At 57.3% G+C, this 56,484-nt stretch carries 54 protein-coding genes (1 of these 54 only partly in view); 29 read left to right on the top strand and 25 right to left on the bottom strand.

Going from position 1 to position 56,484, the window contains the following annotated elements:
- From H6G07_RS22395 to rpmB, 3 genes are all read left to right on the top strand, one after another.
- Positions 1–186, top strand: the 3' end of a protein-coding gene (locus tag H6G07_RS22395; RefSeq protein ID WP_073610418.1) for a LemA family protein. Its footprint begins 405 nt before the window's first position; the window shows 186 of its 591 coding nt (coding positions 406–591); its start codon lies beyond the left edge, outside the window; the stop codon is at positions 184–186.
- 2 nt (positions 187–188) lie between these two features.
- The gene (locus H6G07_RS22390; protein ID WP_073610417.1) at positions 189–2,132 is read left to right on the top strand and encodes a M48 family metallopeptidase; all 1,944 of its coding nucleotides are present in this window, start codon (positions 189–191) and stop codon (positions 2,130–2,132) included.
- A 317-nt stretch (positions 2,133–2,449) separates the two neighbouring features.
- On the top strand, positions 2,450–2,686 hold the full coding sequence (gene rpmB / locus H6G07_RS22385; protein WP_073610416.1) for a 50S ribosomal protein L28: 237 nt from the start codon (positions 2,450–2,452) through the stop codon (positions 2,684–2,686).
- 16 nt (positions 2,687–2,702) lie between these two features.
- On the opposite strand, the gene H6G07_RS22380 is transcribed toward rpmB, so the two are convergent.
- Positions 2,703–3,554, bottom strand: coding sequence for a PEP-CTERM sorting domain-containing protein (locus H6G07_RS22380; RefSeq protein ID WP_073610415.1), 852 nt, complete (start codon positions 3,552–3,554; stop codon positions 2,703–2,705).
- Positions 3,555–3,928: 374 nt separating this feature from the next.
- Here H6G07_RS22380 and cdf31 point away from each other — a divergent pair, with 374 nt between their 5' ends.
- Together cdf31 and map are read left to right on the top strand one after the other, a co-directional pair.
- Entirely contained in the window at positions 3,929–4,837 is a 909-nt protein-coding gene (gene cdf31, locus H6G07_RS22375; RefSeq protein ID WP_073610414.1) for a CDF family zinc efflux transporter Cdf31, read from the top strand.
- Positions 4,838–4,926: 89 nt separating this feature from the next.
- Complete coding sequence (gene map, locus H6G07_RS22370; protein ID WP_073610413.1) at positions 4,927–5,781, top strand: type I methionyl aminopeptidase; 855 nt, start codon at positions 4,927–4,929, stop codon at positions 5,779–5,781.
- On the opposite strand, the gene H6G07_RS22365 is transcribed toward map, so the two are convergent.
- The 4 genes from H6G07_RS22365 to H6G07_RS22350 all read right to left on the bottom strand — a co-directional run bounded on the left by H6G07_RS22365 (position 5,778) and on the right by H6G07_RS22350 (position 9,412).
- Complete coding sequence (locus H6G07_RS22365; protein WP_073610412.1) at positions 5,778–6,749, bottom strand: hypothetical protein; 972 nt, start codon at positions 6,747–6,749, stop codon at positions 5,778–5,780. The genes map and H6G07_RS22365 overlap by 4 nt on opposite strands.
- 90 nt (positions 6,750–6,839) lie before the next feature.
- Positions 6,840–7,712: a hypothetical protein gene (locus H6G07_RS22360; protein WP_139297149.1), complete on the bottom strand. Its 873-nt coding sequence runs from the start codon at positions 7,710–7,712 to the stop codon at positions 6,840–6,842.
- Between the two features lie 171 nt (positions 7,713–7,883).
- Positions 7,884–8,801 carry a PstS family phosphate ABC transporter substrate-binding protein gene (locus tag H6G07_RS22355; protein ID WP_073610410.1) on the bottom strand — a complete coding sequence of 306 codons (918 nt, stop codon included), beginning with the start codon at positions 8,799–8,801 and terminating at the stop codon, positions 7,884–7,886.
- A gap of 215 nt (positions 8,802–9,016) precedes the next feature.
- The gene (locus tag H6G07_RS22350) at positions 9,017–9,412 is read right to left on the bottom strand and encodes a tetratricopeptide repeat protein (RefSeq protein WP_073610409.1); all 396 of its coding nucleotides are present in this window, start codon (positions 9,410–9,412) and stop codon (positions 9,017–9,019) included.
- Positions 9,413–9,542: 130 nt separating this feature from the next.
- Between H6G07_RS22350 and H6G07_RS22345 the strand changes: the two genes are divergently transcribed.
- From H6G07_RS22345 to H6G07_RS22315, 7 genes are all read left to right on the top strand, one after another.
- Entirely contained in the window at positions 9,543–10,184 is a 642-nt protein-coding gene (locus tag H6G07_RS22345) for an L-threonylcarbamoyladenylate synthase (protein WP_073610408.1), read from the top strand.
- An 86-nt stretch (positions 10,185–10,270) separates the two neighbouring features.
- Positions 10,271–10,990 carry a sensor histidine kinase gene (locus H6G07_RS22340; RefSeq protein WP_073610407.1) on the top strand — a complete coding sequence of 240 codons (720 nt, stop codon included), beginning with the start codon at positions 10,271–10,273 and terminating at the stop codon, positions 10,988–10,990.
- Between the two features lie 190 nt (positions 10,991–11,180).
- Positions 11,181–11,369: a hypothetical protein gene (locus H6G07_RS22335; RefSeq protein WP_073610406.1), complete on the top strand. Its 189-nt coding sequence runs from the start codon at positions 11,181–11,183 to the stop codon at positions 11,367–11,369.
- Between the two features lie 33 nt (positions 11,370–11,402).
- Complete coding sequence (locus H6G07_RS22330; RefSeq protein ID WP_073610405.1) at positions 11,403–11,585, top strand: CAB/ELIP/HLIP family chlorophyll-binding protein; 183 nt, start codon at positions 11,403–11,405, stop codon at positions 11,583–11,585.
- Positions 11,586–11,667: 82 nt separating this feature from the next.
- Positions 11,668–12,276, top strand: a complete 609-nt coding sequence (locus tag H6G07_RS22325; RefSeq protein ID WP_244901957.1) for a DUF3318 domain-containing protein — start codon at positions 11,668–11,670, stop codon at positions 12,274–12,276.
- 6 nt (positions 12,277–12,282) lie between these two features.
- Positions 12,283–13,143, top strand: coding sequence for an urease accessory protein UreD (locus H6G07_RS22320; RefSeq protein ID WP_073610404.1), 861 nt, complete (start codon positions 12,283–12,285; stop codon positions 13,141–13,143).
- 120 nt (positions 13,144–13,263) lie between these two features.
- Positions 13,264–13,929: a helix-turn-helix domain-containing protein gene (locus H6G07_RS22315; RefSeq protein WP_084173487.1), complete on the top strand. Its 666-nt coding sequence runs from the start codon at positions 13,264–13,266 to the stop codon at positions 13,927–13,929.
- A gap of 12 nt (positions 13,930–13,941) precedes the next feature.
- Here the strand turns inward: H6G07_RS22315 and arsS are convergent, their stop codons facing one another.
- The 3 genes from arsS to H6G07_RS22300 all read right to left on the bottom strand — a co-directional run bounded on the left by arsS (position 13,942) and on the right by H6G07_RS22300 (position 18,382).
- Positions 13,942–14,946, bottom strand: coding sequence for an arsenosugar biosynthesis radical SAM (seleno)protein ArsS (gene arsS / locus H6G07_RS22310; protein WP_073610476.1), 1,005 nt, complete (start codon positions 14,944–14,946; stop codon positions 13,942–13,944).
- Between the two features lie 189 nt (positions 14,947–15,135).
- A complete protein-coding gene (locus H6G07_RS22305; protein ID WP_073610402.1) occupies positions 15,136–16,296 on the bottom strand; it encodes a GGDEF domain-containing protein in 1,161 nt (386 codons plus the stop codon).
- Positions 16,297–16,474: 178 nt separating this feature from the next.
- Positions 16,475–18,382 (bottom strand): sensor domain-containing diguanylate cyclase, encoded by a 1,908-nt coding sequence (locus H6G07_RS22300; RefSeq protein ID WP_073610401.1) that lies wholly within the window; start codon positions 18,380–18,382, stop codon positions 16,475–16,477.
- 403 nt (positions 18,383–18,785) lie between these two features.
- Between H6G07_RS22300 and H6G07_RS22295 the strand changes: the two genes are divergently transcribed.
- From H6G07_RS22295 to H6G07_RS22280, 4 genes are all read left to right on the top strand, one after another.
- Positions 18,786–21,236: an endonuclease MutS2 gene (locus H6G07_RS22295; protein ID WP_073610400.1), complete on the top strand. Its 2,451-nt coding sequence runs from the start codon at positions 18,786–18,788 to the stop codon at positions 21,234–21,236.
- Positions 21,237–21,410: 174 nt separating this feature from the next.
- On the top strand, positions 21,411–22,154 hold the full coding sequence (locus H6G07_RS22290; RefSeq protein WP_073610399.1) for an SIMPL domain-containing protein: 744 nt from the start codon (positions 21,411–21,413) through the stop codon (positions 22,152–22,154).
- Between the two features lie 90 nt (positions 22,155–22,244).
- The gene (locus H6G07_RS22285) at positions 22,245–22,619 is read left to right on the top strand and encodes a group I truncated hemoglobin (RefSeq protein ID WP_073610398.1); all 375 of its coding nucleotides are present in this window, start codon (positions 22,245–22,247) and stop codon (positions 22,617–22,619) included.
- A 69-nt stretch (positions 22,620–22,688) separates the two neighbouring features.
- On the top strand, positions 22,689–23,351 hold the full coding sequence (locus tag H6G07_RS22280; RefSeq protein ID WP_073610397.1) for an MOSC domain-containing protein: 663 nt from the start codon (positions 22,689–22,691) through the stop codon (positions 23,349–23,351).
- Here the strand turns inward: H6G07_RS22280 and H6G07_RS22275 are convergent.
- The 3 genes from H6G07_RS22275 to H6G07_RS22265 form a co-directional block, all read right to left on the bottom strand.
- Complete coding sequence (locus H6G07_RS22275; protein WP_073610396.1) at positions 23,329–23,589, bottom strand: hypothetical protein; 261 nt, start codon at positions 23,587–23,589, stop codon at positions 23,329–23,331. The two genes, H6G07_RS22280 and H6G07_RS22275, sit on opposite strands and share 23 nt — an antisense overlap.
- Complete coding sequence (locus H6G07_RS22270) at positions 23,589–23,816, bottom strand: hypothetical protein (protein ID WP_073610395.1); 228 nt, start codon at positions 23,814–23,816, stop codon at positions 23,589–23,591. Before H6G07_RS22270 ends, H6G07_RS22275 begins: the two co-directional genes overlap by 1 nt.
- Positions 23,817–24,211: 395 nt before the next feature.
- Entirely contained in the window at positions 24,212–25,318 is a 1,107-nt protein-coding gene (locus H6G07_RS22265; RefSeq protein WP_242026945.1) for a spore photoproduct lyase family protein, read from the bottom strand.
- A gap of 226 nt (positions 25,319–25,544) precedes the next feature.
- On the opposite strand from H6G07_RS22265, the gene H6G07_RS22260 reads away from it, so the two are divergent.
- On the top strand, positions 25,545–25,766 hold the full coding sequence (locus tag H6G07_RS22260; RefSeq protein ID WP_073610394.1) for a hypothetical protein: 222 nt from the start codon (positions 25,545–25,547) through the stop codon (positions 25,764–25,766).
- Between the two features lie 205 nt (positions 25,767–25,971).
- Entirely contained in the window at positions 25,972–26,280 is a 309-nt protein-coding gene (locus H6G07_RS22255) for a WGxxGxxG family protein (RefSeq protein WP_073610393.1), read from the top strand.
- Between the two features lie 199 nt (positions 26,281–26,479).
- On the opposite strand, the gene H6G07_RS22250 is transcribed toward H6G07_RS22255, so the two are convergent.
- The 3 genes from H6G07_RS22250 to H6G07_RS22240 form a co-directional block, all read right to left on the bottom strand.
- The gene (locus H6G07_RS22250) at positions 26,480–27,172 is read right to left on the bottom strand and encodes a manganese catalase family protein (RefSeq protein WP_073610392.1); all 693 of its coding nucleotides are present in this window, start codon (positions 27,170–27,172) and stop codon (positions 26,480–26,482) included.
- Between the two features lie 371 nt (positions 27,173–27,543).
- Positions 27,544–29,616: a hypothetical protein gene (locus H6G07_RS22245; RefSeq protein ID WP_073610391.1), complete on the bottom strand. Its 2,073-nt coding sequence runs from the start codon at positions 29,614–29,616 to the stop codon at positions 27,544–27,546.
- Positions 29,617–30,003: 387 nt separating this feature from the next.
- Positions 30,004–30,492: a hypothetical protein gene (locus H6G07_RS22240; protein WP_073610390.1), complete on the bottom strand. Its 489-nt coding sequence runs from the start codon at positions 30,490–30,492 to the stop codon at positions 30,004–30,006.
- Between the two features lie 482 nt (positions 30,493–30,974).
- On the opposite strand from H6G07_RS22240, the gene H6G07_RS22235 reads away from it, so the two are divergent.
- Positions 30,975–31,442 carry a WGxxGxxG family protein gene (locus H6G07_RS22235; RefSeq protein WP_073610389.1) on the top strand — a complete coding sequence of 156 codons (468 nt, stop codon included), beginning with the start codon at positions 30,975–30,977 and terminating at the stop codon, positions 31,440–31,442.
- Positions 31,443–31,780: 338 nt separating this feature from the next.
- Here the strand turns inward: H6G07_RS22235 and H6G07_RS22230 are convergent, their stop codons facing one another.
- The 4 genes from H6G07_RS22230 to H6G07_RS22215 all read right to left on the bottom strand — a co-directional run bounded on the left by H6G07_RS22230 (position 31,781) and on the right by H6G07_RS22215 (position 38,700).
- Positions 31,781–32,863, bottom strand: a complete 1,083-nt coding sequence (locus H6G07_RS22230; protein ID WP_073610388.1) for an amidoligase family protein — start codon at positions 32,861–32,863, stop codon at positions 31,781–31,783.
- A 3-nt stretch (positions 32,864–32,866) separates the two neighbouring features.
- A complete protein-coding gene (locus H6G07_RS22225; protein ID WP_199312349.1) occupies positions 32,867–33,406 on the bottom strand; it encodes a hypothetical protein in 540 nt (179 codons plus the stop codon).
- Between the two features lie 119 nt (positions 33,407–33,525).
- Complete coding sequence (locus H6G07_RS22220) at positions 33,526–34,440, bottom strand: polysaccharide deacetylase family protein (protein ID WP_073610387.1); 915 nt, start codon at positions 34,438–34,440, stop codon at positions 33,526–33,528.
- A gap of 210 nt (positions 34,441–34,650) precedes the next feature.
- Positions 34,651–38,700, bottom strand: coding sequence for an EAL domain-containing protein (locus H6G07_RS22215; protein ID WP_073610386.1), 4,050 nt, complete (start codon positions 38,698–38,700; stop codon positions 34,651–34,653).
- Between the two features lie 161 nt (positions 38,701–38,861).
- Between H6G07_RS22215 and H6G07_RS22210 the strand changes: the two genes are divergently transcribed.
- The 4 genes from H6G07_RS22210 to H6G07_RS22195 all read left to right on the top strand — a co-directional run bounded on the left by H6G07_RS22210 (position 38,862) and on the right by H6G07_RS22195 (position 42,495).
- On the top strand, positions 38,862–40,181 hold the full coding sequence (locus H6G07_RS22210; protein ID WP_073610385.1) for an FAD-dependent oxidoreductase: 1,320 nt from the start codon (positions 38,862–38,864) through the stop codon (positions 40,179–40,181).
- Positions 40,182–40,228: 47 nt separating this feature from the next.
- A complete protein-coding gene (locus H6G07_RS22205) occupies positions 40,229–40,894 on the top strand; it encodes a GIY-YIG nuclease family protein (protein WP_073610384.1) in 666 nt (221 codons plus the stop codon).
- 383 nt (positions 40,895–41,277) lie between these two features.
- On the top strand, positions 41,278–41,694 hold the full coding sequence (locus H6G07_RS22200) for a YciI family protein (RefSeq protein ID WP_073610383.1): 417 nt from the start codon (positions 41,278–41,280) through the stop codon (positions 41,692–41,694).
- Between the two features lie 204 nt (positions 41,695–41,898).
- On the top strand, positions 41,899–42,495 hold the full coding sequence (locus H6G07_RS22195; RefSeq protein WP_171973080.1) for a Uma2 family endonuclease: 597 nt from the start codon (positions 41,899–41,901) through the stop codon (positions 42,493–42,495).
- A gap of 177 nt (positions 42,496–42,672) precedes the next feature.
- Here the strand turns inward: H6G07_RS22195 and H6G07_RS22190 are convergent, their stop codons facing one another.
- Positions 42,673–42,957, bottom strand: coding sequence for a hypothetical protein (locus H6G07_RS22190; protein WP_073610382.1), 285 nt, complete (start codon positions 42,955–42,957; stop codon positions 42,673–42,675).
- Between the two features lie 268 nt (positions 42,958–43,225).
- On the bottom strand, positions 43,226–43,582 hold the full coding sequence (locus tag H6G07_RS22185) for a hypothetical protein (RefSeq protein WP_073610381.1): 357 nt from the start codon (positions 43,580–43,582) through the stop codon (positions 43,226–43,228).
- A 514-nt stretch (positions 43,583–44,096) separates the two neighbouring features.
- On the opposite strand from H6G07_RS22185, the gene H6G07_RS22180 reads away from it, so the two are divergent.
- The 3 genes from H6G07_RS22180 to H6G07_RS22170 all read left to right on the top strand — a co-directional run bounded on the left by H6G07_RS22180 (position 44,097) and on the right by H6G07_RS22170 (position 48,323).
- Positions 44,097–46,367 carry an NACHT domain-containing protein gene (locus H6G07_RS22180; RefSeq protein ID WP_073610380.1) on the top strand — a complete coding sequence of 757 codons (2,271 nt, stop codon included), beginning with the start codon at positions 44,097–44,099 and terminating at the stop codon, positions 46,365–46,367.
- 221 nt (positions 46,368–46,588) lie between these two features.
- On the top strand, positions 46,589–47,485 hold the full coding sequence (locus H6G07_RS22175) for a helix-turn-helix transcriptional regulator (RefSeq protein ID WP_073610379.1): 897 nt from the start codon (positions 46,589–46,591) through the stop codon (positions 47,483–47,485).
- 94 nt (positions 47,486–47,579) lie between these two features.
- Complete coding sequence (locus H6G07_RS22170; protein WP_073610378.1) at positions 47,580–48,323, top strand: dienelactone hydrolase family protein; 744 nt, start codon at positions 47,580–47,582, stop codon at positions 48,321–48,323.
- A 53-nt stretch (positions 48,324–48,376) separates the two neighbouring features.
- Here the strand turns inward: H6G07_RS22170 and H6G07_RS22165 are convergent, their stop codons facing one another.
- Complete coding sequence (locus H6G07_RS22165; protein ID WP_073610377.1) at positions 48,377–49,708, bottom strand: MFS transporter; 1,332 nt, start codon at positions 49,706–49,708, stop codon at positions 48,377–48,379.
- Positions 49,709–49,956: 248 nt separating this feature from the next.
- On the opposite strand from H6G07_RS22165, the gene H6G07_RS22160 reads away from it, so the two are divergent.
- The 3 genes from H6G07_RS22160 (at position 49,957) to H6G07_RS22150 (ending at position 52,842) form a co-directional block, all read left to right on the top strand.
- Positions 49,957–50,805, top strand: coding sequence for an AraC family transcriptional regulator (locus H6G07_RS22160; RefSeq protein ID WP_073610472.1), 849 nt, complete (start codon positions 49,957–49,959; stop codon positions 50,803–50,805).
- A 140-nt stretch (positions 50,806–50,945) separates the two neighbouring features.
- Entirely contained in the window at positions 50,946–52,136 is a 1,191-nt protein-coding gene (locus H6G07_RS22155) for a benzoate/H(+) symporter BenE family transporter (protein WP_073610376.1), read from the top strand.
- A 187-nt stretch (positions 52,137–52,323) separates the two neighbouring features.
- Positions 52,324–52,842 carry a CHRD domain-containing protein gene (locus H6G07_RS22150; protein WP_073610375.1) on the top strand — a complete coding sequence of 173 codons (519 nt, stop codon included), beginning with the start codon at positions 52,324–52,326 and terminating at the stop codon, positions 52,840–52,842.
- Positions 52,843–52,965: 123 nt separating this feature from the next.
- Here the strand turns inward: H6G07_RS22150 and H6G07_RS22145 are convergent, their stop codons facing one another.
- The 4 genes from H6G07_RS22145 to H6G07_RS22130 form a co-directional block, all read right to left on the bottom strand.
- Positions 52,966–53,682 (bottom strand): PD-(D/E)XK nuclease family protein, encoded by a 717-nt coding sequence (locus tag H6G07_RS22145; RefSeq protein ID WP_199312347.1) that lies wholly within the window; start codon positions 53,680–53,682, stop codon positions 52,966–52,968.
- A 380-nt stretch (positions 53,683–54,062) separates the two neighbouring features.
- On the bottom strand, positions 54,063–54,311 hold the full coding sequence (locus H6G07_RS22140; protein ID WP_073610373.1) for a DUF7219 family protein: 249 nt from the start codon (positions 54,309–54,311) through the stop codon (positions 54,063–54,065).
- A gap of 130 nt (positions 54,312–54,441) precedes the next feature.
- On the bottom strand, positions 54,442–55,827 hold the full coding sequence (trmFO, locus tag H6G07_RS22135; protein WP_073610372.1) for an FADH(2)-oxidizing methylenetetrahydrofolate--tRNA-(uracil(54)-C(5))-methyltransferase TrmFO: 1,386 nt from the start codon (positions 55,825–55,827) through the stop codon (positions 54,442–54,444).
- A 214-nt stretch (positions 55,828–56,041) separates the two neighbouring features.
- A complete protein-coding gene (locus H6G07_RS22130) occupies positions 56,042–56,287 on the bottom strand; it encodes a hypothetical protein (protein ID WP_190740772.1) in 246 nt (81 codons plus the stop codon).
- Positions 56,288–56,484: the final 197 nt, after the last annotated feature.

The following is a 56,484-nucleotide window of genomic DNA, read 5'->3' as shown; positions in this document are numbered from 1 at the left end:
CGCTCCACCGAAAACCGCATCGCCTTTGCGCGCCAGGCGTTCAACGATGCTGTCACCCTCTACAACACCCAGCGGGAAATGTTCCCCGGCAACCTGATCGCGGGCAGCTTTAACTTCAACCCGGCTCAACTGCTTGAAGAAAGCACCCCCGAGGTCAAAGAAGTCCCCCGCGTATCTTTTAGCTAGCCATGAATTTTTTTGAGCATCAAGACCAGGCTCGCCGCAATACTACCAAGCTGCTGCTGCTGTTTGGGCTGTCGATCGCGGTGATGATCGCAGCGTTTTATGGGGTGGCGATCGCAATTCTCTTCACCCAGGCTACCCCAGCGCTGGGAGGGCCTGGGTTGCTCTGGCGGCCCGGCGTCTTGTTTTGGGTAGCCAGCGGTACCCTGACCTTTATGGTGGTGGGCAGCTCGACTAAACTGGCCCAGCTCAGCCAGGGGGGCCACAGCCTGGCCAAAGGGCTGGGCGGGCGAGAGCTAAACCCCCTCACCGACGACCTCGATGAGCAGCGGTTGATCAACGTGGTCAGCGAGATGGCCCTGGCCTCAGGAACCCCCATTCCTGCCGTGTATCTGTTGGATGACGAGCCAGGCATCAATGCCTTTGCGGCGGGCTTTACCGCTGACAAAGCCGTGATTGGTGTGACCCGTGGCTGTCTTGATCAGCTCAGCCGTGACGAGCTGCAAGGGGTGATTGGCCACGAATTCAGCCATATTCTCAACGGCGACATGGGCCTCAACCTCAAACTAATTGGGGTCATCCACGGTCTGCTGCTGATTTACATTGCCGGACGGTTGATGCTGCGCTTGAGCTACTACGATGGCGCGTCGCGTCGGTCAAAGGATGACAAGGGGGCTGGGGCAGTGCTGGCGGCGGCTCTGGCTATGGTCGTGATTGGCTACCTGGGGGTGCTGTGCGGACGGTTGATCAAAAGTGCCGTGTCACGGGAGCGAGAGTTTCTGGCCGATGCCTCGGCGGTGCAGTTTACCCGCAACTCTGAGGGTTTGACCGGGGCGCTGCGCAAAATTGGCCAGATTCAGGCGGGCTCGACGATGGTCTCCCCCATGGCTGAAACCGCCAGCCACCTGCTGTTTGGCGAGGCCAACGGCAACCTGTCATTTTTGGGCGGCTGGTTTGCCACCCATCCACCCCTGGGCGAGCGGCTGCGCCGCCTGGGCCAGGTACCCATTCCCGAGGGAGCTTCTCCCCTGGGAGTCGGGGCATCGATTAGTTCCTCCAGTTCCCCAGACGATTCACTGGTGATGGGGCTGCACAGGGGCACCAGCACCGCCGTGCAGCCAGGGATCACCGCGATCGCCTCTCCCGCCCCCAGTCAGTTTATGACCGCCATCGGCACCACCGACGCTCGGCGGTTGGAACAGGTGCGATCGCTGCTCAGCGAACTACCCGCCGAGGTCAAGGCCGCCCTACAAGACCCCACTGCTGCTGCCGAGGTTGTCTATGCCCTGCTGGTGCGAACCAAGCCCGCCCTACAAACCCAGCAGATCGAGTATCTGTCCAATACCTATGGCCCCGATTGTAGAGGGCGCGTAGGCCAAATTTATAATCGAGTTCGCGCCCTCAAGCCAGGGCAAGATCTGCTGTTGTTAGAGGCGTTAGTTCCCGCCCTTCGGCAGCTCGACCCCGAGGCGGGGCGAAAGTTTATTCAAACGGCCCAGGCCCTGAGTCAGCCAGGGGGCCGACTGCTGCTCTCGAACTATCCGCTGCAACTGATTTTGCGCAAACGATTGTCGAGTCATTTGGGGCAACCTGCGACCATCACCGACATAAATGATCTCTGGGGCGACGCCCTAGTGGTGCTTGCCCTGCTGGCGCGGGTTGGCCACAGCCGCTCAGAGGATGCTATCTACGCTTTTAAGCTAGGTATCTCGCAACTGCCGGGGGCCAAAACGCAGGCATCTCCCAATGAACTGCTGCCGGTCAACAGTACTGATATCAACGCTAGCCTCAGCCGCCTAGAGCAGGCCGCTCCCAAACTTAAACAGACTATTGTCGATGCCTGCGCCCATACGGTGCTGGCCGACAACGACGTTACTCCCGCCGAAATGGGGCTACTGCGAGCGGTGGTGATCACCCTTGACTGTCCGGCCCCGCCCTTTCTTACCTAGCCTTTAACCAAGCTCATGGTGACAGGCTCGCCTAGCTAGGGTTCAGAGCCTATGGTGTATGGTTTAAGGCCGGTCATGAACCTGAAACATCAAATCTTGAACTGCCGCTAACTTGTCACCTTTGGCTTGGCAAACTACTAGCGCCGTTCTGACATCTTGCAGAGTTGGTACTCTATAGTAATCACTGCCCCCAAAAGACCTATCCGGTCGGCAGTTTCAGCAAAACTCGCTGCATGCTGAAGGTTGATTGCCCAAGGATCTCTGCTATAATTCGAAGCTGCGCTATTGTGCCGTTTGATTACCCTCGGAGAATATCCATGGCTCGTCATTGTCAACTTACCGGGAAGAAGGCCAACAATGCCTTCTCGATCTCTCACTCTCACCGCCGCACTAAGCGCCTGCAAGAAGCCAACCTGCAAGAAAAGCGCGTGTGGTGGCCCCAGGGCAAGCGCTGGGTCAAGCTGCGCCTGTCGACTAAAGCGATCAAAACCCTTCAAACCAAGGGGCTTGAAGCGATGGCCAAAGAGGCCGGTCTCAATCTGAATAAGTTCTAGTTTGGCCTCCGGCCAGCTATGTTCGGCGGTGCAGTAGCGCCAGCCCCGCCGCTACAATACCGATCGCAAAGGCCGTGCCTGGCTCAGGCACGGCCTTTGCCGTGGTCTGGCGCTGCACTTCCATCACAAACTTAAACACCACCGATTCGCCGGGGGCTAGAGAACGATCAAACTGCACGGCGGCGGTGGTATCGGCATCGACTAGAGGGCCAGGAGTATTGTGTAGCCCCGTAGCTGGAATGTTGTAGAGCTGAGCCAGTAGCGGCCCGTAGGGACTGATCTGCACTGCCGTCGGCGTCTGATTGACGGAGAGAGTAGCCTGGGCACCACTAGGGGCGGTTTGGGTGAGGGTGTGACCTGCAAAAAAAGCGGTGTTGTTGGTGATCGCGCCATCAAACTGGAGATCGTAGTCGATGTACTTAAACAGGCTGACGTCGAGCCAGTCACTGCCGGTGTTGGTCAGAGTCACGGTTTCGTGGCGAGCGGCGCGATAGCTGCCGGGGGCACCCCCTAGCAGCACTGAATTAAGAGAAAAGGCCAGGTTGGCCCCAAAAAAACTGGCGCTGAGGCGATCGGCGCTGGGCTGGCTAAACGCGGTGGGCTGGAAATTTTCGAGCCGCAGCTCCTGGGGGGCCGCGAGACTGCTGAGGTTGAGAAAGTACAGATCGGTAAACAGCGTTTCGACGCCGTCAATCAGCCAGGACTGCTCATCGCTAAAGCGCAGCAGATCGGTGCGGTAGGTTGAGTTGCCCTGGGTGAGTTCTAATAGGCCAGGGGGCAAGGGGTCTGCGGCTACAGCCAACCCAGGGCTGGCCAGCGCCAGGGCTAAAGCCAGAGACGGGATTGTAATGGCAGGCCAATAGTTCATGAACTGTGGAAATGGGGCAAGCGGAGCTAGCGGATGGGTTGGGGTTGGGGCAGTCAGGGAGTTGCGGGTGCGGTAGCCCCTTGGGCTGGTTCTTGACCATCGCCGCAGCAGCCAATCCTCACCCAGGTTAGCTGGGCTACCCCGTCGCTGAAATCAGCCCTCTAGGGGGATTTACGGAATCCTTAAGCGAACTTTACGGACTTCGTAGAACTGCCGCTGCTCTGAAGGAACCGAATCTCCAACTTGCTCAGCGATGACTGCTCTGGCGAAGGCAAACGCGTTGCAGACCCGCCCCAGGGCAGTAACGTAGACCTAGGAACACTCTGTTGGGTTCCGTGCTGTGTTTTGGGTTCCGCCGGGCAGGCGGGGTAGCTATGAGCGATCGCCCCCTTACTTCTGTTGCTGATAACCGCCAGGCGGTACAGCGAGTGCTGTTGATTACCCTGGCCTTAAATTTGGCGGTGGTCGCCCTCAAGGCTACGGTGGGCTCGATGACGGGGTCGCTGAGCCTGCTGGCCGACGCCCTGCACAGCGTCACCGACAGCGCCAACAATGTGCTGGGCCTGGCCACCAACCGTCTGGCCAACCCCCGACCCGATCGCGACCATCCCTACGGCCACCAAAAGTTTGAGGCGATCGGTGCCCTGGGGATTGCCGCGTTTTTGGGCATTGCCTGTTTTGAAATTCTCCAAAGCGCCGTGGAGCGGATTCTGTCAGGCGGCAACCCGGTCACCATGAGCGCCACCGCCCTGTGGATTATGCTGCTGGTGCTGGGGATCAACATTTTTGTTGCCACCTACGAGCGGCGGGTGGGGCTGGCCCTCAACAGCAAGATTTTGGTGGCCGACGCTTACCACACCATGAGCGACATCTGGACCACCATCGTGGTGATTGCCGGGCTGATTGGGGTGTGGCAGGGGTTTACCTGGCTGGATGTGGCCCTGGCCTTTCCGGTGGCGCTGCTGGTGTTTAAGAGCGGCTGGACGGTGCTGCGCGACAACCTGCCCTGGCTGGTAGATGAGATGGCGATCGCCCCAGAGGCCATCCACAAGCAGGTGATGCAGGTGCCGGGGGTAGTCAACTGCCACAGCATTGCCTCGCGGGGGCTGCTGGGGCGGCAGGTGTTCATCGACATGCACCTGGTGGTGCAGCCCACCGATATTCGCGCCGCCCACACCGTGACCGAGGCGGTTGAAGCGCGGCTGGAGGAGCTATACGGCCCCACCCGCACCACTATTCACCTGGAGCCGAGGGAATATACCGAAGAGGCGATTACCTATTGAGGCAAGTGTAACGGGGCCGCCAAAAGCGTTAATTTCCCGATTACACTGAGTAATGGGTTCAGGCCCTTAAATCCCGTCATCCATCACCTATGAATTTTTTGGCGAATCTGATTCCCGGTCGAGCTGATCAGGCTACCCTGCCCAAGCGCAGCCGCCGGGTGCGGGGGGTAGAGCTGAAGACCGAGGCCGAGCTAGAGATCATGCGCGGGGCGGCCCGCATTGTGGCCACAGTGCTCAAAGAAATTGAGGCTCTGGTGCAGCCGGGGATGACCACCGCTGATCTGGATGCCCACGCCGAGAAGCGGATTCGTGAGCTAGGCGCGACCCCTAGCTTTAAAGGCTATCACGGCTTTCCGGCCTCGATCTGCGCCTGTGTGAATGACCAGGTGGTGCACGGTATTCCCCACAAGCGCCAGGTGATTCGCCGGGGCGACCTGCTCAAGGTTGACACGGGGGCCTATTACAACGGCTTCCACGGCGACTCTTGCATCACCATTGCGGTGGGCGAGGTGTCGGCCCAGGCCCAGCAGCTAATGACAGCGGCGGAAGCGGCGCTCTATGCGGGCATTGCCCAGGTAAAGCCGGGGAACACGCTGCTGGATATTGCGGGGGCGATCGAAGACTGCGTCGCCAGCTATGGCTTTACGGTGGTGGAAGATTTCACCGGCCACGGGGTGGGGCGCAATCTGCACGAAGCGCCGTCGGTGTTTAACTTTCGCACCCGCCAACTGCCCAATATGAAACTGCTGCCGGGGATGACGCTGGCGATCGAGCCGATTCTCAACGCCGGGTCTAAGCAAACCCGCACGCTGAAAGATCAGTGGACGGTGGTGACGGTGGATCGATCGCTGTCGGCCCAGTTTGAGCACACGGTGCTGGTGAGCGAAACCGGCCACGAGATTTTGACCGATCGCAGCTCGATCCCGGTAGCTCTAGCCTCCTAGGAGGTTGGGTTGGGGTCTAGGCAGGGGCGATCGCCGTAGTCAACGCTGGTGTCGATGGTGAGTACGTAGGCCCTGATGCCCTCGGCCTCAGCAAAGCGGTGGCGCTGAATCTCTTCCAGGGCTTTGCGATCGAGCACACCGTAGCCCGAGCCGCGCAACAGGGCGGGTTCGCCTCGCCAAGAGCCATCGGGGTTTACCACAGCGCCAACGTTAATTTCGCCTGGGGAGTCTGAAAGGCACACTCGCTGGGGATACACCGTAGAAAATTCAGAACGATCGACCTCTGGGGATAGCTCGGCCAGGCCGGGCTCCTGGCGCAGGGTGCTGACCCACTGGCTCTGGTTCGCGTCAAAGGTGTCGCGGGTGACGGCAGAGGCATTAAAGACAAACCGATTTTGAATAGACTCTGCCGCCCGGTCAATTTTGGCCTGGGGCAGGTTGAGGGCGACCACATAGGCCAACAGTTGTGGGCCTAGATCGGCGTCAAACAAAGGTTGAGTAGCTGACGGAGCAGAAGGGGGTGGGGGCGCGGGGGTGACGGCCCCTGCCGTCGGTGGATTGACGGCGGCGGGCGGTTGAGTGGGCTGAGCGCTGGCGGGTGAGGCTGCCTGAGGGCGGGGTTGTGACGTTGGACGGCTCGTTCTAGGCGGTTGGGGCCGAGCCGATTGGACAGTAGGCGCATGCGCCCCTGCAACGGCTGCTGCTGGTGCCACTGGAGACCTTTGTAGTGGTGTAGAGGAGCTTGCAGCACCCGCGATCGCGCCCACATCTGACTCGCCTGCGGGGGGCACGCGGGTAATGGCCACGCTGTCTTGCTCCGGGTCGGGGGGCGGAACCGGAACCTCATCGGTGCCGGTGGGCAGCAGCAGCAGTAGCCCGTGCAGGCCCAGGGATGCCAGCAGCATAGGGGCTAGCAGCCTCTGCCACAGGGGGCGAGAACGCTCAGGGGGAGCAAAACGAGTCGTCATACCAAATCTATGGGGGAACTATGCCAATGGCTTACGCCATTTATCTACCTACCATTCAGCCACAGAACTGGATCACCGTGGGCCAGCTCTTTATCCGGGTGGATAGTTTGAGCGAGGGTCACTGGCCCAGATAATCACCAATCCCGAGGCCTGCTGGCCGGGGGCTCCTACGCCAATACCGACTAGGGAAATAAACAGATAGGGCTGCCCCTCTTGCAATACCTGAAACAGCGGGCGATCGCAGTAGCCATCCGCTACGCGATTCACCGCATACTGCGGTGCTGGAAAGGTGCGGGGAATATCTTGCTCGGCGATGAATTGAACATTGCGGGTCAGGTAGCGCAGCGACACCACGCCGGGCTGGGTGCTGTAGGTGGCGTCGTCAATCTGCGTGAAGAAGCAGGCCTGTTCTTCGGGTGTCCAGGCTGCAATGCCCTGGGGGATTAGGTAGGCGATCGCCGGAAACGAGGTTGCCGTAGAGTCAAAATCGCTGTCCCCTGAGCCTCGGGTAAGGCGGGTAAAAATTTCGGCCACGGCCTCATCGGCGACCACGGCTGTAGCCGGTGCAGGCTCGGACGCAGCAGGCGCTGGTGGGGATGGGCTGTTGGTTGGGACTGGGGCGGTGGGAGCAGGTGTGGGGGTGGGAGGAGCCGCGATCGGCAGGGGCAGGGGCGGGGCGGAGGTTGAAGGTGGAGGCGTAGATATGGCGGAGGCCGCCTCAGGCTCGGAGGGGACAAGGGTGCCGATGCTGAGCAGATCGACAAACTCGTCCTCGGCGATCGCCTCTTCGGCCTCGGGCACCGGCTGCGGAGCAGGGGCAGGGGCCAGCAGCACGAACCCGTGGAGCACCAGCGATAGGCCAAACAATGGCGCTAGCAGCAACTGGCCGCGATGCCGCCGTGGCGTGGGTGGTCTCGGGGGCAATACTGGCCGAGGCGATGCTATGGATTCCCTAAGGGTCATAGGTGCTAAGGATAGTGGCGGCGTTGAAACGCTGATATAAGGGAGCTAGCTTCAGCGAATAGTCGCAGCCAGCCCTTGGGAATGAACGGTCTTCCCGAGGGCTGGTGGATCTGGGGGTTAAGCTTTGCCAAGAGGGGGCGATCGCGCTAAGTTGAGCGCAACCTACAGACCCTACAGCTCAGACAGAATGTCGGCGTAGCGCTCCTCAGACAGCGGCACGTAGCCTACTTCAGGCACAAGCTCAGGCCCGTTTTCGAGCATGAACTCGACAAAGGCGCGCACCTCGGGGCGGTTCTCCAGACTGCTTTTCTTGACGTAGACAAAGATAGGCCGAGACAGCGGCGCATAGGTGCCGTTCTCGACGTTCTCGGGGGTGGGCTCAACGCCGTTGATAGAAACAGCTTTGAGTGTCTCTTGGTTTTCAAGGTAGTAGGCCAGACCAAAGTAGCCAATGGCATTGGGGTCACGGCTGACGCCAATTACCAGAATGTTGTCGTCTTCGCTAGCGGTGTAGTCGGCGCGGCTAGAGCCCGCCTCACCCACAATCGTCTCAGTAAAGTAGTCGAAGGTGCCCGAATCGGTGCCGGGGCCAAACAGGTCAATTGGCTCGTCAGGCCAGCTAGGGTCGATCTGGTTCCATCGAGTGACGGTGCCCTGGGCCTCAGGGCTCCATAGGGTTTGCAGTTGCTCTACGGTCATATCGTCGGCCCAATCATTTTCGGGGTTGATCACCACCGTCAGCGCGTCGGTGGCGACGGGCACTTCAATGTACTCAATGCCAGCGGCGGCGCAAGCTTCGATTTCGGAGTCTTTGATCGGGCGCGAAGCACCGGTAATGTCGAGTTCGCCAGCGCAAAACTTGCTAAAGCCGCCGCCAGTACCCGACACCCCGACGGTTACCTGGGTGCCACGGTTGGTGGCCATAAATTCTTCGGCCATGGCTTCAGATATGGGGTAGACGGTGCTAGACCCATCAATCTGAATAATGGAATTTTGAGAAACTGCACTGGGGACGCCAATTCCTAGCGCTACGGCGGTGGTTATCGCCCCAGCCAAAACATAGCGATTAAATTTCTGTTTGCTCGTCATATAACACTCTCCGTAGCGTCCTAAACATGGTCAAATCCGCCATGATAAACGCTACAGCCTCAACCCTAAGACAGCCTGATGGCAACAATAAGCCTGGGGGGAAAGTGAATTAAAAACCCTTTAAGAAACTCATGAATCCATGTTTGAGAATTAGAAATTCCCCGGAGGCATCCTTCAGCACAAAATCCTCAGGCTGAATGATGGTCTTGCCATGGCTAGACTGTGGCGATTAGCTGCTTTTTGACCCAGATATCTTCTCTTGAGTGAATATAGACGGGGTCAGCCTGGAGGGCGATCGCGCGGTTGTACGACTCCACCGCATTGCCGTAGGCACCTATCTCAGCTAGCAGCTTGCCCCGGTTAAACCAGGCCTGGTGATACTGGGGGTCGAGGGCGACGGCTTTGTCGTAGGCGGCTAGGGCCTCAGCCTGGCGATTGAGGCCGCAGAGGGCGTTGGCGCGATTGTTCCAGCCGGTGCAGTAGGTGCTGTCTAGGGCTAACGCCTGATCAAAGAGCGCTAGCGCCTGAGCAAACTGGCTCTGGGCGCAGAGGGTGCAGCCTTGGGCGTTGAGGGCAGCGGCGCTATGGTCGTGGGTGTGAATTGGCTTCATGGGCGATCTTCTGGGCGACAGTTTCCATTGTGAGGTTGACGAAGGTGGGGCGAGCAGGGGGGGTGTTACCCGCTGGGGGTACGGGTTTACAATCCGTTGAGGAAAAGTTGATCGGTCTACAGTGCAGCCTATGCCACAGGTAGGGTTACAAGAACTGGTTGCGGCGGTGCAAGCGGGGGAGCTGGTGAGCTTTCCCACCGATACGGTGCCAGCCCTGGCGGCGCGGCCCGAGGCGGGCGATCGCATCTACACCGCCAAGGAGCGCAGCCCCGACAAGCCGCTGATTCTCATGGGGGCCAGCCTCGACGATCTGCGCCCCTACATCACCGGCACCGACGATGATCTGGCCCAGTGGAGTGCGATCGCCGCTCAGTACTGGCCCGGCGCGCTGACCCTGGTGCTGCCCGCCAGCGATCGCCTGCCCCCGACGATGAATCCCCAGCAGACGGGCACCGTGGGGCTGAGAATTCCTAACCATCCCCTGGCCCGGCACCTGCTAGGCCACACCGGGCCACTGGCCACCACCAGCGCCAACCGTTCAGGGCAGCCGCCCCTAGAGACTATGACGGCGATCGAGGCCAGCTTTCCCCAGGTGTTTACCCTCGATCAGGCGACCCAGGCCGAGATCTACGCCCTCCTCCAGGCCGAGATTCCCACTCCTGACCAGCCCCAGGGGTCGGGGCTACCCTCAACGGTGGTGTGCTGGCAGGGGGGCGGTTGGAGGGTGCTGCGATCGGGCGCGATCGCCCTGCCCCAGGTTGAAACCGTTTAGTTGAAACCGTTAAAAGCGGTTTTGCCCCGCCGCCTAGGGTTAGGCTAGCAGGGGCGAACTCATCTATCCCATAGACAGCTGCCGCAATGGACTATCCCCAGGGTCAAGACTTTACCGATCTCGAAACGCTACAGCTAGCCTACGATCGCCTGCGGCACCAGGCCCAGCACCAAGCTGCCTTTTTGGGTACGGCCTCCCACGAACTCAGGTCGCCCATTACCCAAATCATCAGCCTGCACCAGCTCATTCTCGAAGATCTGTGCGAAAGCCCCGCCGAAGAACGAGAGTTTATTGCCCAGGCCAACCAGGCCATTCAAACCGTGCTCAAGAACCTCGATCTACTGATTACCCTCTCTAAGCTCGACATCGGTGCCCTGCATCCCCGCCTCAGCCCCACCCTGCTCGACCCGCTGATCACCCGCGTACAACGCATGATCGAGATGCAGTGCATCAATCGCCACTGCCGGCTGATTGTGGGGACGGTAGAGGCCAATCTACAGGTGCAAACTGACTCGGCATGGCTAGAGCAAGCCCTAATCATGCTGATCGAAGCCGCCCTAGCCCAGGGCAGCCCGCAGATCAGCCTGACCGTGTCTGAAGACGCCACTACTGGCAACATTGCTCTGCATCTGGGGGCAAACCCTGGCGAGGCTCCACCATCCGCTATGGCCACCCTATCGCCTGAGTTTCGCTACCAGTTAGCTGCCCGTCTAGCGCCTCACCTGGGGGGTACCTTAGAGTTTTTAGGTGCTGCAGAAAATCCCAAAAGTCTTGTCTGCATACAGCTACCCCGCCCTACTAACTAACTCTTAATTACCGCCATTTCATTGAACATTTGAACAAACCGTTCCATTTCAGGATCTTTCGATATAGTTTGGGCAAATTACTTCTGGAATTAATCGCTGCTTTCCTGTAGCTAACCTAAACCCCCACCCTGTAGACGTTGAAACGCAGCCTACCGGATCGGATCCCTGAAACTAAGTCACCAAAACAATTATGGAATTTGCCATCGTGCTCATTCTGGTTTTCATTGTGTGGACCAATGAGGCCTTATTGGGTAAACCATTAGTCAAAGAGATTAAGCCCAAAACCGCAGAAGACAAGTTTACCGCTGCCCTAAAAGAGTATTTGGACAGTGGTATTCCCGTCCGCATTGTCGAGAAAAAAGACGGGGGAAAAAAGTAAGATGCTTTTATATAGACGTTACCTACCCCAACGATGATCCAAGACTCGAATCCAGCAGTTTCTACCCCTGAGGCTGCTGAACCCACCCCTGCCTTTGGTTGGAACCGCTACGCTGAACGCATTAACGGTCGATTTGCCATGGTGGGCTTTGTGGCCCTGCTGCTGCTAGAGCTGGTCACTGGCCAGACGTTTTTTAGCTGGCTGGGTCTGCGCTAAACCCATGCCCAGCCCAAGTCTGCCGTGCTGTCCAGCCCTTAGAAATGGTAGGCTTAGGGGTGATTTTTGGGATGGTGTGACTGTGGTTAACCCCAATGCAGAAATTGGTCGGCTGCGGGAGCTGATGCCCGCCACCGCCCGCATGAAAACTAAGCTAATGCTCAGCGATCGCCAGCTAAACGTCATTAAGGCTGAGTTTCCGCGCCCCTGGCAGTCGGCTCACACCGTCTCAATCAACCTCGATTTGTGGCATCAGCTGGCCGTAGCCGAGCGCGACCTGCTGTTTTTGCGCACCGTGAGCTGGGTGACCCTGACCAATGTGCTCAAACCCAACTGGTACCAGGCCATGGCCGGGGCTGGGCTAGCCGGCGGCGTAGTAGAGCTGCTCCAGGGCGACGCGGTGGGCGTGGTGGCCGCCGCTGGGGTCACGGCCCTAGCTAGCTGGCAAATTTGGCGCGGCGTCACCGGCCCCCAAATTGAGATGGCCGCCGACGACAAGGCGGTCCAGGTTTCGCTGCGGCGCGGCTACGATCAGGCCGACGCGGCAGCGGCTCTGATTCGCGCCATTGAGGCGGTTCCCTCCCTGGAGGGTCGTCAGGTGCTCACCGTCAACGAGCTGCTGCGCTGCCAAAACCTGCGGCGGCAAACCGGATATTCAGAATTTTCGGTGCCTGAGAGCTACCGGCGTTAGAGACCTATGGTTCAGTCATCGGCTCAGACCTCTGAGGTTCATTCAGGCTGGCGAGGGTTAGCCCGACTCAGCTATGCCATGGAGTCGGGTCGGTGCGTGCCGACCCAGACCTATGCCCGTGCCCCCTTGCGAGTGCAGCGCCCCCTCTATCCCGAAGGGGAAGGGCTGTGCCATACCGTGCTAGTACATACCGCTGGGGGCCTGGTGGGAGGCGACAGCCTGGTGGTAGAGCTGGCAGCAGCTCCGCGTGCCCAGGCCCTTGTCACGACCGCCGCCGCCAGCAAGGTCTACGGCAGCGCAGACACCGACAGCAGCAGCCAGCAGGTAGACATCACCCTCGCCCCGGAGAGCTGTCTGGAATGGTTCCCCCAAGAAACCATTGTGTTTAACCAGGCTCACTACAGCCAGGCGCTGCGGGTTGACCTGGCCCCAGGAGCCATTTGGGCTGGTTGGGAAATCACCCGCTTTGGCCGCAGTGCCCGGGGAGAGACCTTTGAGCAGGGTCAGTGGCGATCGCGCCTCGAAGTCTGGCAGGCCGACCAGCCCTTATGGCTCGATCGCCAGCACTTGATCGGAGGCAGTGCTGCTCTCCACAGCCCCAACGGTCTGGCGGGGCACCCGGTGGTGGGTAGTTTTGCCGTGCTAGGGCACCCGTTTGAACGTGACGCGGTGGCTGCTCTGCGCCAGCTGTGGGCTACAGACCAACCCGGCGACATCGGCGTCACCCGGCTGCAATCGGGATTGTTGTGTCGGTATCGAGGCCCGTCAAGCCAGGCAGCACGGCGATGGTTTGTGGCCGCCTGGCAGCGCCTGCGCCCTCTCTACCTGGGGCGATCGGCTGCTGTGTCGCGGTTGTGGCCCAGATAGCGCGATCGCTGGAATGGGATCAACCCCTAGCCGTCTCTATCTCAAGCAATAGCGCTAATCCTAGAACTTTGGCTGCTCCTTCCGGAGGAAGGGCTGACGCCAGCGAAAGGATAAAAATCCATGAGACTTCTCAAAGGTGCTATGAAGACTCCTCACTTTTCTGGATCTAAGCTACCCCCCGCCTCAGAATACGCGCTGATTATTGGGGCTGGGGCGACGGCAGCTATGTCGATGGCGGCGCAGCAGGTAGCAGTGGCCACACTGCCCGTAACTACTCTGGTGGCCCTAGGCCTGCTCAATCGCTACCGGCTTGACCAGCGACTGCAAGACAGCGAGACCAGCGGGCCTACCCCAGCAGAAGCCACCCATAGACAGGCTCCAGCCGCTCCCCAGCGGGTTACTGCTCAACCTCGACCTGACGCGATTTCGACTCGGCCCCAGGTGGCAACCACACCATCCACCTCAGCTCGCTTTTCTGACCAGCGCGACTATATTCATGAAACATTGGCCAAAAAGATTCAGGCTAAGGCCGGCTTTGCGGCGGTGCAGCAAGCCAGTTTGAAAAAGGTGGGGGCCTATCTTCAGCAGACTCGGCAAGAGAAGTCGCTGTCGCTGGAGGATATCTACCAGCGGACGTTCATTCAAACCTATACCCTGAGGGCGCTCGAAACCGGCAACTTACAGCAGCTGCCAGAACCGTTTTATATTCGCGCCTTCATTCAGAAATATGCCTCAGCTCTAGGCTTAGAGGGGGCGGCTCTGGCGGCAGACTTCCCGATGCCCTAATGCCCAGGCGGCTTAGGTTAGAGCACCGCCACAGCTAGACCCGCTGCCGGCGGTGCAGCCATAGCAGTAGGGGCGGGTTTGCACCGTGTCGATCGCATCGAGGGAGTTGTCCGCTAGCAAGTCGGCCACGGTCAGGGGCTGACCGCTGCGCCCCAAGCTGGGCACGGCTTCCATTTGGTTGAAGTCGCAGTCGTAAAGGTTGCCTTCGTAGTCAACGGAAAGCTCCTGGCGACACATCAAGTGGGGCACAGTGGCGGAGTTGTGGTGGTAGGCCAAAAACTGTAGGTACGGCCCGTAGAGCTGTTTGCCCTCTAAGTATTGCTTAACCCGGCCAATGGGCAGGTTGGTAATGGTGTAGAGCTGGTTAAAGGCGATGTCAAAGTGCGATCGCAGATAAGCTTCATAGTCACCCTGTAGTGCCGTCTGGCTAGGGGTGAGCGAAAACTCGGCGCTGCGAGGCACGGGCGGATTGTAGACCAAGTCTAGGCGCAGGGCGGGGTCGTGGCCGTAGCCGAGTTGGTTGAGCCGCTGTAGGGCGCGGATAGACTCGGTGTAGACCCCAGACCCCCGCTGTTTGTCGACATTGTCTTCGAGGTAGCAAGGCAGCGAGGCCACCACGTGGAGCTGGTGACGGGCAAAATATTCCGGTAGATCTTCAAATCCGGGCACAAAGAAAATCGTTAGGTTTGATCGCACCATCACCGTTTTGCCCAGCAATCGGGCTGCCTCCACCAGGGGGCGAAAGCCGTAGTTCATCTCGGGGGCACCGCCAGTCAGATCGAGGGTGGCAATCTGCGGAAACCGGTGGAGCAGTTCGATCAGCTGATCGCAGACCTCGACCGAAAGCTCTTCGGTGCGCTTGGGGCCAGCTTCCACGTGGCAATGGGTACAGGCCAGGTTGCACTTGCGGCCCAGATTCACCTGCAACACGGTGATCGGCAGCTTGGTAAGGGGCTGCCCCAGCCGCTGGTCAAAGGGAGTGACGGCGATCGCCGCAGAGGGGGGAGACTGAACCATAAACCCTGGGTCGGTGAAACAGCATTCATCATAGCGATCGCTGAGGGAGTCTGGCTGCCCCAGCGATCGCATAGCAATACCTTGCCATTACACCCTACAACCCTGAAGCTCTCCTGAGCAGGGGGCTTCTGAGCAGGGGGCCGCGTTATCAGCGGCAAAGACAATTGCCAGGATCATCTGGCTACAAGGCTAATCAGCAGACGACGAAGCGGTGAACCGCTTGCGGCGCTTTTGCTCGTACATTTGAAAGTCTGCCAGCGCCAAGATTTCTTCCAGCGATTTGGTTTCATTGGGGTAGTAGGGATGCGCTCCCACACTCATCGACAGGACAAATGGAGCATTCCTCCAGCGATTGAATTGGTTGACGCGAAATTGCAGTCGCTTCAGCAGCTTATCCCAGTCAGCGGGGGTGCCTGGGGCTAGCACCACAAACTCATCGCCGCCCAGGCGGGCCAAGATGTCTGACTCTCGAAACGTCTCTTTCAAGATGGCGGCGGCGGCGCAAATGACGGCATCCCCAGCTTCGTGGCCCTGCATGTCATTGATGCGCTTGAGCCCGTCGATATCGACAAAGAGGACGTTGAAGGCGGTGCCCAGCCGATGAGCGAGTTTGAGCTGTTGCTCGGCCAGTAAGAAAAAGCCCCTGCGGTTGTGTAGTTTGGTCAGCTCGTCGGTGAGCGATAGCCGATGGACGGTTTCCTCCGCTACCCGGCGCTCCTGAATCTCAGCCGCCAACTTTTGATTTGTGCATTGCAGCTCGACAGTACGGCTGTTGACCCGTTGCTCTAGCTCTGCATAAACCTGCACGTTTTCTATTGCCACAGCCGTTGTATCGGCTAGCGCCTGGAGTATTTTGATGTCCTGGGGTAGGGGTTCCCGTTGGGCAGCCCAGTAGGTACCAATTGCACCAATGGGATCTAGCGTACGAATGGGAACTACGGCAAGGCTCTGGATGAAGGTGGGCTCATAGGCCAGCCAAGGAATTCGCTCATCCTGCGAGACATTGGTAATGACCGCAGGAATTCGATGGCGCATTGTCCAGCCGCTAATGCAGGCGTCCAGCGGAAATCGCTGGCCTTTCCACAGCGGCGCGATCGCCTCTTCATCGGCGTAGTAGCAAGACTCGTTGTCTTTGAGCACAAAGCAAGCGCCATCGGAAGCGGTCAACTCTCGAGCGGCGTGGCGCACAATCTCCATAACCCGCTCCAGGGATCTGGCCAGCGACAGTTCTTGCACAACAATCAGCAGCCGCTCCATCGCCTGAATGTATTGAATAATCTCAGGGGCATCGCTTGGATCGAGAAAGCAGGACAGCAAAGCTGCCTGGGCGTGATCTTGGAGTGTGACCATGATGTAACCAGGGAAAGGCGCCTTCTTCTCTATTTTGTTCCCAAATGAGCCCCCATGCTTCGTATTCCTCGACAAAGCGAGATCTTTTGTGATGCTGAGTTCTGAATCAACCCGGGCTTTGAGCTCAACCTTGCCCTCAAGTCCTTTTCGCCACCCCGGCATTTTTTGGGTTAGAGCACTAGGGCGATCGCCTAGGGGCCGCCACCCTCACCTGATCGCGTCCTTCATTTTTGGCCACGTAGAGGGCTTCGTCAGCCTGTTTAATCAGGTCGGCAAAGCTGCCGCCGCTGGCAGGTTGAGCGCTGGCCACCCCCAAACTTAGGGTAACTACCTTGGCCACAACCGACTTTTCATGGGGAATGCGGTGACTACGAATCATGATGCGAATGTCTTCAGCGACGGTCTCGGCTCCCTCAAGGTCAGTGTTGGGCAGTACAATCACAAACTCTTCGCCCCCGTAGCGGGCTACCAAATCGCCGGGGCGCTTGGCGGCGCGGGTCAGGGCGCGGGCCACCAGCCGTAGGCAGGCATCTCCAGCCTGGTGACCGTAGCGATCGTTGTATCCTTTAAAGCAGTCAATATCAGCCATAACCAGCGCTACAGCCCCATCTTCTCGGCTCATGCGCCGCCATTCTTGATCTAGATACTGCTCTAGGCGACGGCGATTGGCTACCTGAGTCAATCCGTCGAGGTAGGCCATGCGCTGCAACCGCTGGTTAGCCAGGGTGAGCTCCTGGTGCATTTTGGCCTGCTGAATGGCAATCCCCACCTGAGTCGCCAGGTTTTGCAGCAGCCGGACATCGGCCATCCGCCAGGCTCGGGGTGCCTGGCACTGGTGGGCAATCAGTAACCCCCACAGGGTTTGATCTTGCTGTAGGGGCACCACAATCTCGGCCTGAATTTGAAAGTATTCTAAAAAACCTAGCTGAGAGGCAGGCAAATTTTGGGTGTAGATATTCTCTACCGCCAGTCCCCGCCCGGCCCTGTAGTGAGCCAAAAACTTTTCGCCCACCGACCAGGGGTCGCGCATGGCCCAGCCCAGCATCGGCAGGTAGGATGACGAGCAGGCTTCCTGAATGACGTGACCGCTCATGTCGGCCCCACACTGCATGACGATGACGCGATCGGCCTCGATAAACTCCTGCACTGAGGTAACGGTTTGCGCCAAAATGCTGTCCAAATCAAGCACATGGCGAATGCGCTGGGCAATTTTGGCCACCAGCCGCTCGCGCTGCGACTGGAGTTTGATTTCAGCCTCAACCCGCTTTTGCTCAGAAATATCGAGGGTGACCCCAGCTAGCCGAGGCGTCTGCTCACTGTCCTTAAAGACTTGACCCCGAGACGACAACCAATGCGTGTTTCCGTCGTTGTGGAGCACTCGAAACTCAATTCCATAGCGCTGTCCTAACTGAATCGCCTGCTGTAGGGCCTGCTGCACCGTGGCCTGATCGTCTTTGTGCACGTTGGCAAACAGGGTCTCGTAGCTACCACCAAACTCGCCGGGAGCCAGACCTAGCAAGCGCTCTTGCTCTTCAGAGATCACTATTGTTCCCTGGGCTAGATCCCAGTCCCAGGTGCCCATCTGGGCACCCTTGAGGGCTAGGGCTAGGCGCTCTTGCTGCTGCTGAAACAGAGCGACGGAGTAGTGGCAGGCGGTGAGTTCGGCTTGGTCGGTAGCGATCGCCGCAAGGCGGGGGAGCGTGTAAAACCCGTCGGGGGCCAGCAGTCCTAACCAATGGTGAGCCTGGTCAACAACGGATAGGTAAAGCTGGTCGGGATATAGCGCACTCAGGGCCAGCGGCCAAGCCAGGCATGGATCCAAAGGTTGCAGCTGATTGAGAGGAGTCATCCATTGCTCAACTAGAGCTTGGCTTAGGTTGGCTAACTCAGCCGTGGCCTGGGCAACATTAGCGTAGCCAAAGATTCCCTCTAGAACTTCGCCGCCGTATACTAGGGCGTAGGTTTTGACGGCCATGGCCATGGCCTCGACAGTCTGCTGCACCGTGTCACTTGTGTTTGCCCGCAGGGGAGACGGATCGATGCTGGCTGTGGGGGGAGTAGCGTTAACCAGGTCGTTTTCAGGCACAGATTCAGGGGCGGTGGATAGAGGGAACTAGATCGTGGGCAGACGAAGGTTATACCCCGTATGGTCGTCTTGGTAGCCCATTAATCTGTTCTGTAGAGGCTACCGCAACCACCTTCGCCCACGGTGTCGTCACTGTATTGCAGCGGCAGCCGGTTTCATAGGATATAGCATGCCCGGTGGGGGCATTGGGTGGTCATATATTGAGGGGAGCTTAACAACGGTCAGGGCGTATGGCGGTGGATTTGCTTGCCGATGCGGCATCTAGCTTGATTTAGGCTGACGGCTTGGAGTCAGGAGTTGAACTGTATCAGCCTGGGGCTGGATCGGCGGTCTAAGCCAGGTTGCGGCGGGAGTTCTCTATACTGAAAGAATGTCTTGAGCGAGCGTAATTCCCCTGTCTGAGCTGCCGTTAATTCACCACGAAACCCTGGAGTTGCTGGAGTGGCCTCGGCTGTGCCAGCACTTGTCTACCTTTGCCGCCACCAAGCGCGGTACCCTGGCAGCCCAGGCGCTAGTCACGCCTGAAACCCAGGCAGCTAGCGTCAACCTGCTAACCCAGACCCAGGAGGCTGACTGGCTGGAGCAACACAACAGCGGCCTTAACTTTGGCGGCATTCGCGATATTGGGTCGGCGGTGGAGCGGGCCTATCGCCAGGGGTTACTCAGCGGCGAGGAGCTGCTGGCCATTGCCACTACCCTCCATGGCGCGCGCCAGCTGCGGCGCACCATTGACGCCCAGCCGCCAGAAGATATCCCGGTTTTGCAGGATTTGGTGGCCGACCTGAGCACCCACCCTGAGCTGGAACAGCAGATTTATCACTGCATTGACGATCGCGGTGATGTCACCGACCGAGCCAGCCCGAAGCTAGGGGAGGTGCGCGATCGCCTCAAATCGACCCGCCAAGATATTCAGCAGCGACTCCAACGAATTTTGCAGCGCCAGTCGGGGGCCATGCAGGAATTGTTGATCACCCAGCGGGGCGATCGCTTTGTGCTGCCCGTCAAAGCGCCTCAAAAAGACGCGGTGCCCGGCATTGTGCACGATGCCTCCGCCAGTGGTGCGACCCTCTACATTGAGCCCCAGGCGGTTGTCGAGCTGGGCAATCGCCTGCGCCAGCTGCTGCGCCAGGAAAAAACCGAGGAAGACATTGTTCTGCGGCAGCTCAGTGACGCGGTGGCGGAGGTCTATGACGACCTAACCCACCTGCTGGCGGTGGTGACCGAGCTAGACCTGGCCCACGCCCGCGCCCGCTACTCCCTGTGGTTAGAGGCCAACCCGCCCCGGTTTATCGAACCCCAGGAGCAAACTACCCTGCGCCAGCTGCGCCACCCGTTACTGATGTGGCAGCAGCGCCACGAGCAGGGGCCTGAAGTGGTGCCGATCAACCTGCTGATTCGCCCCGAGCTGCGGGTGGTAGCCATTACCGGCCCCAACACCGGCGGCAAAACCGTCACCCTCAAAACCCTGGGCTTGGCAGCGCTGATGGCCCGCGCGGGCCTCTATGTACCGGCGCGTGAACCGGTGGAAATTCCCTGGTTTGGGCAGGTGTTGGCCGATATTGGCGACGAGCAGTCGATCGAGCAGAGCTTGTCAACGTTTTCAGGGCATATTCGGCGGATTGGGCGGATTTTGGCCGCACTGAATGGCGGAGAAGATGAGGAAGCACTCAACACTCAACACTCAACACTCAACATTCAACACTCCCAAAGCACCGCCAATGCCCTAGTTCTACTCGACGAAGTGGGCGCAGGTACCGACCCCACAGAGGGTACTGCCTTGGCCATTGCTCTGCTCAAGCACCTGGCCGAGCGGGCGCGGCTGACGATGGCGACGACTCACTACGGCGAGCTGAAGGCGCTGAAGTACCAGGATGGGCGGTTTGAGAATGCTTCGGTGGAGTTTGATGAGGCGTCATTATCGCCGACCTACCGGCTGCTATGGGGCATTCCGGGGCGATCGAATGCGCTGGCCATTGCTCGCCGACTGGGGCTGAATGCTGGGGTGATCGATGCAGCGGCGACCCTCATGGCCACGGGGTCGCAGAATGATGTTAACCAAGTGATTGCTGGGCTAGAGGCTCAACGACGCCAGCAGGAGGAGCGATCGCAGGAAGCCGCCGAACTGCTGGCCGCCACCGAAAGGCTCCACCGGGAGGTGCAGCACAAGGCTGACATGCTGCGCGATCGCGAGCAGGAACTCAAGCTCCAGCAGCAGGCGGCGGTGCAGCAGGCGATCGCCGACGCCAAGCGCGACATTGCCAAGGTGATTCGCCGCTTGCAGCAGGGCGATGCCACCGCTCAAGATGCCCAGCGAGCCACGGAGGCGGTGGATGCGATCGCCCAGTCCCGTCTACCGGCGGCGGCGGCGACGCCAGCGAAACCGGGCTACCGACCGGCGGTGGGCGATCGCGTCCGCATTCCTAGCCTGGGGCAGACTGCCGAGGTGCTGACCGCCCCCGACGACGACCACCGCATCACCGTGCGCTTTGGGCTGATGAAAACCACCGTCAGCCTGGCCGATATCGAGTCGCTGCGGGGCGAAAAGGCGGAGGTGCCGGTCAAGACCAAACCCGTTGACACCGTGCCCGCCGCTCAGGCCGCGCCCCCGGCCCCCGCCATTCGCACCAGCCGTAACACCATCGATCTGCGTGGCATGCGGGTAGCAGAATCAGAGGCAGTGCTGGAGGAGGCGATCGCCCAGGGCAGCGGTGCTCTCTGGATCATCCACGGCCACGGTACCGGCAAGCTCAAGGCGGGGGTGCATGAGTACCTCAAGCGCCACCCGCAGATTCAGCGGCTTGAGCCTGCGGCCCAGGCCGACGGCGGCACTGGGGTAACGGTGGCCTATCTGTAGAGGATAGGCTATCCAAAATTGTGCTTGATTGGTAGACCTGAGAAAGTCAGCACCTAGGTTCAGGATGCTCGATGGGCTGCGGCATTCTGTATCGAAATTGGTAACAGTGCCCTTGGCCTAGGATCGCCGTGGCACAGTGAATGGACAAACTTCTTTAGACGAGTGTGAGGCCCCATGAAAATTAAGTCTTTTGCCCCTAGACGGATGGCGGCGGCGGCGGTGATGTCGGCGACCCTGGTGTCGGGGCTCGGTTTTGTGCCCGTATTTACCCCCACCGCGATTGCCCAGGAGGCGGCTATGAGAACGCTAACCGTAACCGGCCAAGGCGAAGAGTCGGTGCCTACCACCAAGACCCAGGTTGATTTGGGAGTGGATGTGCAGGGCACTGATGCCGAAGCGGTGCAGCGCGAGGTGGCCCAGCGCACGGCGGCGGTGGTTGAACTGCTGCGATCGCGAGGGGTCGAAAAGCTCGAAACCACCGGCATTCAGCTCAGCCCTCGCTACAACTACGAGGATGGCCGCACCGATGTGATCGGCTACAGCGGCAGCAACACCGTCAGCTTTCGGGTGCCCACCGAGAGCGCGGGCTCGTTGCTCGACGATGCGGTGAATGCTGGGGCCAACCAGATTCGCAGCGTTAGCTTTGTGGCCGAAGACGCGGCCCTAGAGGCGGCTCGTCAGCAGGCCTTGCGCGAGGCGGTAGAAGATGCCCAATCCCAAGCGGGGGTGGTGCTGGGGAGCCTGAACCTGCGATCGCAGGAGATCGTCAGCATTCAAATCAACGGGGCTGCTCCGCCCATGCCTGTACCGATGCTGCGGCGAGCTGAGTATGGGGGCATGCAGGCCGACGCCTCGACGCCAGTGGTGGGCGGCGACCAAACGGTACAGGCCCAAGTGACCCTCCAAATTCGCTATTAAGAAACTCGGTTGGGGTGCCTAGAGTGGAGATGGTTTTTGCTGGGGTGGGGCATTCTAAGGGCGTTCCCCTTAACCCCTACAGCAGAGACTATGAAAACTCTTTTTGACCAACTTGGCGGTGCCCCTGCCGTTGACCTAGCAGTCGATAAATTCTACCAGCGGGTCTTACAGGACGATCGCATCAAGCATTTCTTTGCCAATGTCAATATGACCAAACAGCGGGCGCACCAAAAGGCTTTTTTGACCTACGCCTTTGGCGGCACTGATAAGTACGATGGCCGCTACATGCGCGAAGCCCACCAAGAACTAGTCGCCAACCACGGCCTGAACAGCGAACACTTTGATGCTGTTGCCGAAGACCTGATGCTGACTTTAGAAGACATGGGCGTATCTGAGGAACTCAGGTCGCAGGTGGCCGCCATTGCGGCAGCGCCCCAGCATAAGCGAGATGTCCTCAACCAGTAAGCGTATCCTAGATAAAGCGTGTTCTAAAAGGGCACGCTTTTTTGCCGCTTTAGGTCTGATCGTTTGACAATGCCTAAGATTGTTTCAATTCAGGTGGGCTTGCCCCAAACCCTGGGCACCGAAGCCGCTCCCAACCCGATGGATCAGCGCTGGACTACCGGGTTTTTTAAGCAGCCGATCGCAGGTGACGTGTGGCTGAGCTATACCAACCTGGCGGGGGACGGCCAGGCCGATCTAAAAAACCACGGCGGCGTCGATAAGGCGGTATTAGCCTATAGCGCTGAACACTATCCTGACTGGCGATCGCACCTACACAACCCCAATCTACCCTATGGTGGCTTTGGCGAAAATTTCACCGTGGCGGGGCAGACCGAAGCCGATGTCTGCATTGGCGACACCTATGCGATCGGCAGCGCCAGGGTGCAGGTTTCGCAGCCCCGGCAGCCCTGCTGGAAATTGTCTCGCCGCTGGCGAGTGGAGGATCTAGCGCTCCAGGTGAAGGCCAATGGCCGCAGCGGCTGGTATTTTCGAGTGCTAGAAGAGGGTGCGGTGAAGCCGGGGCTAGCAATGGTGCTGTGCGATCGCCCCTACCCCGAATGGACCGTAGCCCACGCCAACCACATCATGCACCACAATCGGGGCGATCGGGCGGCGGCGATCGAGTTGGCTAGTTGCCCTTTACTGTCGCGCAACTGGCAAGAAAAATTGCTCAAACGGGGTGCGCGGTCTTAGCCTCAGCAGACTCTAGCGCACAGACTCTAGCGGGCTGCCGAGACACAATGCGCAGTTCGTGAGGGTAGCGCGGGCGCGGATCATTCACCAGCCAGACCGGCGGCACCATGGTGGCTTCGTAGCCCTCAATTTCATAGAGGATGCCGGGCTGGTCTACCTGCTCGACGAGAGTGCCGGGCAGGTAGTCAAACAGCTCATCCCAGTCGATGGCTGACTCAGGAAAAGATTGGGGATGCATTAGGCGTAAAAGTGGCTTTTGTGCAGTACGGTTTCGCCGTGGTCGGGCACCCAGGCAACCCAGGTATCGGGTGACTCTTGGCATAGCAGCTTGGCCTCGTCAGCGGCATAGGCGCTAGGCGGCTGGGCCAATTTAACCCAGGTGTCGCGAGTGTAGGTAATATGGCAAACAGGCTGCCAGCCAGCAGCGGGCTTGCGGTCAGTTTGAGAATGGACTTGCGGGATCATAAGGTCGTCTCCGAGGGGTTAATGCGGCAACAGACCCGTCTTGGCGCAAAGAACGTTTGTGCGAACAAGAAATAGGTCAGCCAAGCATTTCTGTATTCATTTTTACAAAATTCCCGCGAAATAGAGCGATCTCACCAGATAAGTTCACAAACCCTGACTTAATGGCCGCCGCTTTGCCCGTCGGTGAGCTGAGGTGGGATCCATATTGTTAGAGATTGGAGGAAGGACAATTAGAGCAGTTAGGAGTTGCCCGCCACCCGGCGCGATCGCAGTCAGAACGCCCCCAACCTACTGCCGCTCTAGCCGTTTAGGGTTTAGGGCCAGTCATGAACCGCATACCCTGTGCCTTGCACCTTGAACCCCCACTCACCCATCACCTTTGGCTGGGCTAATTGCTAAGTCCAGTAGAGAATTTTGCCCTGGGGAAACCACCGCGCGATCGCGCCTTCAAAAAAGGTGCGCAGCTCGGTCATGGTGTCTCGGTCGTAGACGTACTTGGTGCCGCCAAACTTGTTGCGCTTGGTGGCGCGGGTTGACTCATTTAGGTCGAGCTTGCTGTTGGGATACCACTGCTCTAACACCCCCTTAGACCCAGGGGTAAACCGATGGGAAATCAGCTCAAAGGTGAGGTCGCAGTCAAAGTCGAGGGCGCTGGCGGCGGCCTCTAGCAGCTGACTATATTCGTCTTGCCAGTGCTCGATGGGCATGATGGGGGCGATTACGAGCCCCACTGGGTAGCCGCCGCCGCCCCGCTCTACCGGCAGGGCCAGCCTGCGAATGGCCTCTAGCCGCTCCGCTACCGAGGCCGTGCCCCCCTCTAGCTGCCGCGAGACTGAGGCGGCATTGATGCTGAAGCGGCAGCGGGTATGGCCGTGGTGGGGCAGGGCTAGCAGGTCGTCTACCTGGTCAAACTTAGACACCCAGCGTAGCTGAGCGCGATCGCGAGTGCCAAAGTAGCGAATACATTCCGCCAAGCTGCCAGTGAGGTGCTCAATGCCCAGAGGGTCGGTGTAGCAGCTGACTTCGTAGGTAGTGAGGCGATCGGGGTGTTCGTAGTGCTTGAGGTTGTCTAAGATCTGCGGCAGGTTGGCATAGGCGCGAATTACGGGCGGCCCCTGGAGACTGCCCGCCAAATAGCAATACTGGCAGTGGGCCGGGCAACCCTGGGCCAGATGAAACTGCCAGTCAGCCGAGGGTGGAATCGGCGTTAGCTTGAGCTGGCTGGCTGGGGCGGTGACTACGGCCAAGGTGCGCTTGGCGATCGCATAGGTCTCGCGCTCAGAGTTCCCCCGCAAGCCGGTTAGCCGGTTGTGTTTGAGATATTCCACTGGCAAATCGAGCGCTTGAACCCGCCCTAGAATTTGCTGTCCCCAAGGCTCGTCCAATGCGGCGGGGGTAAATAAGACCTGCTCGGGTAGCCATCGACGGCGGCGATCGGTGGTGTTGAGGGTAGCTGGTTGGGTGCCCTCAACGGTGGGTGCGGTTGTGATCGATTGGGTCAAAACAATTCGGTAAGAACAACAGGAAATTAGTAACTCCTTTGATCGTAAGGATCCCGTCGGGGTAAAGCATCGTTCCGATCGCAGGTTCTAAGTCGGATTCCTCTCGCCCCTCTGTCCAGATATCCGTATGCCTTTCCCTACACCAGTGAGAAAGCACAGTATCCGCAGGCTCCGCGACGCCATGGGCTCGGTCTGGAGCAAAAGGTGGTCGCGCCCTGGAGTAGTAATGGGTTCAGCCTGTCCGGCACTGGTCAAGGAGCGATCGCAGCGGGCCACCAGCGACTCCATGGAGGGCAATGATTTCTGCGTCTACCTCAGCAATCGACCCCCAGACGGCGATCGCCTCTTGCCTCTATGCCAACACATAGCGACAGGGCACATTCAGGGTAGGGTTTTTGGCGTGGTCGCCCATGATTTTCAGCAGTTGTTTAATGCCTATTCACTATGAGTAAGGGTAGAGCCTAAAACTATTGACCTACTGCCTTTTAAGTCAGAGTAAATAGAGGCAATCTCCATCCAATGGCAAATAGCAGGTTGAGGAAGAAAACATACTATGACGGTATAGGGAATTTAGATTAGGTATCAATCATTTGTGTTGATGCTGAGTCTGCGTTGCTCCATTTCATTACTAGCTATATCTTGAGGTTTCTCCGATGAAAAATAAATCCTTGGCTACTTGGCTGGGTACAGGCGCTCTTGCCGTAAGCCTTGCTGTTTTGCCTTCTATCCTGCCCGCGTCTGCCCAAACCAATACCGGTGGCGACGGCATTGGCACTACTAGCGATGGCATTGACACCACAACTACTACTAACGACAATGACGATGGCTTTGACTGGGGATGGTTAGGTCTTATTGGTCTAGCCGGTCTAGCGGGTCTGAAAGGTCGCGATCGTGAGCACGACAACCGGACTAGCTACGCCGATCGCACAACCACAACTTCTACCAACAATCCCCGTTACTAAAGCAGGAGCCACCACGCTCTAATGCTTAACAAAATAGAAGGGGTCGCTAGCTAGCGACCCCTTCTATTTTTCTGCAAATGTTTGTCGTAAAACTAAACAACCTCCGTTGCTAATAAAGCAACGGAGGTTGTTTACAGAGGGAGTATAACTATCTACTCTTGTCTAGACATCTGAGCACTCTAAGACAAATCAGTTTAACCTAGTTCCGAGACGCAACCGGGTCAGCGATGTACTTGAAGTCAGGCTCAGAATTCCAAGGGCCACGCTCGTCTTTACCGCTGTCGTCAGTAGAGAGATTGTAGTAAAGCTCTACCGTCTCATCGGGCTGAATGTTGCCAAACATTGGATCAGTCAATTTGCCCATGGCATCCAAGGCGTTCATGAACATCTTGGTGTGAGAAATTTCCCGGGTTAGCAGATGGGTGAGGGTTTTCTTAGTACCCTCATCAGTAGCTAGTTTAATCAACGATTCATAGGTTTGGCGAGCGCCAGCTTCCGCCGCAATGTTGGCGCGCAAATCCCTAACGACATCCCCACCTTCGTTGAGGTAGCTGGCTGTCCAGGTGTTGCCCTGGCTGTCGAGGAAGTGAGGCCCCATGCCGCGTACGGCAAAGAGGGTGCTATTGTAGGCTGCGGTTTGGTCAGTATTTTTGGTGTGAATCTCGATAAGTTTGCCCACCATTTCTAAGTGACCAAACTCTTCGACCGCGATGTCTTGGAGCATGTCTTTAATGCTAGGGTCTTCAACGTGGAAGGATTGTACCCAGTATTGAAGAGCAGCCGAGAGTTCGCCAGTAGCTCCGCCAAACTGCTCTAGCAGCAGTTGGGCAAATACGGGATCGGCCTCATTGACCTGAACGGTATGAACAGGATCTTTTTTGTGAAAAAACATAGGTTCCTCTGGTGTTTTGGGGGCGACTACAGGATTAGATTTGTCTCAAAAATAGCGGCTTTCGCTAAAGCTTTGACTTTTTTGAAAGGGTGATTCACAGCAGCATTTGATTAATTTGAATAGCAAGAGATAGTTCGAGCGCTGGTTCCATAGGGGCAGCGCTCAAACAACGCTTTGCTTTCTAAATCTGAGATTCTAGGCTTTGATTTGCTGTTGAAACTCGGCCTAGCTAGAGTTGTTTACCCTTAGGCTCTAATCACTGCGCCTGGTTACACCTTAAGGCCAGACTCAGAAACCCTCCTCTATATATATAGGGAGAAGTTTCGTGTCCAAATATAGAGGTGAGAACTGTCATACTCCTCAGATCGAGCTTAGACAAAATTTGCTGCGGTAATGTCAACCGCATCGGTCAACAATAGCTTTGCCATTGCGTCAAACGAGGTCGCATTTAAGACAAATGTATTGCGCACCTCTACGCCCGTGCCCTGGGCCAAGATGACATCAAAAAAGGTGGCGTTGGTAAGCTTGTCAACCGCCGGGTCAAAGTCCAGCACGGTGGTAAGGCCAGCGCCATCAAACAGACCGAAGGTGTCTATGCCATCCCCGCCGACGGCTGTGTTGTTGCCTGCGCCGCCATCGAGCAAATCATTGCCGCCAAAGCCGAATAGGGTATCGTCGTCGGTGCCCCCCAGCAGGTTGTCATTGCCGTCAGACCCTTCGAAGGTGTTGGTTCCGGCCAGGCTCCGCTGGTCGCCGCTGATGTGGGTAACGCCTGCAAACTCGCCGCTGAAGGTGTTGTTCTCAACGACGATGTCAGCAAATGCTTCCGTCGGCTGGCGATGGTCAAAGGCCACTGCGGCGGCGGCGATCGCATCAAAGCGGTTGCCGCTAATTTCAATATCAGACTGGGTGCCCTGGGCGGGCGTGCCCTCTGCGGCAGCCAGGCGAATGCCGTAGAACGCCTGGGAAAAACTATTGTCAACGATATCCACCGCCGACAGATCGCGATCGTCTAGAGTAACTATGCCGTCGTAGGCTCCAGAAAAGGTGTTGTCGGCAATGGTGACATTCGCAGTGGAACTGGCAGAACCGTCAACGTCTAGAGAGAGCTGGAGGTTGTAGCGGGCGGCGGTAAAAGCCGCTGCTTCATCAGAAAAGTCTGTTACCCCCAGATCGACAACGTTGCCGATAACTTCGACATTTTGAGAATTATCGATCTGAATGCCCCGCCGACCTAGAGCAGCGGCATCGTCATGAACTGCGACATTGTCGGCAATCAGCAGGCCATCAACATTGTCAATTCGCATAATTGAGGCGTCGTTGCCCGTGATGCCCTCGAAGGAGTTGTCTGTGATCGACCAGTTAGCACCGCCAGCTATGCCCCCACCGGTGCCAAAGCCGTTGGTGATAAAGGTTTGATTGTTGTTGCTCAACCCGACAAAATCGTTGAAGGCAATCGTAATGTTGTTGAAATTAACGCTGCTGTCGCTGCCTCCGCGAATGGCCGCCGTATCGTTAGTGAACTCAAAACCTAGAATAGAAATATCGTCGTCGGCTAGGGTAAACGAACCCTCAAGAATTGATTCGGCTCCGCGAGCCGCATCGTTGCCCGCCAGGCCAAAATTGGCCCCGATCAGAGTTAATGACTTGTCGAGGGTGACGTCTTCGTTGTAGGTGCCGGCGGCGGCTAGCAGCGTGTAGCCATCGGCGGTGGCATCGACTGCCGCCTGAATGCTGCTAAAACCACCCACCAGGTTATTGTCTGCATCAAACAGCTGTAGGCGCGATCGCACCCCGCCTCCGTTTAACCCGGCCACCAGCGTAATGTCGGGGTCAGACTTGCCGATCGACAGGGGGCGATCGAACAGATCGCCTAGCAGATTGGTATGGTGGGTTTCGTTGAAATTGACTACGCCCTGACCATCGGCGCTATCGACCGTGTCGGTGTTGAGGAGACTCACAATGCGGATAGCATCGATCGCGTCTCCGGCGGCTAAGCCAAAGTCGCTTAAATCAAAGGCCGTAGCAAAGAGCCCGGTGCCGTCGGCGGGGCCGTTGACGGCGGTTTCGTCATAGCTGTCAAAGAACTCATAGCGAAACGGAGTAAACTCTCCGGTTGTGCTGCTACGCACGGCTACGGCGTAGTCTTCAGGTGCTCTAGCAAAGCCGTTCTCGAAGACGACAAAATCATCCCCCGCTTGGTTGACGGGGCCAAGACCAGTATCCCAGGTCAGCTCAATGGTTGAGCGATTGAAAAGGTTGCCCAACGCGATCGATTGCCCATTGCTGCCGCCCACAAGCGAGCCGACTGTATTATCTAAAAGCTCTGGAGATTGCAGCCCAGATCCAAAAAAGAGCGTTCTGGATGCTCCATCGATGATCGAGCCATCGGTGACTAAATCAGTCTCGTCAAAGGTAAAGCCAGCGATCGTAACTGTAGCCATGGCAAATTAAGCCCCTTGGTTAAGCACACCTGCCTTTTATAGTGAGGGATTATCAGAACTTATGTGTAAAGAGAAATAAAGAAAACCTATATCTGACGGAATTAGGCTAAATCAAATAAGCTCCTGCGTGAGTTGAGCTGAAATTCTGAAATTTAATATACATAGTTTTTAATGTTTATACTGAGACGATTCAATTCATCGGGGCAACGCCAAAGTCTCCCAAGCTAACTAGATTTAGCTTGGGAGACTTTGATGCTGGCATTTGTAGAATGAAAAGCGCTTTGGCGGAGCCAGCAAAGGCTTTGCCAATATCACCTCACCAGTCGCTTAGCTCTTATTTTCCCAGCCACCCTCGCGGGGGATAGTTGGGTAAAAAGCGCTGTAGGCTTAGGCCGTTACAGGGGGTTGACCGAGAGCCTGTTGAGCCTGACGCACTTCGTCCTGACTGCCTTTGACAATCAGCCGATACTCGCGGGGCAGACTGGGATTGCCTTTCATTTGCTGACGGGCAGGTTGACTAGCCTGGAGCGTGCGTCCGGCACCGGCACCAAACACACCGCCTGCGATCGCACTAGCAAATACCGCTAGCCGACTGGCCACCGACGCAGGATAGTCACCCGTCACCTGGTAAACAACGATAATGGTGGCAATCAGTCCCAAAATGCCGCCCAGGGTAATCCCCATGAGAAAGCCTGCTTCTCGACCCGTGGTGGTGCCCTGGGCGGCTAACTCAATATCGGCGGGAATGTTGTCATCAATGAGGATTTGCTGCCCATTGAGGCCCGATGCCTGAATCGCCTGTTTGGCTTGATTGGCCTCTTGGCGGCTACTAAATACTGCGATTGTTTCCTGGTTTCGGGTTAGTTGTGCTGTCATCGGAATAGCTCCTTAACTGTAGTTCTACTTGCAAGGCAAACCAGAGTATCGTTTTTTCTCTGGCTTAGTCTTGGCGTTATTCTTATCTCGTATGGTGGCGATCTCGAGGCTGGCTATGCTCTGTAAATAGGTAGACTTAGTTTCCTTCAGAGTTTATTAGTCGAAGGATTTCGGCTCATTTTTGTTTTGGCTGCGATCGCCAAAACCTCTGTGTGAAAGCGACTGTGGGCCACAGCACAGGCCATCCATGGAAGATAAAAAACAGTATTTTCTTAGCTCTTTGAGCCACAAAATTTGCCGATTTGAAAGAGCCTTAATGCCCTTGCGTCATTGGGTAGAAGACTAGCCGCGATAAACCTCTAACCAAGGATGAATAACGGCTGCACAGAAACCGCTTAGGGTGTAGGCATATAGATTGGCCTAGGCATCAGGGTTTAGACGTCTAGGGCAGATTGGGTGATTCGTTTTTAGGAATTTGATTTATGAAAAGCAATGTTGTGTCGAGATGGATGGGTGGCAGTGCGCTGGCGCTAGGCCTGGCGCTGGCTTCGACTACGCTGCCTGTTTCTGCCCAGACAACGACAGAGCCCGTGACGCCCACAACACCTGGCACGGTTGACTCAGCCAACCCCGACGGCACCGCGCCTGGGTCAACGGTGCCGGGCGAAACCTACCCTGACCCTGTGACCCCTGCCGCCCCTGGCACGGTTGACCCAGCTACTCCGGGTACAGTTTCTCCTGACGCGACAGCGCCTAACGATGTCTATGTTGACCCGGTGGCTCCCAACACAACGGCGACAACTACTGAGGACAATGATTCCAATTGGGGTTGGTTGGGCCTCTTAGGTCTGATCGGTCTGGCGGGGCTGGCCAAGCGCGATCGCCCAGCGCCGGTCTACACCTCTGAAGATCGCGTGGTTAACCATACTTCTACCGACCCTCGCATTTGAAGGTAGGTGCCCAGCGCCAGTACCGCTACAGATCACCGTTACTGGCAAAACTGAGCCGATGCCTTGGCATACCGCCTTCGCTGCCCATTGCCTTGGGATCTGAAAAGGCTTAGCCAAGCTGGCACCGACAATAGTTTAACTGCTTAGAAAAGGATGCTGTTTAGCATCCTTTTTTTTGCGTGGCCGCAGGGACGACAGCGACAGACCATTCAATAGCCAAAATTGAGTTAGGGCAGCCTCAACTGCCAAGGTTTCAACAAGGCATCGCTTGCCTTTCTCTTCTTCTATGGCAGGCGATGCCTTGTTCTTCTCAACTGTGTTGAACTAAGCCTTCGTGGCTATAGCGCGCGCAAAAATCGAGATGAGGGCAGGGCTTGACGCAGCGCGTTGATGCCCTCGGCCCCCACCGGCCAGGGGTCGTGGGGCAGCACGGGGGCTGGGTCGGTGGCTCGGTTCACCAGGTCGGCCACGAGGTTGATAACGGCCAAAAGTGGCGGCAGAGTCAGGTAGACCGGCAAAATACGCACCTCAAAAGTGTGTTTGTGGCGGGGGGCGTAGACCATGTTTTTGAGGTTAAAGTCGCAATATTTGGTGAGGGGCAGGGTTTTTAGTCGTTCTCTAGCTTGTTCCCAGGGCAGGTCGCTCCAGTCTGGGTTTTGCACCAGGGTCAGCAGTTCGGCAGGCCAAAGCCCTAGCCGTTGACACCGAGGGTTGCTGCCGACAAGCGACTTTAGGGTGGGGCCAAAGGCCCACAGCAGGTTGACCAGGTTGCGAATTGCCGGGGCCGAGCAGAGGGGGGCCGCGTCAAAATGCAGGTGGGTGGCCCCTTCTACCGGCGCGTAGAAGTTGAGCTGACGGGCAATTTGCAGGTAGGTCTCGACCTGGGGCAGCTGATCGCAGGTGAGGGGTGGGGTGATCAACTCACAGGGGCGTTCTCGCTCGCCGGGTAGTGGGGTGGCAATGGCGATGGGTGGCCCCAGGTCGTCGGATAGCTTGACCATGCCCTTTGGCCCCTGCTGCAACTCCAGGCCCAGGGTCTGGGCGACGGGCTGCAACACCTCGGCCAGAGGTAGGTTGGCATCGCTCAGGCGGTTGACAATTTGCATAAAGCGAATGTCGTCGCCGACGATGCGATACCAGCCGGGCTGGGGTGGGCGGGTGCGATCGCAATCAGCTTGCAGGGTCAGGTCATCAACGCACCAGGCGATCGCCTGGTGCTGGGCATTGTGCACCTCAAAGCCCAAGGTGAGATTTTCGAGTACCGGGGTGCCGACGATCTGGCTGTGTTCTGACTGGGGATAGAACACGCGGCTCACGCTGCCCCCCTGAGCGGCGGCGATCGCCTCAGCCAGAGCCTGGCGGCTAGAGCCTCGGGGGGCCATCAGCTCAATCTCTAGGCCCACTCTGCCCGCTAGGGTCATGGCTTAGGGCTGGGGGGCAGCCAGCTCTAGGGCATAGTCAACCTCATCGGCGTTGCCCATGATCAAGTTGCGCTCAATGCGGAGCTTGGCATCGTAGGGGGTGGCGTCGCCCCAAAACTCGGCCAGGGCAGCGGCGTCATCGTAGGTGTAGCTGGTTTCGCCGTAGAAGCGCAGATCGCTGACGGACTGAAGCGACTCTAGGCGGGCATCGAGCAAAAATTGCTCTAGCAGGGCGACATCGGCTGGCCCCCAGAGAATCTTGCGGCCCATGCGCGCCTTGGCCTCGTCAACATCTTGGCCCCAATAGCTGGCCAGCTGAGCGGCATCCCAGTAGGTGTAGCCGCTGCTAAAAAAGGTGTCTAACTCAGCCTGGGCATAGTTTTGACTGATTTCGCTCTCGTCACACTTGAGCGTGGCTCCAGGCAAAGCGCTGAGGGAGCTTTGGGATCGGCCCGCCGGATCGGCGGCCAGGGCACTGCCGGTGGTGAGAATGCTGGCGATCGCCAGCAGAATAGAGAGATGAAGCGTTTTAGAATAGTTCACAGAGTTTAAGCCACGTTTGCCCCATCATAGGCGGGCGGACGGGGCTATTCGGTGGTTTGTAACGAATGCCGCGTCAGCCTTCATCAAATGAAGTCACGGGGCGCTGCCTGGGCCAGGCGCTAGGGGATGGTGTCGGCCAGCTCGCTGAGCATGTGGGCGGCGATCGCCCCAGGATGGGTCAGCCACACCCGATTGGGCTGGTTGCGCGCCACGCTGGCAATGTGTTGCAGGGCGCGGCGCAGGTGCCGCAGCCGAAAGGGCTGCCCCACCAGGTAGGGGTGCAGGGCAATGCCGTAGACCAGCGGCTGCTGGTGAGACTGCTCTAGCATCTCGTCGAAGTTGTCGATGATCATCTCGGCAAAGTCTTTGGCGCTCACCCGACGCACTGCGATCGCCGGTATGTCATTGATTTCTTGGGGATAGGGCACCGAGAGGATGCGGCCCCGCCGGGTCTGAAACCAAATCGGCTGGTCGTCTTGGCACCAGTCGAGCAGGTAGGTGTAGCCCTCCTCTTGGAGCAGGTCGGGGGTGACGGTGCTCTGGGCAATCCAGGGGCCGAGCCAGCCCTGGGGCCGCTGCCCTTCGTGCTGGGTCAGGGTCTGCGTCGTCTCAGCAATTAGGGCGGCTTCGTCGGCCTCGCTCAGGGTGCTCTGGCGTTCAGAATTGGTGCGACCGTGGGCGACAATCTCATCGTTGCGATCGCGAAAGGCCGCCACCACCGCTGGGCAATAGTCATAGATCGCCGAGTTGACCAGCAGCGCCACCGGCAGCTCTAGCTGATCAACCAGCTCTAGCAGTCGCCAGACGCCCACCCGGTTGCCGTAGTCCCGCCAGGCGTAGTTCAAAACATCGGGCTGAGGGCCACCGGGGGCCAGCTCAGCCCCCAGCCCTTCACCAAAGGCAAAATGCTCTAGGTTGAGCGCGATGTAAACCGCCAGCCGTCGCCCGCCCGGCCAATGGTAGTCGGCCCGCTGCGTGATGGCCGAGTAAGGGTAGCGTCCGTGGTGAGGCAGCGGCAAAGCTTTGGCTCCCATATGTCAGCAAGGGCACGCCTGGAAGGTTAGCAGAAACTCCCCCAAAGTGGGAAAGGGCTGGGCTTTTGTTCTCCCCGGTCCAAGGGAGAGGTTGGAGCATTCCTGGGTGGCATGCAGCCGGGCGCATTGCCTCCGCCCCTGCGGTTTGGCCTTTTGACAATCGGGGTGATGGCTGGGGCTTGGGGCTTGGGGTAAGCGCTCCAGCCGCGATCAGGCCAGGCGTAGGCTGGCGTCTTTGCCCTGGAGGCGGGGAGCCTGCAAAAAGGCTAGCACCGCCTCGGGCTTGAGCGGGCGGCTGTAGAGATAGCCCTGGGCCTCGTGGCAGCCCTTAAGCTTGAGAAAAGCGACCTGGGCCTCTTCCTCGACGCCCTCGGCGATAATGGTCATGCCCAGGGCTTGCCCCAGGGCGATCACGGCGGCGGCGATCGCCATGTCGTTGGCATCGTGGGGAATGTCGCAGACAAAGGACTTGTCAATTTTGAGCTTGTCGATGGGCAGCAGTTTCAAATAGCTCAGCGACGAATAGCCCGTGCCAAAATCGTCGATCGCAATTTGCACGCCCATCTGCCGCAGCTGTTTGAGCTGCTGAATTTTGGCCTCCGTGCGCTGCATCACCAGTCGCTCGGTCACCTCTAGCTCCAGGTGCTGAGGGGGCAGACCACTTTTGCGCAGCACCTCCTCAACAACCTGCACAAAGTTTTCGTGGTTGAGCTGCGAGGCCGCCACGTTGACGGCAACGCGGCCAAAGTCGAGCCCCTGGTCGAGCCAGGTCTTGGCCTGGCAGCAGGCCGACTGCAACACCCAGGTGCCAATCTCGTGAATCAGGCCGCTCTGCTCGGCAATGGGAATAAACTGGGCGGGGGAGATCTCCCCCAGATCGGGGTGCTGCCAGCGCAGCAGCACCTCTAGGCCCACCCACCGCTGCGACTGAAGGTTGATCTGGGGCTGATACACCAGGTGGAGCTGCTCTTGCTGGAGGGCGTTGCGCAGGGCATTGCCAAACAAGACATGCTCAAAGGCCGTGGCGGTCATTTCTTCGGCATAAAACCGATAGGTGTTGCGGCCTTCTTCTTTGGCTTCGTACATGGCGGTGTCGGCATAGCGCAGCAACGTCGCTGCCTCGCTGCTGTCGTCGGGGAACAGGCTGATGCCGATGCTGGCGGTCATGTGGACGGTCTGCCCTTCGAGGTCGAAGGGCGCTTCAAACACCGTCATCAGTCGAGCAATGGCGGTGCCGATGTGGGCGACATCTTTGACATCTTCGAGCACGACGACAAACTCATCGCCGCTGATGCGCGCCACGCAGTCGTTGGCCCGCAGAGCCTGGTGCAGGCGATCTCCCAACTGCTGGAGCAAACTGTCGCCAGCGCGATGGCCCAGGCTGTCGTTGATGTGTTTGAAGCGATCGAGATCGACAAACAGTAGGGCGAGCTTGGTTTGCTGCCGGATGGCCTGCTGAATACTCTGTTCTAGATGCACGTTGAGCCACAGCCGGTTGGGCAGCCCGGTGAGCGGGTCGTGGTGGGCCAGGTGGTGCAGTTGTTCTTCAGACTGTTGCAGGGCCGTTAGGCTGTGGGAGAGTTCGGCGGTGCGCTCGGCCACCCGAATCTCCAGGGTTTCGTTGTAGCGTTGCAGAGCGGCTTCGGCCCGCGCCCGCTCCAGGCGCGGAAAAATTTGGTTGGCTAGTTCACTCACCAGGTCGATTTCGTCGGTGCGCCACTGGCGGGGGGTGGCGCTGTAGACCGCCAGCAGCGATCGCAGCTGCCCGTCCTGGTGAAACGACACGGTGCAGAAGGCGTGGATGCCGAGGCTGGCGTAGCTGGCGGCATTGGTGCGCGGGTCGCTCGCCGTATCGCCGACTATGAAGGGTTTGCCGCCGCGGGTGTCGCGCAAAAAGTCGGGGGTCAAGAAGTCGGCCAGGCGATAGACTCCGGTCAGGCTGATGGCCCCCTCCAGATGCCAGTCATAGGTAATGGTGGCTTCCTGGGCGACGTGGTCGAGCACGACAAAGGCGCAGTCAGACAGCTGGAGGTAGGCCCCCAGCTTGGCCCCGATGGTTTGCAGAATCTCTTCGGCGGCGGTCAGCCGCGACAGATCGACGGCGACTTCTGCCAGAAAAATTGTGTTGGCCTCGCGGCGCTTGCGATCGCTAATGTCTCGACAAATGCAGAGCTGCAAAAACTCATCGCCAGCGCCGTCGTCCTCATCCACCGCGCTAACGGTGATTTCTACATTGTAGGTAGAGCCATCGCGGCGGCGATGCACCGTTTCAAAGGTTTGGCCCACAAACTGCCGCGAGGCGACAATGCGATCGAGTTCCGCCGGGGTCCACTGGGCATCCCAGTCAGAGACATGCATGGTCAGGGTTTCCTCTAGGGTGCGCCCCAGCATGCTGGCATAGCTTTCGTTGGCTTCAACCACGTAGCCCTGCCGATTTAACACCACAATGCCGTCAGAGGAGCCCGCCAGCAGCGCCTTGCGGCGGTTGAGTTCCCGCGTCAGGTTTTCTTGGGCCTGTTTGCGATCGGTGACGTCGGTGACGGTGCCGATGAACCCGACTAGCTCGCCCTGGGGGTTGTACTCGGGCACCGCTTGGCCCAAAACCCACCGGATTGAGCCATCTGGATAGAGGTAACGATGCTCCACTTGATAGGTGGGATGATGACCTAGGCGAGTTTGCTCGACAAACTCTAGCCAGGTCGCGTACAACCAGTCGCGATCTCCGGGGTGCAGGTTTTTGCCCCAGCCGTCGCCCAGGGTTTCTGCGAGGGAGAGGCCGGTAATGTCTAGCGTTTTGGCGTTGGCATAGGTGCACTGCCCGTGGATGTCGTTGCGGAAAATGCCCACGGGGCTGATTTCTGACAGCAGCCGAAACTGTTCTTCACTGGCTCTCATCGCCAGGTCGGCTTGTTTGCGATCGGTAACGTTGCTAAACAGCACGGCGACGATGCGACTGCCTTCCCCGCCATAGCGAAAGGCATAGGTCTCAAACCATTGATCCCCTAACCCTTCGACAATATGCTCTAGGCGCACCGGCTCGCCCGTCAACGCCACCTGCCCGTAGGTGTCGATCCAGATCTGCTCAAAGTTGGGCAGCAGCTCGCGAATGCGTTTGCCCGCCATGGGCTGCCCCGCATGTTTGACAAAGGCCGGGTTGGTTTCTAAATACACATAGTCCACCGCCTGGCCCTGGTCGTCGAAGATCATCTCCAGCAGGCAAAACCCCTGGGCGATGTTCTGGAACAGGGTGCGATATTTTTCTTCTGACTGGCGCAGGGCTGCTTCGGCGCGGGCTCGTTCGACCGCTGCCCAGGTACATTCAGCGGTTTCTTGCGCCAGTTTCACCTCAGTCTGAGTCCAGGGGCGGGGCGTTGCGGAGTGAACGGCTAAACCGGCGACAAAATTTCCGGCCTTAACCAGGGGAACCCCAATGTGTGCGGCAACTTGCACCGAGGCGTAGGTGGCTTGCTCGGCGGGCGAGAGCTGGGGGTCGGCGACGACATCGGCCACCACCACCGTTCGCCCGGCGCAGAATTTGGTAAAAATGGCCAGACCAAACGCGGTGACGGGATAGCAGCCCGCCATGGTATCGATGCCGCTGACGTAATCCCGTTCGACACAGTAGATGTCATTGCGGCACTCAAAGTACAGGGCGCGGTTGGCGTTGAGATATTCGCCGAGGATGCAGCTGGCTGTAACCTGAATTTCAATGGGGTCGGCCAGCGATCGCAGCGCATCGGCCAGCATCACCCGAAAGGCATCTAGCTCAGCCCGCGCCGCCTGGGGGCTGGGCCAGGGCAGAGTCTCTAGGGCCTGGCCCAGACGAGCGGCGGTGGTTTGCTCGCGCACCCAATAGTCGATCGCCCCGGCCTTGATCGCCTGCGTCGCCTTGGCCGCCTCGTTGGGGCCGATCGCCAGGATGGGCGGGCAGCGATCGCCGAGCCGGACTCTTAGCTGCGCTATCAGAGCCCCCAATTCGAACTGCTCCGGCAGGTTGGCGTCGAAGAGAATCAGCCGCAGGTTGTGGGCGTGGCACAGGTCTAGAACCGGCCCGTCGGAGCGCAGGGCCAGCACCCGCCCCCCACCGTCAGTCTGCTGGAGCAGGTTTTGTAGGGAACTGGCGGTTATGTCAGCATCACTGAGGATGAGAACAGTGCAGTCGGGAGATGGCATAGAAGCGTTGCAGGAAGCGAGGATCAGGGTTGGCGGCATTGAGGCGGCGAGGTTGTCATAACCCAGGGCACAACGGTAGAGAGCCATAGAGCGTCTGCCCCCATATTGCCCAGGCTGAAACGGTCTCAGTACTCAAGATCTGGTTTTGAACACAGATATTCAAACTCCCATTCAAACTCAGTGCCCTAGTGACGTATCATCACGAAAACAACGCTGGCGAGAAATTTGTTCGTTCCTGGTGGGTGCGAATGGTCACTACCTCATCCCAAACGATTGTGATTGTTGGCGCGGGGCCTGCCGGGCTATTGCTGGCCCACTACTTGCTGCGGCGGGGCTACGGCGTGCAGATCTACGATCGCCGCCCCGATCCACGCCGGGTAGCGCTTGACCAGCAGCGATCGTTCCCCATTTCTCTGCAATATCGGGGGCGGCGGGCCTTACAAGGCATGGCGGGGTTAGAGGAGGCGATCGCGGCCTACAGCGTCATGTGTCACGGCACCTACCTGCATCGCCGGGGCAAGGCCCGTCGCATTCCGCGTAAACACCCCATTCTCACCGTCGATCGCAACCGGCTGGTGCTGGTGCTGCTAGAGCAGCTAGTCGCTCGCTACCCCGACCCAGCGCGGCTCAGCCTCACCTTTGACTGCCCCTGCCAGGGGGTGGATAGCGAGGCCCAGACTGTCAGCTTTGAATCGACTGATGGCGAGCATTTCATCGTCCCCTACGATCGCCTGATCGGAGCCGATGGGGCCAGATCAGCGGTGCGAGCCGCTCTGGTGGCTGACCACGACCTAGACTGTCAACAGACCTACGTGCGCGATGCCTACAAATCAATTTTTTTAGCGCGCACTAACCCTCAGCAGGGCGTTGAGCTAGCTCCAGATTTTATCCATGCCTGCAATATCGGGGGCGATGCGCGCATTTTGCTAGCCCCGCAGCCGGGCGACCAAATGCACGGAGCCTTCATTTTTAATGCCAAAAACAACCCGTTTGATGGGCTGAAGACCAAGGCCGATGTGCTCGACTATTTTGCTACCTACCTACCCACCTTTCGCCCGCTGCTCAGCGAGGTCGAGGCCGAGGCGCTGCTGCAACGCCCCACTGCCCGACTGACGACGGTCACCTGCGATCGCTTTCACCAGGGCGATCGCATCCTGATTTTGGGCGACGCTGCCCACGCTGTTTCGCCCTCCATTGGCCAGGGCTGCAACTCGGCCCTGCAAGATGTGGCCTGGCTGAACCAGCTACTCGACCAGTATCAGGATGATTGGGCACAGGTGTTGCCCCAGTTTTCGCAGCAGCGGGTGGTCGAGGCCCATGCTCTGCGCGATTTGTCAGACTATTCCTTTCCGCGCAGCAAAGCATTGGTGCTGGAGTTTTTTCTGCGGCTCACGGTGGGTCGCAAGCTGCACCAGTGGTTTCCCCAGCGGTTTTCGCCCTTTGTGTTTGACCTGGTTTTAGATACCGATTTAGATTACTCAGAGGTGCTGCGCCTCAGCAAAGGGTGGATCAATAAGGTGAAGCGATCGATGGCGGTAACTGCATCAGCACCTGAGGTGACCAGTTGAGGTGATTGGGACGATAATGAAGCCTAGTTATCCACGAAGGCAAGCCTGTGACCTCCGAAAAATCTGACGCGCCAAATACGCCAGACGCGATCGAGCATCAGAACGTCCCCGTCGAGCATCGTAGTCTCCACGACTTTTTGTATAGCGCCGCCGACGAACATGCGGCTGAAACAGCCGCCGCCCCACCCACGGCCTCGACCGGCAATACTCCCCTCGCGATCGCTGACTGGTGCGAGCAAACCGAGGATGCTAAGGTCACTGGGGTCTATGCTGTGCATGATCGCGAGGGGCAGACCCAGTTCATCGGCATCTCTCGCAATGTCTCTCTCTCCCTGCGCAGCCATCGGCTCGAAAAAGGGGAGTCAGTCTGTGCCCTGGTCACGGTGGAACCCTTTAGCTTCCCCAACCGAGAGGTGATGGCGGCCCTGCGGGATGAATGGATTGCGGCTTTGCCCAGCCCCCCACCCGGCAATGTCGATGGCACTTGGGATGGCACCGTGGGCAAAGCCGTCACCCAGGCCATGTCTGCCGCTGAACGGGAAGCCTACGAAGCCAAAAAGCTCAAGCTTCGTCGCGCCATGGCCGATGGCTCGTTGGCGAAAGAGCAGGATGCCGCCCAGGCTGCTGACCCTAAAACAGACCTGGCTGCTGCTATGAACGATGACAACTGGAGTGCTCTAATTCGCGATCAAACCGAGCAAACCCGATCGTAATCTCTGCGGTTTAGTTTTGGATAGATCGAAAACGGTGCCCTCACCCCAAACCCCTCTCCCAGGCTTGGGAGAGGGGCTTTGAGTCGTTGGATTAGTTGTATTAATTGAGTGGCGCATTAGCAGAACTCAACAAACTCAGTCTGGTGTTTTGAAAAAATATTGCCACCCTGTCGATCTGCCGTCTCTCGGTTCGACTACTTCACAGAAACAGGATTGAGGGTTGAGGCCTGGGTGCATTCCACTTTTAGAACCGCATTGAGCCTTAGCCCACCCTGTGGGAAGCAAGCTACATTCCCCAACCCCGTCTTCCTGATGGGGAGAATTTGAGCACCCGCTTTTTTTCAAATCTCAGAGCTAAACACCAACTAATTAGGAGATTCACCATGAGAGTTATGGTTTTAGTCAAAGCCTCTTCCGATTCGGAGGCGGGGGTAATGCCCAGCGAAGCACTTTTGGCTGAAATGGGGCAGTTTAATGAAGAACTGGCTAATGCGGGCGTGATGTTGGCGGGCGAGGGGCTACATCCCAGTTCAAAGGGGGTGAGGGTGGCATGCTCGGGCAAAGCTCGCACCGTCACCGATGGCCCATTCACCGAGACCAAAGAACTGCTCGCCGGGTTTTGGATCTGGCAAGTGCAGTCGATGGCTGAAGCGATTGATTGGGTTAAGCGCAGCCCTTTTCAGGACGACGAAATCGAGATTCGACCGATCTTTGAGGCAGATGATTTTGGCGAGGCCTTGACCCCGGAGCTGCGGGAACAGGAAGACCGCATACGAGCTGAGTTAGAAAAAGGAAAATAGCCTCATTCCACAATGCAGAGAGAACCCAACAGAATCAAGGATTGGTTGGGTTCTCTCCTAGGGGAGGTGGTTCGCGATCGCAGTCGCCACTGTTGTAGGTTGGGTGGCGCGCTAACAAAACCCAATAAAGCTCGGTCTGGCGTTGGGTTTCTACTTCGTTCTGCCCAACTTACACTCTTAGTCATCGAGTCGAGCGGTGTGATCATGGTTTCTAGCATTCCGCAACATCTAAGTCCCCAAGACTATTTAGATTGGGAGCCTCTGCAAGGGCTGCGCTATGAGTACATCGACGGCGAAGTTTATGCCATGGTAGGGGGCACGCTGCCCCATAGCGAAATTGCGGTAAACCTGACGACGCTGCTTAAAAATCACCTCAGGGGAAAAGGCTGTCGAGTATTGGGCTCTGATGCCAAGCTTGGCATTACTGAGAGTGGCCCGTTTTTCTTCGCCGATGGCAGCGTTACCTGCGACAGCCGAGACCGTGGCTCGATTAAGTTTTGTCGCTATCCCTGCCTGGTTGCAGAGGTGCTTTCTCCGAGCACAGAGGCCTACGACCGGGGCGGCAAGTTTGCCCAATATCGCTGTCTGGAAAGCTTGCAAGAATACGTGCTGATCAGCAGCGATCGCATCACGGTTGAGATTTTTCGCCTCAATGAGCGCGGCAAATGGGAGCTAACGCCCTACGCCGAGGGGGAGACGATTCAGCTCAGCAGCGTTGACTTGCAGTTCCCCATCGAACAGCTCTATGAAGATGTTGAGCTAGCTGACCCGTCAGGTCTTGAGCTGCCAACTGCCGACTAACCCCGCCACTGCACTCCAGATGTAGTGGATTTCAAAGGATTTATAGGCTGGTTAGCCACTGGGTACTAGCGCGTTTAGCTTAATTTGTAGGTTGGTGTTGAGGCTCGGCGAAACCCAACAGATCCTTGACGGAGTTGGGTTTTCACTTCGTTCAACCCAACCTACACTCTGCGGCGGTTAGCTGAGCTGGCGGTAGCGCACTAGGTAGCTAAACACTTCGCCCTGGGCTGGGGTAATCAAAATTCCTGAGGGGGGGATGGTGATGAGCTGGCTCCAGGTCATTTGGTCGGCATAGTTCAGCACGTGCAGTTGGTGGATGGTGGCTCGCACCCCGCCCGGTGAGCCGATCACCAGATGGCGCAATCGCTCGCGCCCTGGCTGCTCGTTTGGGTTTGCTAGCAGCAGCGGATTGGTCGCCTCCCGCTTTTGGGCAGACGACACCAGATATGGCAAACACAACATATTCAGGGATTCCTTTTTTGTGATGGGTAAGGAATCCCAAAAACTTGGCCGCCCCAGACATGTTGCAGTTCGAGACGGCCAGGTAAAATCACCTTAGCCTCCGAGACAGGTGCTACTGTCGACGAGGTTAGCCGCTGGTTGGTGTCCCCACACCTTCCAGTGGCGCTTGACCAAATTTTTGGGAAGCCAGGCTGCCCGCAGACAACCTTAGCTCCACACATTACCCCACCCGTAAATTGGACGCAAGTAATATTTGATAGATTGCAATTTACTCTACTAACGAGGTAGCCGAGAGCACCCGCCGCTGGGTGCTGCGGCGAGAGCCACCGGCCATTTCATATTCGGGGCTGCGGCGACCATACCTAGCAGCCACCGCCGCCAGCATGCGCTCGGTCAGTTCTGAGAGGGCGGCTTCTTCGAGCAGCATGTCGTTGTAGACCTGGTCTACGTTAGAGAGCAGGCGGTTGTAGGTGGCAATTCTTTCGCGCACCCGCTCAATACTGTTGTTAAACTCCTGCACCGACATGCCGTGGCCCAGGTTGAGATCGGATGCGATCGCAGCCATGCTAGCTGCCCGCCGTTCGGCTTTTACGACTACTTGAGAACTACGCTTTTTGCGTGCCATGGTGATACCCCCTTAGGTAGCTGATGAATAGTGTTGGTATGGCCGCCAACTCTTCCAAGGTATTCATTAGAAACAGGCAGCTATCACCGTGAGAATGTGGAAATTTCAGTATTTTTTTCTACAAAATTGTCACCATTGATTTCAGTAGCTTTACGGCCAAAAATGCCCTCTTGCAGAGGCGTAGGCGAAGCCAAGCTAGAGGGTAGGCTGCTCGGGTAAAAGCCTTTGCAGCTCGGCAACAAACATGGATTGCGATCGCTTATACCTTTGTTGCAGAGGCATGAAGCAACGCTAGATCGCAGAGAACACAGATTGCAGCCGCTTATACGTTTGCTGCAAAGCTATAAAGCATCGCTGAAAACCTTTGAGCATTGATAATTCGCGTTTATAGTTGAGTTGCTTAGATATAAGCTTGTGCTGCAATGCTTTAATGCTGAGCAAGTCTAGCTTGAGTTTGGGCAGCTATAGGCAAAAGGTCTTGGCATAGTTAGCGTGGTAAATAAGGTAAGCAAGCATGGCATTGCTCGAAAGTGCGATCGGTGGAATTGCCGTAACGGTGCTAGAGACCACCTTCAAAGCTGGTGGAGCTGTGGCTGGCCAGATCAAAGGAGCCTATAACGAAACCCAGGCCAAGCAAAAAGCCCTTGAAGCCGCGCAAAACTACGTGCAGCGCTACGACCAGCGCCACTGTCAGGTCAAGGTCATGCCGGGGCTAATGAAAGAGCCCCTACCCTTAGAAGACATCTACACCGCTGTCAAACTGCTAGACGACGAAAGCATTCAATACTTTGCCGCAGTTGATGACTTAGAAGCTACCTACCGTGCCAAAGGCAGGCGTAGCTTTGGGTCTAGCGAATCTCCACGCCAAGACGGCATTCAAGTTGCTAACGCTGAGCAATACCTGATGGTGCTGGGTGGCCCCGGCATTGGCAAATCGACCTTTTTGCGAAAGATTGGCCTAGAAGCGCTACGCAGGAATGGGCAAATTCAGCGAGGCTGCATTCCAGTGCTCATTGAGCTAAAGGAATTGCGGGATGAAACCATTGACCTCAAGCAAAAGATTGCCGCTGAGTTTGCCACCTGCGGCTTTCCGGAGGCAGAGGCCTTTACCGAAGCTTCGCTGGCCCAAGGCAAACTGCTGGTGCTGCTCGATGGGCTAGACGAAGTGCCCACCCAAAACCTCAACCGGGTGGTTGAGCACATCGAGAAATTTGTTGATGCCCATAGCACCAATGCCTTTGTAGCCTCTTGCCGCACTGCCGCCTATCGCGGTAGCCACGGCACCTTCTTTAAACGCTTTACTGATGTCACCTTGGCCGAATTTGACGATGAGCAAATTGAGCAGTTTATTCGCCGCTGGTTTCGCTCAGATCTTGACCTGGAGAGTGGTACTGTCGACAAATATTGGGATCTGCTGCAAAAAGATGAAAACAAAGCTACTAAAGAGCTGGCCCAAACCCCGCTACTGCTGACCTTTTTGTGTTTGATATATGATCGGCAGCAAATATTGCCGACTCAGCGCAGCACCCTCTACGGCCAAGCCCTCGACATTTTGCTGTCTGAGTGGTCGGCCCAAAAGCGCCTAGAGCACGATCCCATTTACGAAGGCTTTCACCCAGGCTTAGAAAAGGTGCTGCTGGCTCAGATTGCCTACGAAAGCTTTGAGCAAGACCAGCTTTTCTTTCTAAAAGACGACATTACTTGGCGTATTGGCGAGTTTTTGGCCGATACCCTAGATGCCCCTAAGCATCTAGATGGAGCCGCTGTGCTACGGGCAATTGAGCGCCAGCAGGGCATTTTGGTTGAGCGGGCCACCAATATCTACTCGTTCTCACACCTAACGCTGCAAGAATATCTCACTGCTTTTCACATTAAAGAAGAGGGGTTAGAGGCTGAGCTGATTGCCCACCACCTGACTGATAAGCGCTGGCGAGAGGTGTTTTTGCTAGTAGCGGGGCTCATGGGCAATAAAGCCATTGAGTTCTTGACGGCTATAGAAGCAACAGCTCATACCTATATTGAGATGTATCCAAAGCTGATCTCGTTAATTCGATGGGCTAAAACCAGCACTACAGATTCAAGAGAACAATTTAACCCAATTGCTAAACGAGCGACTGCCATCGCCCTCGCTAGCAGCATCACCAGCGCCATTGCCATCGACAGAGCCAGAGCCCTCGCTAGCAACAGCGACAGCGATAGAGTCCTCGCTATTGACAGAGCCAGCACCCTCGCCAGCGCCCTCAATAACGACAGAGTCCTCGCCATCGCCCTTGCCACCGACAGCGACAGTGCTATCGCCATCGCTATCGACAGAGCTATCGACAGAGCGACTGCCATCGCCCTCGCCAACAGCATCGCTAGCATTCTTGCCATTGACAGCGACAGCAGCATCACCACCGACATCGCCCTCGCTATTGACAGAGCCCTTGCCAGCGCCATCGCCATCAACAGTTGTTTTGCCGCAATACTTAGCAATCCTAAATTTTCAGAACTGCCAAATCAGCTTGAGCGCATGGCTAGAACCGTACCTGCCCAAGATGCACCAGGTAGTTCCTGGCAAAACTGGGCTAATGAGCTAGAAACTTTATGGCTAGATGCTTTATGCTTGAGCCGAGAAGACCTGATATCTGATCGAAAAGAAGCTGAGGCACTACAAAGTTACCTCTACGCCACAGAGCTTTTACTGCGGTGTAAAGCTGCCGCCATTCGCATACCTAAACAAGCCTGGGCCGAGCTTGAAGATCGCTTGCTCACCTACTCCAGCTCACGCAAAGGCACCCGGTAAAGTTACAGCACTATGCCCTCTAGTGAACTCTATGGCCGAAACCAAAACTGCTAGCATTAGGCGCGATCGCCATCGCAAGTCTGGTTGGTGCTGATACACCGAATGGTACTAGAACCAATAGCAAAACTGAGGAAATCGATTAGGAAAAGGAAGATGACGTGGTTTCACAACAAGCAGGTGCAGATCTGATTTCTAAATCTTTCTAATTGAGCATACTGCCCATGGATCAAACTATCGTGCTTGACCATCGGGAGGCAAATCCAGCGGAAGGATTGCTGCCCCAATCGGCGGTCTTAACCAGCTCTGGCTGGGACGGCATTCACCTAGAGCTGTATCAGCAGCCGAAGTTTTGCACCGCCGACCATCAACACACCCTGCACGCGATCGCCCTGGGTTTTCCTGATCCTTCAAAACAGATGCCCACGGGCTACCGCTGGCTAGACGGCAAGCGCCACCGAGAAGATCGCACAGCGGGCGGCATAGCGATTATCCCAGCCGGCATCACTCACCGCTGTAGCTGGGATAATGCCGCGCAGTTCATGGTGCTGGCGCTAGAGCCCGACCTGCTGAAGCAGATGGGGCAAGATTGGGTGCAGGCCGATCGCATTGAGCTAAGGCCGCAGTTTATGGAGGCCGACGATCGGTTGGTGAGCACAGTACTCTCCACGCTAAAAACTGAGGCCGAGCTGGGTGGCCTCGGCAGCCCGCTGCTGGTGGATAGCCTAAAAACGGCCTTAGCCATTCATCTGCTGCGCCACTACTGCACCACCCAGCCTAGACTGGTCAGCGTTGCCGGGGGCCTATCTCAGACCCAGCGCCAACAGGTTAAAGCCTATATTGACGCCCACCTGCATCAAGAGCTGACGCTAGTGGAGCTAGCTGCGATCGCCCGCCTGAGCCCGGCCTACTTTGCCCGCCTGTTCAAGCACAGCGAGGGCGTTACTCCCCACCAATACATTCTGCAACGCCGGGTTGAGCGCGCCCAGTTTTGGCTTCGCCACAGCCCCCTGGGCCTAGCCGAGATTGCTGCCAAAGTTGGCTTCTGCGATCAAAGCCATCTCACTCGCTGGTTCAAACGCCTAACCGGGGCCACCCCCACCCAGTTTCGCCAATCGTGATCGCAAAAATCTCCTAAAGGTTCACCGCTTTGTTCTAGAGCCTGGGTTGGCCTCCTGTCTAAGCTGGCCCATAGCAGTCTCTAGAGAACCTACCATGCCGGTCGAACAAGCACTTGAACAGGCTGACGTCACCGTGGCCACCCCCGACGGCCAAATGCCCGCCTTTTTGTGCAAACCCGCGCGATCGGGCCGTTTCCCCGCTGTGTTGCTGCTGATGGAAGCCTTTGGCTTAACCAGCTACATTCGCGACGTGGCGACCCGGATAGCGCAGGAGGGCTATGTAGTGTTGGCCCCAGATTTGTATTATCGCGAACCGACCAACCATACCTTTAGCTACGACCAGGTTGACGCCGCCATGGCGTTGATGTGGCAGCTCGATTTTGGCCCGCCGATTGAGAACGATCTCAAAGCCGCGATCGCATACCTCAAAGCCCGCCCCGACACCGATCGCATTGGCGTCACCGGATTTTGCCTGGGGGGAGGGCTGAGCTTTCTCGCCGCCTGCCGCTTTTCAGCCGAGATTGCCGCCGCTGCGCCCTTCTACGGCATGGTGCTGGATGAATGGATCGAAGCGGTGCAGGATATTACTGTGCCAATGCTGCTGTTTTTTGGCGGTCAAGATCCGTTTATTGGGAGCGATCGCGTGCAGCAAATCGAGACTCGGTTCCAGCAGCTCGGCAAAACCTACACTGTGCAAGTGTATCCAGACGCTAACCACGGATTTTTTTGCCACGAGCGCGAATCCTACCATCCTGCCGCCGCCGACCACGCCTGGCAGACCTTAATGAACTTTTTCAGGCTGCATTTATCGCCAGAAAAGTGTTCAAACAAAATCTGAAATGAGTAACCCAAATTCAAAAGAGACCCCCAGGTTGCGTTGCGAACCTCCCATCACAAAGTCCCGGTCTCAAGTTGAACAGTCTCGGCGTAGCGCCGCCGATAATCTGCCGACAGATTGCGGTAAGCGCGCGATCGCATCGCTATCACCGTCACCACCAGCCCCACCAGCCCCGTCAACGTAAACAACAGAGCAATGCCGCGATCGATGCCAGTGCCATACCAGGAGCCAATTAAATCAACCCCGGCTCCGGTGGTCATAAACGGAATAAACAAAAATTGGGCGATTGGGCCAATCATAAACGCCGTCAGCGGCGAAGCGGCCTGCTCAATACTTTGGGCAAAGCCAAACACCCGTCCCTGACGCTCCAGCGGAATCATCGTCTGCAAAATTAGCTGTTCCGACGCTTCAACCACCGGAATCAGGCACAGATACACAAATAAACCTACCCCCAGCAAAGTAATCGACGGCTGAATCGTAAAGCCCATCGCCACCACCCACATCACAATGTTGGATAGAAACATCGTTCGCAGCGGGCTTTTGCCTAACCCAAACCGGGCCACCCCCAGCCCGCCCACAATAAACCCCAGGCTCAACACCCCCCACACGATGCCCCAAACCTGCACCGACACCAGCGATAGCCCATAGGCATCCATCAGCGACATAAAGACGCCGCCCAAAAAGTTGTTGAAGCAGTTAAAAAAGATCAGCGCAAACAACCCCGGCACCAAACGAATCACCCGAATCGTGCCGCGAATATCAATATGATCAGATTTCGCCCCAGTCTGAACAATTCGCTTTTCAGGAATAGCGATCGTACACAAATGGAGGATGGTCAAAACGCTGAGCGCGATCGCCATGACCAGCATCCAATACATGCCCAAAAACCCGATCACCAGCCCGCTAACGACCGAAGCGCCCAAAAAAGCCACGCCATTGATGGTGCCGACTAGACCATTGGCCTTGTCACGTTCCGCTTCAGCAATCAGTATCGTGACCAGCGTTGGCAGAGCGATGGTGCGCAGGTTGCCAGCGATCGCCCCCATCAGCGCCAAAACGATAAATCCCCAGAGCATGGCGCTAGACGCATCGGCAAAAACAGCCGCTGGCGTAGAGACATAAATTAGGTAGGCCAGGGCATACATCACTAGCGAACCCGCGCTAGAAATCAGCAGGGCATTCTTTTTGCGGTAGCGATCGACCAGCGACCCTAAGAAAAAGCCGGAAACGGCGACGGTGACCAAATAGATGCCAGCCATCACCGAGGTCGCCAGCACCGACTGAGTTTGCAGGTAAACCCAAAACGTGACCCCAAACCAGACCAAGGTGTTGGTTAGAATCGCCACCAATGAGTTGGCTAAAATGGCATAAAAAACGGGTTTCATGGAATCCTCTTCACCCCACCTACGGTTTAAATTGTGTTGGTCAGAGCTGCGTCTGAGTTTGGCTCAAATCAGACAAGGGGTGAGGCAGACGGTCTTTGCCTGAGAGCATGGAAGTAATCAACCTGGATTCAGCACTAAACTGCTTCTGACCTAGAGATTGCGGAGCTACCAAAGCCTCGATAACAGATTTGTAGTATACATACTACAGAGCAGTGCGACAACTTCCCTCCCACCACTTTCACCTTGTGATGCCCGCCGAAACGGAATTTGCCCGACTGTGGCAGCCCAACCTGTCTGGCATTGAGCTATTTAGCGCCCAGCTCTACCGCCATGCTTTCGCCAAGCACATGCACGAGGCCTACACCATCGGCCTCAACCACGGCGGTTTAGGCGGCTTTTTCTATCGCGGCGGCAACCATTGCGCCTACCCCGGCAGCTTTAATTTCATTCACCCCGGCGAGGTTCACACCGGGCAGGTGCAGGGCGACCAGGGCTGGGGCTTTCGCAACCTCTATATCAGTGTGCCAAAAATGCAGGCCGTCTTGGCCCAGCTAGAATGGACATCCCCAGGGCTGCCCTTCTTTGCGATCGCCCCAAACACCGACGTTGATGCCGTTGGGCAGGCTATTTTTAGCCGTTTGTTTATCGCCCTTAGTCGGCCCGCCCTTCCGCTAGAGCAAGACTCCCTGCTGCTAGAGTTGATCGCTTATTTAATCGATCGCTACGGAGATCGACAGCGCCGCTGGCAGTCGTCGCAGCCCACCAGTCAGGCCATCGCCCAGGCGCAAACCTACCTCAAGGCCCACTATGCCAAATCGATCTCCGTTGAAACCTTGGCCCAGCGGGTGGGCCTCAGCCCCTACTACTTAATTCGCAGCTTTCGCCAGCAGGTGGGGTTGCCGCCCCACAGCTACCAGCGTCACTGGCAGCTAGTGCAGGCCAAGCGATCGCTCCACACCGCTCAATCGATTGTTGATATTGCGATCGCCCACGGCTTCTATGACCAAAGCCACCTCAATCGCGCGTTTAAGCAGGCCTTTGGCGTCACCCCCGGCCAATATCGCCAGGGCAATTTTGTCCAAGACTACGACTCCTGAGCCTCGGTAGGCTGGTCAGGTTGTCCCCATTCAAAGCTTCAGTTGAGGCAAATACCTTGTAGGAGGACAGCTCGCTGCACCCCTACAGACACAAGAACAGCAAACAAACTTTGGCGGAAGATCTACCTTTGGGCAAAAATATGGCCGCTAAAGGCATAGTCAACGATCTCTCTTTCTCGGCGATCATTGCGGGCTTTGTCACCGTGCTGGTGGGCTTCACTAGCTCAGCGGTGATTGTGTTCCAGGCTGCCCAAGCCCTCAATGCTACCCCGGCAGAAATCGCCTCCTGGATGTGGGCCTTGGGCCTGGGCATGGGTCTCACCTGCATTGGCCTTCCCCTGCGCTATCGTGCCCCCGTCGTCACCGCCTGGTCTACCCCTGGCGCGGCCCTGCTGATTACCTCTGCCACTGGGGTGCCCATGACCGAAGCGATCGGAGCCTTTTTGGTCTCTGGGGTGCTGATTACCCTAGCTGGGTTCACCGGCTGGTTTGAGCGGTTAATAAACCGCATTCCCCTATCGCTATCGGCGGGCATGCTGGCCGGAGTGCTGCTGCGCTTTGGGTTGGACGTGTTTACCGCCATGCAGACCCAGTTCGCCATGACCTTTGCCATGTTTTGCACTTACCTGGCGATGCGCCGCCTCAAGCCGCGTTATGCCGTAGTGGCAGCGCTGGGGGTGGGAATCGCGATCGCCGCTCTGCAAAACCTAATCCAGTTCGACACCGTCACTCTGCAACTGGCCCGCCCAGTATTCATCGTCCCCCAATTCTCCCTCGGAGCCTTTGTCGGCGTCGCTCTGCCGCTGTTCATAGTCACCATGGCTTCCCAAAACATCCCAGGAGTCGCCGTCCTACAAGCCTCTGGCTATGACTCCGTTCCCATCTCCCCTATCATTGGCTGGACGGGAGCCGCTAACGTAATCCTCGCGCCCTTTGGTGGCTTTGCGCTGAACCTAGCCGCCATCACCGCCGCCATCTGTATGGGCCGCGAAGCCCACGAAGACCCCAGTAAGCGGTATGTGGCGGCGATCGCCGCCGGTTTCTTCTATCTACTCATCGGCCTCTTTGGAGCCACCGTCGGTGCAGTCTTTGCCGCTTTTCCCCAAGAGCTGGTTCTGGCGATCGCCGGTCTAGCCCTACTCGGCACCATCGGCACCGGCCTCTTCACTGCCCTACGCGACGAAACCCAGCGCGAACCCGCCCTGATCACCTTCCTGGTCACCGCCTCCGGTGTCACCCTCTTCGGCATTGGCTCCGCCTTTTGGGGGCTGATTGCCGGGGCAATGGCGATCGCGATTTTTCAGACCAAAGTGATCTCAGACCGCCAATAGCCTGTAGATAGGCTCCCAACCATCCAAGCGAACCGTTATAAATCTGTCGATTACAGCCTCAGTTCGCTTTTGGTGCATCCAAGCGGGCTTTTTCTGCGTATAGAGAAGAGCAGTGGCAAGCGCAGCGACGCAAACGAGCCAAAAAATCTGCGATTGACTACAAATAACATTGAGCAAGAGAAGAGAAATGAAAAGCAAAATTCAAGAGTTTACTGTTGTTCTGGGTGCAGTGACGGTAGCCGTAGGTGCTACTCTCTCCCAGAGTGCCTTTGCCGGTCACACCAATACCGTACTGACCACGCAACTAGACGGCAGCGCCGAAGTCGGCGAAGACCTTAGCGAAATGGTTGGTGATGCCACCGGCACTGGTAGCGCCTACGTTTTTGGCGTTGATGGTGATCCCACCACCCTTTGCTACGTTTTAGAAGTATCTGGTATCCAAATGGTGCCCGTGGGCGACGGCATGGCCGCCCATATTCACGAAGGAGCCATGGGCGAAAACGGCCCTGTAGTGGCCGCCCTCGCTGGGCCTCAAGACGGTAATGCAGGCGACTGTTTAACCGAAGGGGAAGAAGGCAAGTTTCCCACGGGCGAAGCCGGTATTGTGCAGCGAATTTTAAGCAATCCTGAAGCGTTCTACATCAACGTCCATAACCCGACTTTTCCGGATGGGGCTATTCGTGGACAGCTTGAAGCTCACGATTAAGGGCGCTGCTGCAAAGAGCCTTGCTTGAGCGGCCTCAAAAAAAGCTTAACTGAATAGGGTCTACTCACTCGCGAGCATGGAATTCACTATGCTCGCGAACACTTTTTCATGGCCCCAATCCACCTATGACCTCAGCCTGCGGTGCTCAAACTCTTGCAGTCGCTGCTGAAATTGGTTCCAATAATCGTCCATATCTTCTAAAGAAACCTCAAACAGCTGAGCCGGTTGATCCGCTAGGGCGATCGCTACCAGCCCCTTTTGCACCGTCAACCCAAAGTCTGCATAGACTTGATGGGCTGCCTCCCGATAGGCTGCAATCTGCAAAAAATAATCCCCCAGCCACTGGGGTTGCTTGGGCCGTAGGGCCGTTTTCCAGTCGCACAGGTGCAGTTCACCCTTCACCACCACCAGCGCATCGGGAATGCCCACAAACCCCGCTGGGTGCCACACGGCCCCTTCTACCAACAGCACCTCGTCCACCTGATCCAGCACCGGCAAGATTGACTCCCAATAACCCGCCAAATCAGCCGGAATTTCCACCGTTGCGCCGTTGAGGTGGGCCGCAATCTGTTTGTGCAACCGCGTACCTGCCGAAGACGCCTTGCCCGAAATTTGTTGGGCTGCTTCCACTCCTACCCGCTGTCGCCAGCGCTGTAGAGCATCTCGCGATTCCTGCGGCTTGGTGGCCGATAGCACGGTGGTCACACCGGGATAGCAGCACCCCTCCACCTCATAGAGCATTTTGCGATCGCGGCGCACCCGTTTAGCCACATAGCGAGGAAGCCGATGCACCATAGTCTGTTTGAGTTGTTTGAGTAGTGACGCTGAAATTGTAGCCACCAACTCGCCCTTCGTGAGAGTAAAGTATCATATCAAGTCTCATATTTCTTTTTATGAGACTAAGCTAGATTTGCTTTGGTCTCAGGGTGAGACCAATTCACTCTGGCAGAATGGGGTGGTGATTGGCTACGGGCTACGGCAGGTGAGGTCTAGGTTAGGACAGTCTAAAATGCCATGATTCAAGCCTGTTGGGCATTTTTTGCTCGTTTATCTTCGGTCTTTTGCCCTAGCGCCAAGACCTCAAACGGCCAAAAAGTACGGGTGTCTCTAAAGCTAGAGACACCCGTACTTTTTGGCGCGATCGCCAGGTGAGAAAGCCAGCTGCGATCGCATTCGCTCAAACGCATTCTAAGGAGGGGCCTTTATGCAAACCCCGATGCTTAGATTTCTAACCCTTTTTTAGTCTGTTTAAGCTGCTTATACAGCGATTTGATTTGCTCAAAAGCCTCATCGGGCGAGAGCTTGCCGCCAGTTTGTAAACCCGAAATGTAGCCAACCCGGTTGGCAAACTCTTGCAGGTTGGCGTTAAACACAAGCTGCTGAGGCGAAAACGTGCCGTAGTAAGAACTCTTTGGAGAGATAAATCTATCCAAATCACGCCGATTGTTAGTAGAGCCAGAATAGGACATAGGGCATAAATAACCTTCTCTTAAACAAAACTGAATTTTCCCTTAATCTTAGACACGATAGCCTAGCCCAAAGGTTTCTGCAACGAAGATTATTGCAAATCTATCCGATGAATTAGGCTGACTGCCTCGCTCAGGCTGTGGCCATCAGCGAGTTCTGAACCAAACTAAGACCGTGCTGGCTGGCCCAGGTATGGAGATCGTTAAAGGCGCGATCGCGATACTGTCCATAGCGTTCCCGTTTATTGCGCACCTTCACCGGCAGCGGCGGCAGAATGCCAAAGTTGGGCGGCATTGGCTGAAAGTGCTTCGGCTCCGCTGAGGTAATGAAATCGACCAGCGCCCCCAGCATCATCGTCACCGGCAAGTTTAGCTGCTCTTGGCCCAAGGCCAGACGGGCCGCATTCGTCCCAGCCAGCCAGCCACCAGCCACCGCCGCCGTATAGCCCTCGGTGCCCACTAGCTGCCCCGCCGCCAGCAGCGTGGGCCGCGCTTTGAATTGCAGCGTGTTGTGCAGCAGCTCCGGCGAATTCAAAAACGTGTTGCGGTGCATCACCCCCATGCGCACAAACTCGGCATTTTCCAAACCTGGAATCAGCCGAAACACCCGCGCCTGTTCGCCCCAGCGCAGGTTGGTTTGAAAGCCCACCATGTTCCATAGCTGGCCGCTTTTGTCTTCCTGGCGCAGCTGCACCACGGCGTAGGGCTTTTTGCTCTTATTCTCTGGGTCTTTGAAGTCACCCAGGCGGGCGTCGAATAGCCCCACGGGCTTGAGCGGGCCGTAGCGCATAGTGTCTTCGCCGCGCCGCGCCATTTCTTCGATCGGCAGGCAGGCTTCAAAGAACTTAGCGGTTTCGCGCTCAAAATCCTTGAGCTCGGCCTGTTCGGCGTTGCACAGCTCAGTCCAAAAGTGGAGATACTGCTCGCGGTTCATGGGGCAGTTGAGGTAGGCGGCTTCGCCCCGGTCGTAGCGAGAGGCCATAAATGCTACCGACTGGTCGATGCTGTCGCCTACCACTATGGGGCTGGCGGCGTCAAAAAAGCTCATGTAGCCCTGGCCCGTGAACCGCTCCAGATCCACCGACAGCGCGTCGCTGGTCAGAGGGCCAGTGGTCAGCACCACAATGCCGTCGTCGGGAATGCGGGTGACCTCGTCGCGCCGCAGCTCAATCAGCGGGTGACGCTCTAGGGTCTCGGTCAAGTCTTGGCTAAACAGGCCGCGATCGACCGCCAGAGCACCGCCCGCAGGCACCTGGTGCTGGTCGGCTTTGCCGATGACTACTGAGCCGAGCTGGCGCAGTTCTTCGTGGAGCAGGCCCGAGGCGCGATCGCTTGCCATTGCCCCAAAGGAGTTGCTGCACACCAGCTCGGCCACATGCTCGCTGTGGTGCGCAGGGGATGTTTTGTGGGGACGCATTTCGTGCAGCACCACGGGCACCCCGGCTTGGGCAATCTGCCAGGCGGCCTCGGTACCGGCCAGCCCGCCGCCGATCACATGAATGGGGTCTGGGGTTTGCACTGCGTATCCCTCAAAAACTCAGCTTTTCTAGGATAACGGGTTCTAGACGCTTGAATGGCTGTGTAGAGAGCCGATGCCATTCCGTATAGTAAAAAAGACAAGACCGGGCCTTAGTCAGCAGGTAACTAAGACTGCAAACCAATGCCTATTCCCCAGGACTCTACAGATTACTATGCGACTTTAAAGGTTAGCCGCGTGGCCAGCCTATCGACAATTAAACAGTCTTACCGTCAGCGGGCAACGCTCGGCCTCGGTATACAACCGCCAGGCGTATCAAGCAATACTCATCCCAAAACAGCGAGGTGTCCAAGCTTAGGCACAAACCGTCCTCACCCCAATCCGCCAACGCCGCCTGAATCAAGGGTTTGTACAGTCGATGGACGCTCAGACGGTTGTTGTGCAACCAGCGACTCAAGCCGCCGTTGTTTGCTTTGCGCCTGCACCCCGCGGCACGAGACATAGGGCAGCCACCGCGTCAGACTGACCTCTCCCCGGTGCAGCAAGGCCACCACCATCCAGAGGCGGGTTTGTCAGATGACCCCGATGCGCCTAGGGCCACGACTTGGAAGGTTAATGTGACATCACTGAGAATCGGATCCAGTATTGAGGGATTCGTCAGGATGAGGGTTGATGATGTGGCCGCTAGTGGGGATACCG

The organism is Phormidium tenue FACHB-1052, from assembly GCF_014696675.1.
GTDB lineage: Bacteria > Cyanobacteriota > Cyanobacteriia > Phormidesmidales > Phormidesmidaceae > Nodosilinea > Nodosilinea tenuis_A.
The sequence above is the reverse complement of the archived record's forward strand: the minus strand, read 5'-3'. Positions and strand labels throughout refer to the sequence as shown.

Bases quoted from the DNA above. Each gene is read 5' to 3' on its own strand.
- H6G07_RS22390 (WP_073610417.1), top strand. From the start codon at position 189: ATGAATTTTTTTGAGCATCAAGACCAGGCTCGCCGCAATACTACCAAG.
- rpmB (WP_073610416.1), top strand. From the start codon at position 2,450: ATGGCTCGTCATTGTCAACTTACCGGGAAGAAGGCCAACAATGCCTTC.
- H6G07_RS22380 (WP_073610415.1), bottom strand. From the start codon at position 3,554: ATGAACTATTGGCCTGCCATTACAATCCCGTCTCTGGCTTTAGCCCTG.
- cdf31 (WP_073610414.1), top strand. From the start codon at position 3,929: ATGAGCGATCGCCCCCTTACTTCTGTTGCTGATAACCGCCAGGCGGTA.
- map (WP_073610413.1), top strand. From the start codon at position 4,927: ATGAATTTTTTGGCGAATCTGATTCCCGGTCGAGCTGATCAGGCTACC.
- H6G07_RS22365 (WP_073610412.1), bottom strand. From the start codon at position 6,749: ATGACGACTCGTTTTGCTCCCCCTGAGCGTTCTCGCCCCCTGTGGCAG.
- H6G07_RS22360 (WP_139297149.1), bottom strand. From the start codon at position 7,712: ATGACCCTTAGGGAATCCATAGCATCGCCTCGGCCAGTATTGCCCCCG.
- H6G07_RS22355 (WP_073610410.1), bottom strand. From the start codon at position 8,801: ATGACGAGCAAACAGAAATTTAATCGCTATGTTTTGGCTGGGGCGATA.
- H6G07_RS22350 (WP_073610409.1), bottom strand. From the start codon at position 9,412: ATGAAGCCAATTCACACCCACGACCATAGCGCCGCTGCCCTCAACGCC.
- H6G07_RS22345 (WP_073610408.1), top strand. From the start codon at position 9,543: ATGCCACAGGTAGGGTTACAAGAACTGGTTGCGGCGGTGCAAGCGGGG.
- H6G07_RS22340 (WP_073610407.1), top strand. From the start codon at position 10,271: ATGGACTATCCCCAGGGTCAAGACTTTACCGATCTCGAAACGCTACAG.
- H6G07_RS22335 (WP_073610406.1), top strand. From the start codon at position 11,181: ATGGAATTTGCCATCGTGCTCATTCTGGTTTTCATTGTGTGGACCAAT.
- H6G07_RS22330 (WP_073610405.1), top strand. From the start codon at position 11,403: ATGATCCAAGACTCGAATCCAGCAGTTTCTACCCCTGAGGCTGCTGAA.
- H6G07_RS22320 (WP_073610404.1), top strand. From the start codon at position 12,283: ATGGTTCAGTCATCGGCTCAGACCTCTGAGGTTCATTCAGGCTGGCGA.
- H6G07_RS22315 (WP_084173487.1), top strand. From the start codon at position 13,264: ATGAGACTTCTCAAAGGTGCTATGAAGACTCCTCACTTTTCTGGATCT.
- arsS (WP_073610476.1), bottom strand. From the start codon at position 14,946: ATGGTTCAGTCTCCCCCCTCTGCGGCGATCGCCGTCACTCCCTTTGAC.
- H6G07_RS22305 (WP_073610402.1), bottom strand. From the start codon at position 16,296: ATGGTCACACTCCAAGATCACGCCCAGGCAGCTTTGCTGTCCTGCTTT.
- H6G07_RS22290 (WP_073610399.1), top strand. From the start codon at position 21,411: ATGAAAATTAAGTCTTTTGCCCCTAGACGGATGGCGGCGGCGGCGGTG.
- H6G07_RS22285 (WP_073610398.1), top strand. From the start codon at position 22,245: ATGAAAACTCTTTTTGACCAACTTGGCGGTGCCCCTGCCGTTGACCTA.
- H6G07_RS22280 (WP_073610397.1), top strand. From the start codon at position 22,689: ATGCCTAAGATTGTTTCAATTCAGGTGGGCTTGCCCCAAACCCTGGGC.
- H6G07_RS22275 (WP_073610396.1), bottom strand. From the start codon at position 23,589: ATGCATCCCCAATCTTTTCCTGAGTCAGCCATCGACTGGGATGAGCTG.
- H6G07_RS22270 (WP_073610395.1), bottom strand. From the start codon at position 23,816: ATGATCCCGCAAGTCCATTCTCAAACTGACCGCAAGCCCGCTGCTGGC.
- H6G07_RS22260 (WP_073610394.1), top strand. From the start codon at position 25,545: ATGGGTTCAGCCTGTCCGGCACTGGTCAAGGAGCGATCGCAGCGGGCC.
- H6G07_RS22255 (WP_073610393.1), top strand. From the start codon at position 25,972: ATGAAAAATAAATCCTTGGCTACTTGGCTGGGTACAGGCGCTCTTGCC.
- H6G07_RS22250 (WP_073610392.1), bottom strand. From the start codon at position 27,172: ATGTTTTTTCACAAAAAAGATCCTGTTCATACCGTTCAGGTCAATGAG.
- H6G07_RS22245 (WP_073610391.1), bottom strand. From the start codon at position 29,616: ATGGCTACAGTTACGATCGCTGGCTTTACCTTTGACGAGACTGATTTA.
- H6G07_RS22240 (WP_073610390.1), bottom strand. From the start codon at position 30,492: ATGACAGCACAACTAACCCGAAACCAGGAAACAATCGCAGTATTTAGT.
- H6G07_RS22235 (WP_073610389.1), top strand. From the start codon at position 30,975: ATGAAAAGCAATGTTGTGTCGAGATGGATGGGTGGCAGTGCGCTGGCG.
- H6G07_RS22230 (WP_073610388.1), bottom strand. From the start codon at position 32,863: ATGACCCTAGCGGGCAGAGTGGGCCTAGAGATTGAGCTGATGGCCCCC.
- H6G07_RS22220 (WP_073610387.1), bottom strand. From the start codon at position 34,440: ATGGGAGCCAAAGCTTTGCCGCTGCCTCACCACGGACGCTACCCTTAC.
- H6G07_RS22215 (WP_073610386.1), bottom strand. From the start codon at position 38,700: ATGGCTCTCTACCGTTGTGCCCTGGGTTATGACAACCTCGCCGCCTCA.
- H6G07_RS22210 (WP_073610385.1), top strand. From the start codon at position 38,862: ATGGTCACTACCTCATCCCAAACGATTGTGATTGTTGGCGCGGGGCCT.
- H6G07_RS22200 (WP_073610383.1), top strand. From the start codon at position 41,278: ATGAGAGTTATGGTTTTAGTCAAAGCCTCTTCCGATTCGGAGGCGGGG.
- H6G07_RS22195 (WP_171973080.1), top strand. From the start codon at position 41,899: ATGGTTTCTAGCATTCCGCAACATCTAAGTCCCCAAGACTATTTAGAT.
- H6G07_RS22190 (WP_073610382.1), bottom strand. From the start codon at position 42,957: ATGTTGTGTTTGCCATATCTGGTGTCGTCTGCCCAAAAGCGGGAGGCG.
- H6G07_RS22185 (WP_073610381.1), bottom strand. From the start codon at position 43,582: ATGGCACGCAAAAAGCGTAGTTCTCAAGTAGTCGTAAAAGCCGAACGG.
- H6G07_RS22180 (WP_073610380.1), top strand. From the start codon at position 44,097: ATGGCATTGCTCGAAAGTGCGATCGGTGGAATTGCCGTAACGGTGCTA.
- H6G07_RS22175 (WP_073610379.1), top strand. From the start codon at position 46,589: ATGGATCAAACTATCGTGCTTGACCATCGGGAGGCAAATCCAGCGGAA.
- H6G07_RS22170 (WP_073610378.1), top strand. From the start codon at position 47,580: ATGCCGGTCGAACAAGCACTTGAACAGGCTGACGTCACCGTGGCCACC.
- H6G07_RS22165 (WP_073610377.1), bottom strand. From the start codon at position 49,708: ATGAAACCCGTTTTTTATGCCATTTTAGCCAACTCATTGGTGGCGATT.
- H6G07_RS22160 (WP_073610472.1), top strand. From the start codon at position 49,957: ATGCCCGCCGAAACGGAATTTGCCCGACTGTGGCAGCCCAACCTGTCT.
- H6G07_RS22155 (WP_073610376.1), top strand. From the start codon at position 50,946: ATGGCCGCTAAAGGCATAGTCAACGATCTCTCTTTCTCGGCGATCATT.
- H6G07_RS22150 (WP_073610375.1), top strand. From the start codon at position 52,324: ATGAAAAGCAAAATTCAAGAGTTTACTGTTGTTCTGGGTGCAGTGACG.
- H6G07_RS22140 (WP_073610373.1), bottom strand. From the start codon at position 54,311: ATGTCCTATTCTGGCTCTACTAACAATCGGCGTGATTTGGATAGATTT.
- H6G07_RS22130 (WP_190740772.1), bottom strand. From the start codon at position 56,287: ATGTCTCGTGCCGCGGGGTGCAGGCGCAAAGCAAACAACGGCGGCTTG.